At 74.2% G+C, this 57671-nt stretch carries 50 protein-coding genes (1 of these 50 running past the window's edge); 19 read left to right on the forward strand and 31 right to left on the reverse strand.

Annotated features, from left to right (window positions below):
• Positions 1–87: 87 nt before the first annotated feature.
• The 3 genes from ACI794_RS16755 to ACI794_RS16765 all read right to left on the reverse strand — a co-directional run bounded on the left by ACI794_RS16755 (position 88) and on the right by ACI794_RS16765 (position 3727).
• Positions 88–738, reverse strand: coding sequence for a DUF305 domain-containing protein (locus ACI794_RS16755; RefSeq protein WP_456600756.1), 651 nt, complete (start codon positions 736–738; stop codon positions 88–90).
• A 103-nt stretch (positions 739–841) separates the two neighbouring features.
• Positions 842–1333, reverse strand: coding sequence for a hypothetical protein (locus ACI794_RS16760; protein ID WP_456616923.1), 492 nt, complete (start codon positions 1331–1333; stop codon positions 842–844).
• 78 nt (positions 1334–1411) lie between these two features.
• Entirely contained in the window at positions 1412–3727 is a 2316-nt protein-coding gene (locus ACI794_RS16765; RefSeq protein ID WP_456616924.1) for a heavy metal translocating P-type ATPase, read from the reverse strand.
• Between the two features lie 356 nt (positions 3728–4083).
• On the opposite strand from ACI794_RS16765, the gene ACI794_RS16770 reads away from it, so the two are divergent.
• A complete protein-coding gene (locus ACI794_RS16770) occupies positions 4084–5148 on the forward strand; it encodes an alpha/beta hydrolase fold domain-containing protein (RefSeq protein WP_456600759.1) in 1065 nt (354 codons plus the stop codon).
• 165 nt (positions 5149–5313) lie between these two features.
• Here ACI794_RS16770 and ACI794_RS16775 read toward each other — a convergent pair whose 3' ends face one another.
• From ACI794_RS16775 to ACI794_RS16790, 4 genes are all read right to left on the reverse strand, one after another.
• Entirely contained in the window at positions 5314–6165 is an 852-nt protein-coding gene (locus ACI794_RS16775) for an ABC transporter ATP-binding protein (protein WP_456580051.1), read from the reverse strand.
• Positions 6166–6194: 29 nt separating this feature from the next.
• The gene (locus tag ACI794_RS16780; RefSeq protein WP_456580050.1) at positions 6195–6968 is read right to left on the reverse strand and encodes an ABC transporter permease; all 774 of its coding nucleotides are present in this window, start codon (positions 6966–6968) and stop codon (positions 6195–6197) included.
• A complete protein-coding gene (locus ACI794_RS16785; RefSeq protein ID WP_456580049.1) occupies positions 6965–7513 on the reverse strand; it encodes an ABC transporter permease in 549 nt (182 codons plus the stop codon). The genes ACI794_RS16780 and ACI794_RS16785 overlap by 4 nt, the downstream gene beginning before the upstream one ends.
• Positions 7514–7783: 270 nt before the next feature.
• Positions 7784–8758: an ABC transporter substrate-binding protein gene (locus tag ACI794_RS16790; protein ID WP_456616925.1), complete on the reverse strand. Its 975-nt coding sequence runs from the start codon at positions 8756–8758 to the stop codon at positions 7784–7786.
• Between the two features lie 210 nt (positions 8759–8968).
• Here ACI794_RS16790 and ACI794_RS16795 point away from each other — a divergent pair, with 210 nt between their 5' ends.
• On the forward strand, positions 8969–9772 hold the full coding sequence (locus tag ACI794_RS16795) for an IclR family transcriptional regulator domain-containing protein (protein ID WP_456600762.1): 804 nt from the start codon (positions 8969–8971) through the stop codon (positions 9770–9772).
• On the forward strand, positions 9769–10971 hold the full coding sequence (locus ACI794_RS16800; RefSeq protein WP_456616926.1) for an MFS transporter: 1203 nt from the start codon (positions 9769–9771) through the stop codon (positions 10969–10971). Before ACI794_RS16795 ends, ACI794_RS16800 begins: the two co-directional genes overlap by 4 nt.
• An 89-nt stretch (positions 10972–11060) precedes the next feature.
• Here the strand turns inward: ACI794_RS16800 and ACI794_RS16805 are convergent, their stop codons facing one another.
• Genes ACI794_RS16805 through ACI794_RS16825 form a run of 5 tightly spaced genes read right to left on the reverse strand, consistent with a single transcriptional unit; the run spans position 11061 to position 16734 of the window.
• Entirely contained in the window at positions 11061–12164 is a 1104-nt protein-coding gene (locus ACI794_RS16805; protein ID WP_456616927.1) for an ABC transporter ATP-binding protein, read from the reverse strand.
• Positions 12161–13177, reverse strand: a complete 1017-nt coding sequence (locus tag ACI794_RS16810; protein WP_456616928.1) for an ABC transporter ATP-binding protein — start codon at positions 13175–13177, stop codon at positions 12161–12163. The genes ACI794_RS16805 and ACI794_RS16810 overlap by 4 nt, the downstream gene beginning before the upstream one ends.
• Positions 13174–14217, reverse strand: coding sequence for an ABC transporter permease (locus tag ACI794_RS16815; protein WP_456616929.1), 1044 nt, complete (start codon positions 14215–14217; stop codon positions 13174–13176). The genes ACI794_RS16810 and ACI794_RS16815 overlap by 4 nt, the downstream gene beginning before the upstream one ends.
• Positions 14218–14263: 46 nt before the next feature.
• The gene (locus tag ACI794_RS16820) at positions 14264–15205 is read right to left on the reverse strand and encodes an ABC transporter permease (RefSeq protein ID WP_456601164.1); all 942 of its coding nucleotides are present in this window, start codon (positions 15203–15205) and stop codon (positions 14264–14266) included.
• Positions 15202–16734 carry an ABC transporter substrate-binding protein gene (locus ACI794_RS16825; protein WP_456600767.1) on the reverse strand — a complete coding sequence of 511 codons (1533 nt, stop codon included), beginning with the start codon at positions 16732–16734 and terminating at the stop codon, positions 15202–15204. Before ACI794_RS16825 ends, ACI794_RS16820 begins: the two co-directional genes overlap by 4 nt.
• Positions 16735–16908: 174 nt before the next feature.
• Between ACI794_RS16825 and ACI794_RS16830 the strand changes: the two genes are divergently transcribed.
• The 3 genes from ACI794_RS16830 to ACI794_RS16840 are packed head-to-tail and all read left to right on the forward strand — an operon-like array spanning position 16909 to position 20188.
• Positions 16909–18096: a hydroxymethylglutaryl-CoA reductase gene (locus ACI794_RS16830; protein WP_456616930.1), complete on the forward strand. Its 1188-nt coding sequence runs from the start codon at positions 16909–16911 to the stop codon at positions 18094–18096.
• Between the two features lie 32 nt (positions 18097–18128).
• Complete coding sequence (locus tag ACI794_RS16835) at positions 18129–19151, forward strand: dipeptide epimerase (RefSeq protein WP_456616931.1); 1023 nt, start codon at positions 18129–18131, stop codon at positions 19149–19151.
• Positions 19148–20188 (forward strand): DUF1611 domain-containing protein, encoded by a 1041-nt coding sequence (locus tag ACI794_RS16840; RefSeq protein ID WP_456616932.1) that lies wholly within the window; start codon positions 19148–19150, stop codon positions 20186–20188. Before ACI794_RS16835 ends, ACI794_RS16840 begins: the two co-directional genes overlap by 4 nt.
• Before the next feature lie 3 nt (positions 20189–20191).
• On the opposite strand, the gene ACI794_RS16845 is transcribed toward ACI794_RS16840, so the two are convergent.
• The 6 genes from ACI794_RS16845 to ACI794_RS16870 form a co-directional block, all read right to left on the reverse strand.
• Positions 20192–20350, reverse strand: coding sequence for a hypothetical protein (locus ACI794_RS16845; protein WP_456600771.1), 159 nt, complete (start codon positions 20348–20350; stop codon positions 20192–20194).
• A 20-nt stretch (positions 20351–20370) separates the two neighbouring features.
• Positions 20371–21444 (reverse strand): class E sortase, encoded by a 1074-nt coding sequence (locus tag ACI794_RS16850; RefSeq protein WP_456616933.1) that lies wholly within the window; start codon positions 21442–21444, stop codon positions 20371–20373.
• Between the two features lie 197 nt (positions 21445–21641).
• Positions 21642–22856: an acyl-CoA dehydrogenase family protein gene (locus tag ACI794_RS16855; RefSeq protein ID WP_456616934.1), complete on the reverse strand. Its 1215-nt coding sequence runs from the start codon at positions 22854–22856 to the stop codon at positions 21642–21644.
• Between the two features lie 107 nt (positions 22857–22963).
• Positions 22964–23833: a MaoC family dehydratase gene (locus ACI794_RS16860; RefSeq protein WP_456616935.1), complete on the reverse strand. Its 870-nt coding sequence runs from the start codon at positions 23831–23833 to the stop codon at positions 22964–22966.
• Positions 23833–25188 carry a 3-oxoacyl-ACP reductase gene (locus ACI794_RS16865; RefSeq protein ID WP_456616936.1) on the reverse strand — a complete coding sequence of 452 codons (1356 nt, stop codon included), beginning with the start codon at positions 25186–25188 and terminating at the stop codon, positions 23833–23835. Before ACI794_RS16865 ends, ACI794_RS16860 begins: the two co-directional genes overlap by 1 nt.
• A 78-nt stretch (positions 25189–25266) precedes the next feature.
• Entirely contained in the window at positions 25267–26562 is a 1296-nt protein-coding gene (locus ACI794_RS16870) for an acetyl-CoA C-acetyltransferase (protein ID WP_456582445.1), read from the reverse strand.
• A 61-nt stretch (positions 26563–26623) separates the two neighbouring features.
• Here ACI794_RS16870 and ACI794_RS16875 point away from each other — a divergent pair, with 61 nt between their 5' ends.
• Both ACI794_RS16875 and ACI794_RS16880 read left to right on the forward strand, forming a co-directional pair.
• Complete coding sequence (locus ACI794_RS16875; RefSeq protein WP_456600776.1) at positions 26624–27385, forward strand: TetR family transcriptional regulator; 762 nt, start codon at positions 26624–26626, stop codon at positions 27383–27385.
• Positions 27382–29433: an acyl-CoA dehydrogenase family protein gene (locus ACI794_RS16880; protein WP_456616937.1), complete on the forward strand. Its 2052-nt coding sequence runs from the start codon at positions 27382–27384 to the stop codon at positions 29431–29433. Before ACI794_RS16875 ends, ACI794_RS16880 begins: the two co-directional genes overlap by 4 nt.
• Positions 29434–29535: 102 nt before the next feature.
• Here the strand turns inward: ACI794_RS16880 and ACI794_RS16885 are convergent, their stop codons facing one another.
• On the reverse strand, positions 29536–32286 hold the full coding sequence (locus ACI794_RS16885) for a SpoIIE family protein phosphatase (RefSeq protein WP_456616962.1): 2751 nt from the start codon (positions 32284–32286) through the stop codon (positions 29536–29538).
• 132 nt (positions 32287–32418) lie between these two features.
• Here ACI794_RS16885 and ACI794_RS16890 point away from each other — a divergent pair, with 132 nt between their 5' ends.
• The 3 genes from ACI794_RS16890 to ACI794_RS16900 all read left to right on the forward strand — a co-directional run bounded on the left by ACI794_RS16890 (position 32419) and on the right by ACI794_RS16900 (position 34547).
• Positions 32419–32658: a hypothetical protein gene (locus ACI794_RS16890; RefSeq protein ID WP_456616938.1), complete on the forward strand. Its 240-nt coding sequence runs from the start codon at positions 32419–32421 to the stop codon at positions 32656–32658.
• Positions 32659–32881: 223 nt separating this feature from the next.
• A complete protein-coding gene (locus ACI794_RS16895; protein WP_456582449.1) occupies positions 32882–33166 on the forward strand; it encodes an HU family DNA-binding protein in 285 nt (94 codons plus the stop codon).
• A gap of 124 nt (positions 33167–33290) precedes the next feature.
• Complete coding sequence (locus ACI794_RS16900; protein WP_456600778.1) at positions 33291–34547, forward strand: serine hydrolase domain-containing protein; 1257 nt, start codon at positions 33291–33293, stop codon at positions 34545–34547.
• A gap of 120 nt (positions 34548–34667) precedes the next feature.
• Here the strand turns inward: ACI794_RS16900 and ACI794_RS16905 are convergent, their stop codons facing one another.
• Positions 34668–35171: a MaoC family dehydratase gene (locus tag ACI794_RS16905; protein WP_456582451.1), complete on the reverse strand. Its 504-nt coding sequence runs from the start codon at positions 35169–35171 to the stop codon at positions 34668–34670.
• 28 nt (positions 35172–35199) lie between these two features.
• Here ACI794_RS16905 and folP point away from each other — a divergent pair, with 28 nt between their 5' ends.
• From folP to ACI794_RS16920, 3 genes are all read left to right on the forward strand, one after another.
• Positions 35200–36060 carry a dihydropteroate synthase gene (folP, locus tag ACI794_RS16910; RefSeq protein ID WP_456616939.1) on the forward strand — a complete coding sequence of 287 codons (861 nt, stop codon included), beginning with the start codon at positions 35200–35202 and terminating at the stop codon, positions 36058–36060.
• A gap of 136 nt (positions 36061–36196) precedes the next feature.
• Positions 36197–36622, forward strand: a complete 426-nt coding sequence (locus ACI794_RS16915) for a PaaI family thioesterase (protein WP_456582453.1) — start codon at positions 36197–36199, stop codon at positions 36620–36622.
• Between the two features lie 87 nt (positions 36623–36709).
• The gene (locus tag ACI794_RS16920; protein ID WP_456600780.1) at positions 36710–38308 is read left to right on the forward strand and encodes a 4-coumarate--CoA ligase family protein; all 1599 of its coding nucleotides are present in this window, start codon (positions 36710–36712) and stop codon (positions 38306–38308) included.
• 50 nt (positions 38309–38358) lie between these two features.
• On the opposite strand, the gene ACI794_RS16925 is transcribed toward ACI794_RS16920, so the two are convergent.
• Genes ACI794_RS16925 through ACI794_RS16945 form a run of 5 tightly spaced genes read right to left on the reverse strand, consistent with a single transcriptional unit; the run spans position 38359 to position 43481 of the window.
• Positions 38359–38682, reverse strand: a complete 324-nt coding sequence (locus ACI794_RS16925) for a glycerol dehydratase reactivase beta/small subunit family protein (protein WP_456582455.1) — start codon at positions 38680–38682, stop codon at positions 38359–38361.
• A gap of 35 nt (positions 38683–38717) precedes the next feature.
• Positions 38718–40616 carry a diol dehydratase reactivase subunit alpha gene (locus ACI794_RS16930; RefSeq protein WP_456600781.1) on the reverse strand — a complete coding sequence of 633 codons (1899 nt, stop codon included), beginning with the start codon at positions 40614–40616 and terminating at the stop codon, positions 38718–38720.
• A 1-nt stretch (position 40617) separates the two neighbouring features.
• Positions 40618–41211, reverse strand: coding sequence for a propanediol/glycerol family dehydratase medium subunit (locus tag ACI794_RS16935; RefSeq protein ID WP_456616940.1), 594 nt, complete (start codon positions 41209–41211; stop codon positions 40618–40620).
• Between the two features lie 3 nt (positions 41212–41214).
• Complete coding sequence (locus tag ACI794_RS16940) at positions 41215–42927, reverse strand: propanediol/glycerol family dehydratase large subunit (RefSeq protein WP_456600783.1); 1713 nt, start codon at positions 42925–42927, stop codon at positions 41215–41217.
• Entirely contained in the window at positions 42924–43481 is a 558-nt protein-coding gene (locus tag ACI794_RS16945) for a diol dehydratase small subunit (RefSeq protein WP_456600784.1), read from the reverse strand. Before ACI794_RS16945 ends, ACI794_RS16940 begins: the two co-directional genes overlap by 4 nt.
• A 163-nt stretch (positions 43482–43644) precedes the next feature.
• On the opposite strand from ACI794_RS16945, the gene ACI794_RS16950 reads away from it, so the two are divergent.
• From ACI794_RS16950 to ACI794_RS16960, 3 genes are all read left to right on the forward strand, one after another.
• Complete coding sequence (locus tag ACI794_RS16950) at positions 43645–44064, forward strand: GlcG/HbpS family heme-binding protein (protein ID WP_456600785.1); 420 nt, start codon at positions 43645–43647, stop codon at positions 44062–44064.
• Between the two features lie 128 nt (positions 44065–44192).
• The gene (locus tag ACI794_RS16955; RefSeq protein WP_456600786.1) at positions 44193–45704 is read left to right on the forward strand and encodes a GAF domain-containing protein; all 1512 of its coding nucleotides are present in this window, start codon (positions 44193–44195) and stop codon (positions 45702–45704) included.
• Positions 45705–45769: 65 nt separating this feature from the next.
• Entirely contained in the window at positions 45770–46762 is a 993-nt protein-coding gene (locus ACI794_RS16960; protein ID WP_456600787.1) for an NAD(P)H-quinone oxidoreductase, read from the forward strand.
• Positions 46763–46817: 55 nt separating this feature from the next.
• Here ACI794_RS16960 and ACI794_RS16965 read toward each other — a convergent pair whose 3' ends face one another.
• Positions 46818–48038, reverse strand: coding sequence for a cysteine desulfurase-like protein (locus tag ACI794_RS16965; protein WP_456600788.1), 1221 nt, complete (start codon positions 48036–48038; stop codon positions 46818–46820).
• Positions 48039–48125: 87 nt separating this feature from the next.
• Here ACI794_RS16965 and ACI794_RS16970 point away from each other — a divergent pair, with 87 nt between their 5' ends.
• Positions 48126–48674: a bacterial proteasome activator family protein gene (locus ACI794_RS16970; RefSeq protein WP_456600789.1), complete on the forward strand. Its 549-nt coding sequence runs from the start codon at positions 48126–48128 to the stop codon at positions 48672–48674.
• Between the two features lie 199 nt (positions 48675–48873).
• Positions 48874–49881, forward strand: a complete 1008-nt coding sequence (locus ACI794_RS16975; RefSeq protein ID WP_456600790.1) for a type IV toxin-antitoxin system AbiEi family antitoxin domain-containing protein — start codon at positions 48874–48876, stop codon at positions 49879–49881.
• 109 nt (positions 49882–49990) lie between these two features.
• Here ACI794_RS16975 and ACI794_RS16980 read toward each other — a convergent pair whose 3' ends face one another.
• From ACI794_RS16980 to ACI794_RS17000, 5 genes are all read right to left on the reverse strand, one after another.
• A complete protein-coding gene (locus ACI794_RS16980) occupies positions 49991–51631 on the reverse strand; it encodes a methyl-accepting chemotaxis protein (protein WP_456600791.1) in 1641 nt (546 codons plus the stop codon).
• Between the two features lie 288 nt (positions 51632–51919).
• The gene (locus ACI794_RS16985) at positions 51920–52723 is read right to left on the reverse strand and encodes an HAD family hydrolase (protein WP_456600792.1); all 804 of its coding nucleotides are present in this window, start codon (positions 52721–52723) and stop codon (positions 51920–51922) included.
• On the reverse strand, positions 52716–53627 hold the full coding sequence (locus ACI794_RS16990) for an HAD family hydrolase (protein ID WP_456616941.1): 912 nt from the start codon (positions 53625–53627) through the stop codon (positions 52716–52718). Before ACI794_RS16990 ends, ACI794_RS16985 begins: the two co-directional genes overlap by 8 nt.
• Positions 53624–54919, reverse strand: a complete 1296-nt coding sequence (serS, locus tag ACI794_RS16995; RefSeq protein WP_456616942.1) for a serine--tRNA ligase — start codon at positions 54917–54919, stop codon at positions 53624–53626. The genes ACI794_RS16990 and serS overlap by 4 nt, the downstream gene beginning before the upstream one ends.
• A 70-nt stretch (positions 54920–54989) precedes the next feature.
• Positions 54990–57671, reverse strand: partial view of a response regulator gene (locus ACI794_RS17000; RefSeq protein WP_456616943.1) — the 3' portion only. The gene runs 102 nt beyond the window's last position; 2682 of the gene's 2784 nt are visible here — the last part of the coding sequence; its start codon lies beyond the right edge, outside the window; it ends in the stop codon at positions 54990–54992.

A 57671-nucleotide genomic window follows, 5' to 3' on the forward strand; every position in this document is an offset into this window, starting at 1 on the left:
ATGTACCCCGTGCCGGGCGGGGGGGGGTGTTTGGTGGGGGGGCCCCCCGGGGGGGGCCGGTGGCGGCCCGCCCCCGCCGCGGCCGGGTCAGCCGTCGAGCTCGGTGAGGAGTCGCTGCATCTCGGCGATCTCGGCGTTCTGGCTGTCGCGGATGGACTGGGCCAGCGCGAGCGCCTCGGCGTTGCGGCCGTCCGCGGACTGCTCGGCTGCCATCTCCACCGCGCCCTGGTGGTGGACGATCATGCCGGACAGGAAGAGACGGTCGAACTCAGCGCCGGTGGCGGACATCAGCGCGTGCATGTCGTCCGCCGACATCATCCCGCCCTCGCCGTGGTGCATGCCGCCGTCGCCGTGGTCCATGCCGTCCATGCCGTCGTCCATGTGCCCGCCGTCGGCGTCCCAGTCCTGCAGCCAGCCGGTCATCGTCTGGATCTCGGGGTCCTGCGCGGCCTGGATGCGGGCGGCTAGGTCGAGCACGCGGGGGTCGGCGGCGCGCCCTTCGGCCAGCTCGGCCATGGCGATGGCCTGCCGGTGGTGGGGGATCATGCCCTGGGCGAAGGCGACGTCGGCGTCATTGAACTCGGCCTGCGCGGCCGAGGAGCCGGCCGAGGAGGCGCTGCCGTTCATCATCGAGCCGTGCCCGGGAGCGCCGGTGTCGTCGGCGCAGCCGGCGAGGACGAGTGCGCCGGTGAGCAGGGCGGCGGTGAGGCCGGTCAGGCGTGCGGTGGTGCGGGTCATGGTGGGTGTCTCCTGGAGCTGCGGATGTGGGCCGGTGGGCGTGCGCGTGCACCGCCGCCGGGCCAGCACGGTCGCTGGAGGCGGGGCGGTGGCGGCGGTCGGCCTAGATCCGCAGCAGGCAGAGGGCGTGCAGGTCCGGCGGGCGCAGTGGCGCGAGGGCGGCGGAGGCGTGCGTGCGCAGCCGCGCCCACGCCGCCGGCAGCAGCGTCAGCAGGCGGGGCAGCAGCAGGGCGAGCAGCACCGCCAGCCCGGCGGCGAGCACCGCCAGGCACAGCGCCCACAGGTGCCCGCCCGCTCCGGCCGGCGCACTGCCGTGGTCGGCGGCGAGCAGGCCGACCGGCGGGGCCGCGGCGACCATCGCGGCGGCGCCCTGGACGCTGCCGTGCTCACCGGCGTGGGCGCTGCTGTGCGCCTCGAGGCCGGGGCTCACCGGGCCGGTGTGGAGGCCGCCCTCGAGCAGCCCGGCGGGGGCTGCCGCCACCGGAGCGGCGCCGTGACCGGCTGGGTGCTCGGTGCCGGCGGCGGTGCACTGCAGGCCGTGCATCGCGAAGACGGCGGCCAGCAGCAGCAGCGCTGTCCATCCTCGTGCCGCCATCTCCACCCCCTTCCTCGGGCGAGGCTACGACGCCCGCGATGGCCGGCCGCCGGGACGGTGCCCGGCGGCCGGACCCGGTCAGCGCCGGCCGGCGATGGTCGGCTCCGCGGCCGCCCCGGAGCGCCGGGCCGGGGCGGCCCGGCCGGCGGCGACCTCGGCGACGCTGGCCTCCGGGCGCAGGTCCAGCCGCCGCAGCAACTGGGCGTTGGAGGCCACCACCACGGTGGACAGGCTCATCAGCAGGGCGCCGACCTCCATCGGGAGGACGAACCCGATCGGGGCGAGCACCCCGGCGGCCAGCGGGACCGCGATCAGGTTGTAGCCGGCGCCGGCCCACAGGTTCTGCTGCATCTTGCGGTAGCTGGCTCGTGACAGCCGGATCACCGACACCACCGCGCGCGGGTCGGAGGAGGCCAGGATGATCCCGGCGGAGCCGATCGCGACGTCGGTGCCGGCCCCGATCGCGATGCCCACGTCGGCGCGCGCCAGGCTCGGGGCGTCGTTCACGCCGTCGCCCACCATGGCGACCGCCCGGCCCTGCTGCTGCAGGGCGGCGACCTTCGCGGCCTTGTCCTCCGGGCGCACCCCGGCGAACACCTGGTCGATGCCCAGCTCGGTGGCCACCGCGCGGGCGACCGGCTCGGCGTCGCCGGTGATCATGACGACGTCGACGCCGAGCGCGTGCAGCGCGTCGACCGCATCCCGGGACTCCGGCCTGATCTCGTCGGCCAGGGCCAGCGCGCCGGCGACGTGCCCGTCGACGAGCACGTGCAGCACCGTCGCGCCGTCGGCGGCCCACGGCCGGGTGTCGGGCAGCGGGGTCAGGCCGTGCTCGGTCAGCAGGTTCGGGCCGCCGACGGCGACGGTGTGCCCGTCGACGGTGGCGGTGACCCCGACCGCGGCCGACGCGCGGAACTCCGCCGCCGGGGACACGGGCAGGTGCCGCTGCCGGGCGGCGGCGACGATCGCGCGGGCCAGCGGGTGCTCGCTGTCGGCCTCCGCCGCCGCGGCCAGCGCCAGCACCTCGTCCTCGGTCCGGCCGACCCCGGTGACGTGGGTGACCGCCGACTCCCCCTTGGTCAGGGTGCCGGTCTTGTCGAAGAGCACGGTGTCGACGGTGCGCATCCGCTCCATCGCCCCGCGGTCCTTGACCAGCACGCCGCCCCGCGCGGCCCGCTCGGTGGAGATGGACACCACCAGGGGGATGGCCAGGCCCAGCGCGTGCGGGCACGCGATGACCAGCACCGTGATCACCCGGACCAGCGCGCTGTCCGGCGCGCCGTTGAGGCTCCACACGACAGCGGTGACCGCCGCGGCCCCGACGGCGAACCAGAACAGCCAGCCGGCCGCCCGGTCGGCCAGCAGCTGCGCGCGCGTGGTGGAGGACTGCGCATCTGCGACCAGCCGCTGGATGCCGGCCAGCGCGGTGTCCTCTCCCACCGCCGTGACCCGCACCCGGATCGCGGTGTCGGTGGCCACGGTGCCGGCCACCACGGTGTCCCCGACGCCGCGGCGGACCGGCTGGGACTCACCGGTGATCATCGACTCGTCCACCTCGGCGGTGCCGTCGACGACGTCGCCGTCGGCCGGCACCCGCCCACCAGGACGGACGACCACCACGTCGCCGACGGCCAGCTCGGCCGGGGACACGGTGACCAGGTCGTCGCCGACGACCTTCTCCGCCTCGTCGGGCAGCAGCGCGGCGAGCGAGTCCAGTGCCGAGGAGGTCTGCGCCAGGGAGCGCATCTCCAGCCAGTGCCCCAGCAGCATGATGACGACGAGCAGCGCCAGCTCCCACCAGAAGTCCAGCTCGTGGGAGAGCACGCCCACCGTGGCACCCCAGGACGCGACGAACGCCACGGTGATGGCCATGCCGATGAGCAGCATCATCCCGGGCTTGCGGGCCCGGACCTCCCCGACCGCTCCGGTGAGGAACGGCCGGCCGCCCCAGACGTAGATGACCGTCCCGAGCACCGGGGACACCCACTCCCGGCCGGGGACGTCGGGCAGCGTGTAGCCGACGATGTCGGCGAACATGCCGCTGAGCAGGACCGTCGGCACCGCCAGCGCCAGCATGAGCCAGAACAGCCGGCGGAACATCGCCACGTGGTCAGCGCCGTGACCGCCATGCCCGGCGTGCCCCGCGTGACCGTCGTGGTCTCCCTGCCCGGCGTGCCCCGCGTGCCCGCCGTGGGACGCGCCGTGGCCGTCGGGAGTGGAGCCGGCGGCGGCGCGCAACGGGTCCTCCACGTCCACGCGGTTGTCGCTGGCGGCGACCGGCAGTCCCTGTCCGTGCGTCGGCCCACCACCGTGGCCGTGGCCGTGGTGGTGGCCGGCCACTGTCGCCTTCGGCGCCGCCGCGTAGCCGTCCGGGCGGCTCGTCGGATCTGACATGACCTTCTCCTCTGCCTCGCACTCCTCCACCGACCGGCCGCCGGACCCCGCCGAAGAAGTGCGGGAGGCGGCTCGGGTGGCCTGCACCGCCACGAAGGTTATACCCCCCTGGGGTATCCCACCAGAGGTCCTGCCTCGGGAGTTCCCAGCCGACGGCGAGATGCGGGAAACCGGGCGCTGCGGGCCCTGCCAGCGCCCGATCCACCGTCTCTCGACCGGCCCCGCCACGCCCTCCGCAGGGCGTTTCCGGGCAGCGGAAGGTCTGCTTCGTCAACGCCCCGCCGTGTGTCTAGCGTCACAGCCGCTCAGTCTCCGCACCGGCGACAACGCCCCCACTGAATCGGAGCTCGACACACATGCGCCCCACCGCACGCACCGCCCGGAAGGGCCTCGCGGCCGGCTGCGGCCTCGCCGCCGCACTGGCCGTCTCCCTCGCCGCCCCGGCCCACGCGGCCCCGCCGTCCGAGCCCACCGTCGTGAGCGACCTCGCCTACGGCCCGGCGTCCCCGGGCAACCTGCTGGACCTGCACCTCCCGGACGCCCGCGGGAGAGGCGGCCTGCCGCTGGTCATCTGGCACTCGGGCTCCGCGTGGTTCAGCAACGACGTCAAGACCGGCGAGCAGGCGCTCGACGTCGTCGAGGAGTTCACCGGCCGCGGGTACGCCGTCGCGGCGATCAACGTGCGCTCCAGCTTCGACGCCCGCTTCCCGGCGCAGGGCCACGACGTCCGCGCCGCCGTCCGCTACCTGCGGGAGAACGCCGACCGGTACGGCCTCGACCCGGACCGCTTCGCCTTCATGGGCAACTCGTCGGGCGGCTGGTCGGCGGCGTTCGCGGCCACCACGAGCGACGTCCTTGAGCTGCCCGGCGAGACGGGCGTGGACGGGACCTCCAGCGCCGTCCAGGTGGCCGTGCCGTTCTTCCCACCGACGGACTTCCTGTCCATGGACGCCTTCGCGGCAGAGAACGACCTCCCGATGCAGGAGGGCATCTACCCCCACGACGCACCGGACTCCCCGGAGAGCCGGCTGATCGAGTGCCCCGGCGAGGTCTTCCCGACCGAGCTCGTGAGCATCCAGGACTGCCCGGCGGAGACCGAGGCGGCCGACCCGAGCAGCTACATCGAGGGCGACGAGATCCCGATCTGGGTGCTCCACGGCCTGGCCGACCCGCTGCTCCCCTACAACCAGAGCCAGCTCGTCTACGACACGACGACGGCCGCGGGGAACGAGGCGCGGTTCTCCCTCGTGCCCGGTGCCGGCCACTCGGTCGACGACATCATCGGCGCCCGTGAGTCGACGACGTGGCTCACGAACGCCTTCGGTCGCGAGCGGGTGGTCCACCGCGCCGGCCCGAGCTGGCACGACATCGACCGGTTCCTGCGCAGCGGCTTCGCCCAGGCGGAGCGCGCCGGCCGCTGACCCCGCGAGAGACGGCGAACGGGGCCCCGGCACAGCTGCCGGGGCCCCGTTTCGCGTCTCTCACCCCGGGCCCGCAACCCGACTTCGGGGAAAGCGGGCGCCCGAACGCCCGCCACGGGCCGACTTCCCGGAAGTCGGCCCCTCGAAGTCGGCCCTGCGGAGCGGTCAGAACCCCGAGTGGTCGGGGGCGGCGGGCGCGGGGCCGGACACGGGGCCGGCGGCCACGGGCTGTGCTGCCTCCGCGGCCTCCTTCTCGTCCTTGGCCCGGTGGATCTGCTCGTAGACCCGCGCCCGCAGCTCGGCGAACCGCGGCGAGGAGCGGGTGGTGAGCTGGTCGCGCTCGTCGGGCAGGTCGATGACGAGGTCGTCGCGGATCACCGTCGGCGAGTTGGACAGGATGAGCACCCGCTGGCCGAGGTAGACCGCCTCGTCGATGTCGTGCGTGACGAACAGCGTGGTCACCTGGAAGCGGTGCCACAGGCTCCGGATGAGGTCCTCGAGGTCGGCGCGGGTCTGCGCGTCGACGGCGGCGAACGGCTCGTCCATGAGCAGCACGTGCGGCTCGTAGGCGACCGCCCGGGCGATGGCCACCCGCTGCTGCATGCCGCCCGACAGCTGCCACGGGTAGGCCGCGTGCGCCTCGGCCAGGCCGACGGCGGCCAGCGACTCCTCGACCAGCTCCGTGCGCCGGGCCGATGCCAGCTTCTTCTGCTTGAGCGGGAGCTCGACGTTGTCGCGCACGGTCATCCAGGGGAAGAGGCTGCGCCCGTACTCCTGGAAGACCACCGCCATGCCCGGCGGCGGGCCGTTCACGACCTCGCCCTCCATGCGCACCTCACCGGAGGTGGGCTCCAGCAGGCCGGACATGATCTTCAGCAGCGTCGTCTTGCCGCAGCCGGAGGGGCCGACCAGGCAGGCCAGCTCGCCCGCGGGCAGGGTGAACGTCAGGTCGCGGACGGCCTCGACCGTGCGGTCCTTGCTCTCGTAGACCTTCTTGATGCCACGGACGTCGAGCACGAGGTTCCCCTTCCGGGAAGTCGAGGAGGTCAGGAGGAGCGCTGGGCCCGGCGCAGGCCGTGGTACCAGGCGAGCTGCCGGCTCTCGACGAGCCGGAACAGCAGCGACAGCAGGAAGCCCAGCAGACCCAGCATGAGCATCCCCGCCCAGGTCTCCGGGATGGCGAAGCTGCGCTGCGCCTGGACGACCGCGTAGCCCAGCCCGTTGCTCGCGGCGAACAGCTCGCTGATGACCATGAGGATGATCGCGACCGAGAGCCCCTGGCGGAGCCCGGCGAAGATCTGCGGGCTGGCGCTGGGCAGCACCAGGCGCCGCAGCCGGGACCAGCCGGTGAGGCCGTAGACGCGGCCGGTGTCGCTGAGCACCTCGTCGACGGCGCGCACGCCCTCGACGGTGTTCAGCAGGATCGGCCACATGCAGCCGAAGGCGATGACGACGATCTTCATCCCGTCGCCGAGGCCGAACAGCAGGATGAAGATCGGCACCAGCACCGGCGGCGGGATGGCCCGGAAGAACTCGAACACCGGCTCGGTCAGCGCCCGCACCGTGCGCGAGGTGCCGATCAGGACGCCGAGGGCCAGGGACACCACGACGGCGAGCGCGTAACCCGCGGCCAGCCGGTAGAGGCTGGGCCAGACGTCGGCGGCCAGCCGGGGGCCGAACCACTCCTCGACCAGGCTGTCGAGGATCTCCGACAGCGGCGGGAAGAAGAAGCTCGTGCTGCCGGCGCTGGCGAACCACCAGGCGGCGAGCAGGATCACCGGCAGGCCGAGGGTCATCGCGACCCGGCGGAGCACGCTCACGCCGCCACCTCCGCTCGCTGGGACGGGTGCCACGACAGCGCCCGCCGCTCGATGGCCCGGAAGACCAGGTTGACGATCACGCCGAGGATGCCCGTGGTCACGACGATCGCGTACGCGGCCACGACCGCGCCGCTGCTCTGGGCCGTGGCGAGCAGCTGGCCCAGCCCCGGCGTGCCGATGACGAGCTCGGCGGTGACCGCGAGGATCAGCGCGACCGCCGCGCCCAGGCGCAGGCCGGTCATGACGTAGGGAAGCGCGGTGGGCCAGGTGACGTGCCGGACCCGCGCCCAGGGGCCGAGCCCGTAGGCGCGGGCGGTGTCCTGGGCGACGGGGTCGACGTCCTGCACCCCGTAGAGCACCTGGATGAGGATCTGCCAGAACGACGCGTAGACGACGAGCAGGAGCTCGCTCTCGAGGTCGTTCCCGTACAGCAGGACGGCGATCGGGATCAACGCCACCGACGGGATCGGCCGCAGGAACTCGATGGTGGACGCGGAGAACTCCCGGGCGAACCGGAAGGTGCCCAGCAGCAGCCCCAGCAGCACGCCGGCGACCGCGGCGATGGCCAGGCCGATCGCCCAGCCCTTCAGGGTCTCCAGGACGGCGGTCCAGAACTCCGGGCGGCCGAACTGCTCGACCAGCTCCGCGCCGATCTCCGACGACGGCGGGAACCAGCGGCGCGGGACGAGCCCGATCCGCGGGGCGATCTCGACCAGCGCGACGAGCGCGACCAGCCCGAGCAGCCCCAGGACCCAGGCCGGGACGGGCCGGCGACGCGGCGGGGTCCGCCGCCGTGCGGGTGGCGGTGGAACCGGTCACGGCAGCAGGGCGTCCAGGTCCGGAGCCTCGTCGAGCAGCCCGTCCTCGACCGCCAGGTCGGAGAGGGTCTGCACCGAGTCGCGGTTGATCTCGGCCGGCCAGGCCGGCAGGGTCATCGCCTCGGCGATGGCCGGGTCGATCTCGGTGTACTCGTCCAGGACCTCGCGGACGGCGTCCGGGTTCGCCTGCGCGTACTCCAGCGACTGCGCCATCGCGTCGCTGAAGCACTCGACGGCCTCGGGGTTCTCCTGGGCGTACTGCTCGCTGGTGAAGTACGCGGCCACGGTGAGGTCGTCGGCGGTGTCGACGAAGTTCGAGGTCACGACCGTGGCGCCGGCGTCGGTGGCGACGGCGAGGAACGGCTCGACCACCCAGGCGGCGTCGACGTTGCCCTGCTCCAGGGCGGCGGGCATCTCCGGGAACGGCAGCTCGACGAACTGGACGCTGTCGGGGTCGCCGCCGGCGGCGCGCACCGACTCGCGGACCGTCGTCGTCCCGATGTTGTTGAGCGTGTTGACCGCCACGGTGGCGCCGGCGAGGTCGGCGGCGCCGGCGATGCCGCTGTCGGGGGTGGTGACGACGCCGCCGAAGTCCGCGCCCTGCTCACCGGTGGAGGCGACGCCGTTGGCGACGACCTGCAGCGGCAGGCCCTCGCTGGCGGCGAGCAGCAGCGAGGTGATGTTGCTGAAGCCGAACTGCGACTGCCCGCTCACCACGGCGGGGACGATGGCGGCACCGCCCTGGCCGGTCTCGAGGGTGAGGTCGAGCCCGCACTCCTCGAAGAAACCCTGCTGGTCGCCGAGGTAGATCGGCGCCACGTCGACGATGGGGATGACCCCGACCGACACCTGCTCGAGCTCTCCACCGCCACCGCCGCCGGCCGCGCCGGCGTCGGGCTCCTCGTCGGATCCGCCGCAGGCGGTGACGAGCAGCAGGGGGGCGGCGACGAGCGCTGCCACGGTGCGGCGCATGAGTTCTCCTCGGATCGATGGCGACTCCAGGCACGTGTTCGCTGTGCGAACATCTGTGTGCCATGTGAACGTGCACGACGCTCGCACGTGAGGGCAGTCACGTCAATCCGTCGTGATCCGACCGTCATGTCGTGCGCTCTCCGCACAGGCGTTCATCATGCGCACCGTATGGTGATCGCGCTCACCACCCCGCCGGAGCGAAGGAGCGCCGTGACCCCTGTGCCCGACGAGCGGCCGGTGCCCGTCCGGGACGGCACCTACGTGCAGTCCCTCGACCGCGGCCTGGCCGTGATCCGCGCCTTCGACGCCGAGCACCCCCGCCTGCAGCTCAGCGAGGTCGCCCGCGCCACCGGGCTGACCCGCGCGGCCGCCCGGCGCTTCCTGCTGACCCTCGTCCAGCTCGGCTACGTCCGCGCCGAGGGGCGGGAGTTCTCCCTCCGCCCCCGCGTGCTGGAGCTCGGCTACTCCTACCTCTCGGGGCTCACCCTCCCCGAGGTCGCGCAGCCGCACCTGGAGTCGCTGGTGCAGCGGGTGGAGGAGTCCTCGTCGCTGTCGGTGCTCGACGGCGACGACGTCGTGTACGTGGCGCGGGTGCACACCAAGCGGATCATGACCGTGATGATCACCGTCGGCACCCGGTTCCCCGCCTACGCCACGTCGATGGGGCGGGTGCTGCTCGCCGGGCTCCCCGACGAGGAGCTGACCGCCTACCTCGACCGCGCCCGGCTGGAGCCGCTCACCGGGCGCACCGTCACCGACCCCGGGGTGCTGCGGTGGGTGCTCGGCGACGTGCGCGAGCGCGGCTACGCGATGGTCGACCAGGAGCTCGAGGAGGGCCTGCGCTCGGCCGCCGCCCCCGTGCGTGACCGGTCCGGCGCCGTCGTCGCCGCGGTCAACCTGTCGGTCAGCGCCAGCCGCACCTCGGTGGCGCAGCTCGAGCAGGACTACGTGCCGCCGCTGCTGGAGACCGCCGCCCAGATCGAGCACGATCTCGGCCGCAGCGCCCGCTCGTGACCGCCCCCGCCACCCGACGGCGCTCCGCCTGGCGGCTCGCGCTCCCGGCCGCCGCCCTCGTGCTGGTCGCGCTGTGCCTGCGCGCGCCGTTCGCCGCCGTCGGCCCGCTGCTGGCCGAGCTCGGCGACGAGTTCACCCTCTCCACCGGGGCGCTCGCCGTCGTCACCGCGCTCCCGCTGGTCTGCTTCGGGCTGGTCTCGCCGTTCGCGCCGGCCCTGGCCGCCCGGTTCGGGGTGCACCGGGCCGTGCTCCTCGGCGTCGTCGCGCTGGCGGCCGGGATCGGGCTCCGGCTGGCCGACGTCCCGGGGCTCTTCCTGGGCACCGTGCTGCTCACCGGCGGCATCGCCGTCGCCAACGTGCTGCTGCCCGCCGCGGCACGCGCGGAGTACGGCAACCGCAGCGCCCTGGTGCTCGGGATGATCGTCGCCGCCATGGCGGCCTCGGCCAGCATCGGGGCGGGGCTGGCGCAGCCGCTGGCCGGGCTCGCGGGCAGCGCCGGCACCGGCCTGCTGCTGTGGGCCGTGCCGGTGCTCGCGGCGCTGCTCGGCATGGCCGCCCTCACCCGCGCGCGGCGGGCCGTCCCGCCCCCTCCACCCGCTCCGGCCGGCGCCCGCACCGCCGTCCTGCGCGACCGCGTGGCGCTGGCGGTGACCCTCTTCTTCGGTCTCCAGTCGCTGTCGTTCTACGCGATGCTCACCTGGCTGGCCGAGGTGCTGGAGTCCGACGCCGGCGTCTCCCCGGTGGCCGCGGGCGGCCTGGTCGCGCTCGCCGCCGCCCTCGGCCTGCCCGCGTCCCTCGTCGTCCCGCCGCTGGCCGCGCGCCGCCCGGGCCAGGGCGCGTGGGTGCTGGCCGGCACGATCCCGGTGATCGCCGGGATCGTCGGCCTGCTCGCGGCGCCCGCATCCGCCCCGCTGCTGTGGGCGGTGCTCTACGGCCTCGGCACCGGCATCGCCTTCCCGCTGGCGATGACGCTGATCCTCCAGCGCACCCGCGACGTCGGCCAGACCGGGCGGCTCTCGGCGGCGGCGCAGAGCGTGGGCTACCTGGTGGCGGCCACCGGGCCGCTGACCGTCGGCCTGCTGCACGAGGCGACCGGCGAGTGGGCGCCCGGGCTGTGGATGCTGCTCGCCGTGGTGGTCGCCCAGCTCGCCGTCGGGCTGGCCGCCGCCCGCCCGCGCCTGGTCGGCGAGACCGTCTGACGCCCCTCCCCGGTTGATCATCGTCATCTGGCGCCCACCGCCGGCGTGTCTCCCAGCCACACGACGATGATCAACAGCGATCCAGAGCGTCAGGGGTCGGCGGTGACGCCCTCCGGCGTCTCGGTGACCGGCGTCCCGGCGACGCCGTGCAGGTGGCACGCGGCCAGCTGGCCGGGCGCGCCCGCCGGCTGCAGCGCCGGGTCGACGTCGTCGCACGGCTCGAAGACGTACGGGCAGCGGGTGCGGAACCGGCAGCCCGAGGGGACGTCGGACGGCGAGGGGACGTCGCCGCGCAGCACGACCCGCTTCCGCGCCCGCTCCTGCGCCGGGTGCGGCACGGGCACCGCCGACAGCAGCGCCTGCGTGTAGGGCATCTGCGGCTCGGAACCCACCGCCGCCGCGGGGCCGATCTCGACGATCCGCCCCAGGTACATGACGGCGATCCGGTCGGAGATGTGCCGGACGGCGGAGAGGTCGTGCGAGATGAACAGCAGGGTGAGCCCCAGCTGCCGCTGCAGCCGGCGCAGCAGGTTGAGCACCTGGGCCTGCACGCTCACGTCGAGCGAGGCGATCGCCTCGTCGCACACCAGGAAGTCGGGCTCCCCGGCGAGCGCCCGGGCGATGCCGACGCGCTGCCGCTGACCGCCGGAGAACTCGTGCGGGTAGCGCCCCGCGACGACCGGGTCGAGCCCGACCAGCTCCAGCAGCTCGCCCACCCGCTCGGCCCGCTCCCGCTTGCCCGACCGCAGCCCGTGCACCTCCAGCGGCTCGCTGACCGTCTGGGCGACGGTGCGCCGCGGGTCGAGCGAGGCGAACGGGTCCTGGAAGACCATCCCGGCCCGCCGGCGCATCTCCTTGAGCCCGCGGCGGTCCAGCGAGGTCACGTCGGTGCCGTCGAAGGTCACGCTGCCCCCGGTCGGCGGCACCAGCCGCAGCAGGGCGTTGCCCAGCGTGGACTTGCCGCAGCCGGACTCCCCCACCAGGCCCAGCGCCTCCCCGCGCAGGATGTCGAGGTCCACCCCGTCGACGGCGCGCAGCACCCGGGCGGGCGTGCCGCGGCCCTGCCCGCGCAGCGGGAAGTGCACCTCCAGCCCGCGGGCGGAGACCAGGACGTCGCCCCCCGGCGCCGTCCGATGCTCGGCCACCGGCGCTCCCTGCGAGGCGTGCGCCCCCGCCGGCCCCCGCTCGCTCATCGCGGCTCCTCCCCCTCGGCGCACCAGGTCGCCGCCCGGTGCGGCAGCGCCCCACCGGAGGGGCCGACCACGGCCAGCGGCGGCTGCTCGGTCTCGCAGCGCGGATCGGCCCGCACGGGGCAGCGCGACCAGAACACGCAGCCCGGCGGCAGGTCGGTGGGCGGCGGCGGCAGCCCGGGGACGGCGGTGAGCTCGGGCACCTCGCCGTCGGGCCCCACCGGGGCGGCGAGGTCGGGCAGCGAGCCGAGCAGGCCGCGGGTGTAGGGGTGCGCCGGCCGCTCCAGGACGTCGTCGACCGTGCCGTCCTCGACGCACCGGCCGCCGTACATGACCAGCACGCGGTCGGCGATGCCGGCGACCACGCCGAGGTCGTGGGTGATCCAGATGACCCCGGTGCCGTGCTCGGCCTGCAGCTCCTCGACCAGGTCGATGATCTGCGCCTGCACCGTCACGTCCAGCGCCGTCGTGGCCTCGTCGGCGATGAGCAGCGAGGGCGAGTTGCTCAGCGCGATCGCGATGACGACCCGCTGGCGCATCCCCCCGGAGAGCTCGTGCGGGTATCGGTCCAGCGCCCGGCCCGGATCGGGCAGCCCCACCTCGCGCAGCAGCTCCGTCGCCCGGTCCCGCGCGGCCTGCTTGGAGACCTCGCCGTGCGCACGGATGCCCTCGACCAGCTGCCGCCCGATGGTGAGCACCGGGTTGAGCGACGTCATCGGGTCCTGGAACACCATGCCCGCCCCCGGGCCGCGCACCTGGCGCAGCCGTTCGGGCGACATGGTCAGCAGGTCCTCGCCCTGCAGCACGGCGCGGCCGGTCACCGTCGCCACCCGCGCGGGGAGCAGCCCGAGCAGCGCCAGCACCGAGACGCTCTTGCCGCTGCCGGACTCCCCCACGACCGCGACGGTCTCCCCCGGGCCCACGGTGTAGCTCAGCCCGTTGACGACGTCGGCCGGCCCGCGCGGGGTGCGCAACCGCACCCGCAGGTCCTCGACCTCCAGCACCGGCGCGGTCACCGCCCACCCCCGCCGGTGTCGGCGGCGGCCGCCGCACCGGCCGCCCGTGAGCCCCCGGCCATCTGGGTGCGCTGGCGCGGGTCGAGGACGTCGCGAAGCCCGTCGCCGAGCAGGTTGAAGCACAGCACGGTCAGGAAGATCGCCATCCCCGGGAAGAAGGCCAGCCACCAGGCCAGCTCGATGTAGCCGCGCCCCTCGGCGAGCATCAGCCCCCACGAGGGGTTGGGCGGTTGCGTGCCCAGGCCGAGGAACGACAGCGCCGCCTCGGCCAGCACCGCGAACGCCAGGCTGATCGAGGTCTGCACGATGATCGGCGGCGCGGCGTTGGGCAGGATGTGGCGGGTCAGGATCCGCCAGTCCGACGCCCCCACCGACCGGGACGCCCGCACGTAGACCTCCTCGCGCACGCCGAGCACGCTGGCGCGGGTGACCCGGGCGAAGATCGGCGTGTAGACGATCCCGATCGCCAGCGCGGTGTTGCCCGACCCGGGCCCGCGGACGGCGAGGACGGCGATCGCGAGCAGCACCGCGGGGAAGGCGAAGAGCATGTCCATGACCCGCATGAGGACGTCGTCGACCCACTTGCCGTAGTAGCCGGCGAGCAGGCCGATCAGGGTGCCCACGACGAGGGCGAACCCGACGGCGAGGAACCCCACGCGCAGCGACACCGAGGCGCCCAGGATGACCCGGCTCAGGATGTCGCGGCCGAGGTCGTCGGTGCCGAACGGGTGCTCCCAGCTCGGCGACTGGAGCCGGTCGGCCACCGAGATGTCGTTGGCCCCCTCCGGCGCGAAGGTGTCGTCGAAGACCGCCACCACCACGATGAAGAGCAGGACGACCGAGGCGATCGCCGCCGTCGGGTTGTGGGCCAGCAGGCTGAGGGTCTCGCGCCACCGCGGCCGGGCCGGGCGCAGGGTGGGCGGCTCGGGCGAGGTGTCCCGCTGCGGGGACCCGCCCGGGGGCTCCTCCGGCGTCTCGGGCGGACGCTCGCCACCCCTGCCCTGGTAGGGCGGGGGCCCTGGGGTCGGCTGGATGCTCATGGCAGCAGGACTCGGCTGGGGGTCGGCAGCAGGACTCGGCTGGGGATCATCGGCGGATCCGGGGGTCGATGGCGGTGTAGAGCAGGTCCACCACCAGGTTGATCACCAGGAAGACCAGCGCGAAGAGCAGGATCGCGCCCTGCAGCACCGGGTAGTCGCGGGCCTGGACCGCCTGCAGCGCCAGCTGCCCCAGCCCCGGCCACGAGAAGACGATCTCCACGACCACCACCCCCGACAGCAGGTAGGCCAGCTGCACGCCGGTCACCGTGACCAACGGCAGCAGCGCGTTCCGCAGCACGTGCCAGGTGAACACCTGCCGCGTCGGCAGCCCCTTGGCCTGCGCCGTGCGCACGTGATCGGCGCCGAGGGCCTCGAGCATGCTGGACCGCACGAACCGGGTGATCACCGAGCCCGACACCACACCGGTCACCAGCGCAGGCATGAGCAGCCGCTGGAGCCACCCGCCCGGGTCCTCGGTGAGCGGGACGTAGCCGCCCGAGGGCAGCCAGCCCAGCGTCCCGGCGAAGATCAGGATCAGCACGATGCCCATCCAGAAGTCCGGCACCGAGATGCCGAACTGACTGATCACGGTGGCCGCGCGGTCGACGAGCGAGCGCGGGCGCAGCGCCGAGATCGTGCCCAGCGGGACGGCGATGAGCAGCGCCACCAGGATGGAGGCGAGCGCCAGCGTCAGCGTCGCCGGCAGCCGCTCGGCGATCTGGGAGGTCACCGTCTCGCCGCTGCGGAAGCTCACCCCCAGGTCGCCGGTGAGCGCCCGGCCGAACCAGCTGAAGAACTGCTCGAACAGCGGCTGGTCCAGCCCCGACCGCTCGCGCAGGGCGTCGTAGCTCTCCTGGGAGAACCGGGTGCCCAGCGCGAGCCGCACCGGATCGCCTGGTACCAGGTGCACCAGGCCGAACACGATGACGCTCACTCCGGCGAGGACGACCGCGGACTGGCCGATCCGCCGGAGGACGTAGCCGGTCAGGGCAGCTCCACGCCTTCGAAGTTGATGGCCTTGTCGGCCCGGATCTCGTACCCGGAGAGCCCTGGCGCCCAGGCCTGCACGACGTCGGGGTTGTAGAGGTACAGGTAGGAGACGTCGTCCACGATCAGCTTCGCGGCCTGGTCGTAGAGCTCCTTGCGGGCGTTCTCGTCGGTCTCCGTGGATGCCTGGGTGAGCAGCTGGTCGACCTGCGGGTTGCTGTAACCCTGGTAGTTGCTGGAGCCGTCGGTGATGTGCTGGGCGTGGTAGAAGTCGAACGGGTCGATGTTGCCCAGCCAGCCGAGCATGAAGGCGTCGAAGTCACCCTGCGCCTGCCGGTCCAGCCAGGTGGCGAAGTCCACGGTCTGGACGTCCACCTCGATCCCGATCGGCTCGAGCTGGCTGGCGATGACCTGCGCGGCGGTGACGGTCTCCGGGAACTCGTCGGTGACCATCAGCCCCATGGTGATCGGGGTCTGCACCCCGGCCTGCTCGAGCAGCGCCGTCGCCTCTTCCACGTTGGGCTCGAAGGGCGCGTAGTCGTAGTAGTAGAAGCTGTCCTCGGGGATGGCGGTCTGGTTGGGCTGCGCCGCCCCGAACCGGGCCGCCTCGGTCACCGCACCGCGGTCGATGGCGGTGGCGATCGCCTGGCGCACCAGCGGGTTGCCGAAGGGCTCCCGGTCGTAGTTCATGCTCATGTACCAGTAGTCCACGCTGGGCGTGGTCGCGAGCTCGACGGCGTCGTCACCTTCGAGGGACTCGATCTGCTGCGGCGGGATGTTGTCGGTCCACTGCACCTCGCCGTTCTGCAGCGCGGTCAGCGCCGCGGCCGGCTCGGTGATGTAGGTGAACTCGACGCCGCCGATGCTGGGCGCGCCGCCCCAGTAGTCCTCGTAGGCGGCGAGCTCGGTGCTGCTGGCGTCGGAGCTCTCCAGCGTGAACGGGCCGGTGCCGACCGCCTCGGTCGTGAGGTCGTACTCCTCGGCGGCGCCCTCCGGCAGGATCGCCATGCCCTTGAAGGCGCCGATCAGGGCGGGCAGGTTCGGCGTCGGCTGGCTGACGGTGATCTCGACGGTCTGCGGGTCGACGGCTTCGACGCTCTCGACCGTGGCGAACCGGTAGGCGTTGTTGAGCTCCTCGTCGATGATCCGGTTGTACGAGTAGACGACGTCCGCGGCGTCGAACTCGCTGCCGTCGTGGAAGGTGACGCCCTCCCGCAGGTTGAACGTCCAGGTCAGCCCGTCCTCGCTGACCTCCCAGTCGGTGGCGAGGCTCGGCTCCATCGTCAGGTCCTGCGCGTTCGGGACGACGAGGGTGTCGTAGACGTTCTCCAGCACCTGGAAGCTCGGGTAGGCGCTGGTCACGTGCGGGTCGAACTGGTCGGGCTGGGCGCTCACCGCGGCCACGAGCACGTCGCCGCCGCCGCCCCCGCCGCCGCCGGCACCGGTGTCGACGCTCTCGCCGCCACCGCTGCACGCACTGAGGGCGAGCGCGCCGACGGCGCCCAGGGAGATCAATCGAGTGGTGCGCACGGGAACCTCCGCGATCGGGGCAGGTCGTCCACCCCGACCTTGCTCCCGTACCCGCAGGTTGGCGACTCGGGGGCAAGGGATCGTTGCCGGTTCGAGACCCGACGGTGGACGCGCGGGGGGAAGTGAGCCACCTCACAATCGAGGCGTCACACCGTCGTCCCGTCGAGGTGCCCCATGACCGACGCCCGTCCTCCGCACCGCGCCCGCATCCCCCGCGACCGGGAGCACGACTACACCGACGAGATGGCGCACAAGCGGCAGGCCTTCGTCGCCGAGCAGACCGGCGCCGGGCTCGACCACGTCGGCCGGTACTCCATCGACCCCGCCGTGCTGCCCGGCAACGTCGAGAACTTCACCGGCGTCGCCCAGGTGCCCCTCGGCCTGGCCGGGCCGCTGACGCTGCGGGGCGAGCACGCCCGCGGCGACTTCTTCGTGCCGATGGCCACGACGGAGGGCACGCTGGTGGCCAGCTACAACCGCGGGATGCGGCTGATCGCCGAGTGCGGCGGCGCGCGGACCACCGTCGTGGACGACCACATGCAGCGCGCGCCCGCCTTCATGCTCGAGGACGCCCTGGCGGCGCGGGAGTTCGGCCGCTGGGTGGACGAGCACGTCGACGGCATCCGGGCGGCGGCCGAGGCCACGACCCGCTCGGGGAAGCTGACCTACATCGGCCAGCACCAGATCGGCCCGCTGCGGTACCTGCGGGTCAACTACACGACCGGCGACGCCGCCGGCCAGAACATGACCGGCAAGGCGACGCTGGCCGCCTGCGAGTGGATCCGCGAGAACCACCCCGACCACCCGCGCTACGTCCTCTCCGGCGCGATCGACACCGACAAGAAGCACTCGCAGATCAACATGCTGATGACGCGGGGCAAGCGCGTCGTCGCCGAGGTGACGATCCCCGACGAGGTGCTGCGGCGGCTCACCGGCGTGGGCACCCGGCAGCTGTTCGAGTACCGGCAGGTCGGCATGGCCGGCGCCTTCATGTCCGGGGCGGCCTACAACGGCGCGCACGCCGCGAACGGGCTGACCGCCATGTTCATCGCCACCGGGCAGGACGCCGCCAACGTCGCAGAGTCGCACTCCGGGGTCACCTACACCCAGCTGCTGGAGAACGGCGACTACTACTGGTCGACCACGCTGACCTCGCTCATCGTCGCCACGTACGGCGGGGGCACGGGGCTGCCCACCCAGCGCGAGTGCCTGGAGGTGCTCGGTTGCTACGGCAAGGACAAGGTGCAGAAGTTCGCCGAGATCTGCGCCGGGGTGGTGCTGGCCGGCGACATCTCGCTCACCTCGGCGATCCTGGCCGGTGACTGGGTCACCAGCCACGACGCCCTCGGGCGCAACCGGTAGCCGCGGGCCGCCCCGGCCACGAGACTGCCCGGGTGGAGCTGACCTGCCGCCCCCTGACGCTGCACCTGCGCGACACCTTCACGATCGCCCGCTCCTCCGTGGACACCGAGGAGGTGCTCGTCGTCCGGGTCGACGAGGGGGGCGTCCGCGGGTACGGCGAGGGCGCGCCGGTCGCCTACTGGGGGGAGTCGGTGGCCGCGATGGCCGACGCCGTCGCCGCGGACGGGCCCGCGCTCCTGGACGGGGACCTCCGCGACGTCGAGGGCATCGCCCGCCGGCTGCGGGCCTGGGACGGCCCGCAGGGCGCGAAGATGGCTCTCGACGGCGCGGTGCACGACTGGCTGGGCCGTCGCTACGGGCAGCCGGTCTGGCGGCTGCTGGGGCTGGACGGGGTCCTCCCGCCCACCAGCTTCACGATCGGCATCGCGTCGGTGGAGGAGACGGTCGCCCGTGTGCGGCGCGCCCCGGGGTTCGCCGTCTACAAGGTGAAGGTGGGCGGGCCGGGCGACCTGGAACGGCTGGCGGCGATCCGCTCGGTCACCGACGCCCGGCTGCGGATCGACGGCAACGAGGGCTGGACGTTCGACCAGGCCCGCGAGCTGCTGCCGCGGCTGCGCGAGCTGGGCGTCGAGATGGTCGAGCAGCCCTTCCCCGCCGGCGACCTGGACTCCTTCGCCCGCTACCGGGAGCTCCCCGACCGGCTGCCGGTGTTCGTCGACGAGGGCTGCAAGGACCTCGCCTCGGTGCCCGCCGTCGCCGGCTACGCGGACGGCATCGTGGTGAAGCTGGCCAAGTGCGGGGGCATCCGCGAGGCGCAGCGGATGCTGGCGGCGGCCGCGGCGCTGGACCTCCGGGTGATGCTCGGCTGCATGATCGAGTCGCAGCTCGGCATCGCCCAGGCGGCGCAGCTCGGCCCGCTGGCCGACCTGGTGGACCTCGACGCCCACCTGCTCGTCTCGGACGAGCCCTTCACGGGTCTGGGGCTCGAGGCCGGGCGGGTCGTGCTGCCCGACGCACCCGGCCTCGGGCTCGAGCCGGCCGGGGAGGCGGCGTGAGCGGGGAGCGGCTGGCCGTCCTGACCGGCGGGCAGCTGTCGGAGTCCTACGCCAAGACCGCGCACGGGGTGCTCCGCTACGGCACCCGCGAGGTGGTCTGCGTGATCGACCCCGCGCACGCCGGGCGGCGGGCGGTCGACGTCGTCCCCTTCTGCGCCTCCCCCGCCCCCGTGGTCGCCGACGTCGCGGCCGCCCGGGAGCTCGGCGCGACGACGGTGCTGCTCGGGGTCGCACCGCTCGGCGGCCGGCTGACGGCCGCCTGGCGGGAGACGCTGCTGACCGCCCTCCGGCTCGGCCTGCACGTCGAGACCGGGCTGCACACCGACCTGGGCGCCGATCCGGAGCTGGCGGCCGCCGCCCGGGCGGCCGGGGTCTCGATCCGCGACCTGCGCGCGGTCCCCGACGACCTCGGCGTCCCGCTCACCGGGCCGGTCGGCGCCCGGGTGGTGCACACCGTCGGCTCGGATTGCGCGATCGGGAAGATGAGCGTCGTCCTGGAGCTGGACCGGGCCGCGCGGCACCGGGGGCTGCGCTCGGTCTTCGTGGCCACCGGGCAGACCGGCGTCGCGATCTCCGGCTGGGGCATGGCCGTCGACCACGTGATCTCCGACTTCACCGCCGGCGCCGCCGACCGGCTGGTGCGGGAGGGCGCCGGACGGGGTGACCTGCTGTGGCTGGAGGGGCAGGGCTCGATCTACCACCCGGCCTACTCGGGCGTGACCCTCGGCCTGCTGCACGGGTCGTCGGCGGACGCGCTGGTGCTGTGCCACCGGGCGGGGCGCACCGCGATCGCCGACTACCCGGGCACGGCGCTCCCCCCGCTCGCCGAGATCGTGCGCGGCTACGAGCAGGCCGCCGGCTGGGTGCGCCCGGCGCGGGTCGCCGCGGTCGCCGTGAACACCGCCGGGCTCGACGACGTCGCCGCGCGGCGTGCCGTGGACGCCGCCGCGGGAGAGACCGGGCTGGTCACCGACGACGTCGTCCGCTGGGGCCCCGACCGGGTGCTCGACGCCGTGCTGGCCGTTCTGGACCGGTAGCGATCAGCCGTCGACGGTGACGTCGTTCCAGGGGAGCTGCGGCTCCACCCACGGGAAGACGACGAAGAGCAGCAGGGCGCAGACGGCGAGCGCGAGGACGAGCGACTGCGCCGCCCTCAGGCCCGTGCCGCCGGGCAGGTGCCGCCAGATCCAGCCGTACATGCGGTCCTCCGGTGTCCGGATCAGCCCTCGCGCAGCGCCGGCGGGCCATCGGGCATCTCCGACTTGGGAATGCCCGCGCCGTCCAGCCGCGCGTGGATGATCAGCCGCTCCCGCGCGGAGAAGCGCGGGTGGCAGGTGGTGAGCGTGAGGTAGGCGCCGGTCGGGCCGACCGCCGGGTCGGCGGTCGGTGTCGGGGCGATCACCGACACGTCGGAGGGGGAGACCACGTGCCGGCCGGGGATGCCGGTCGGGTCGGCCTCGAGATCGCCGGTCGCCGGGTCGCCCAGTACGCGGTAGACGAACCAGGTGTCCACGGTCTCGACGACGATCGGATCGCCGGGGGCGAGCGCGTCGAGCTCGAGGAAGGGCGAGCCCTTGCCCACCCGGTGGCCGGCGAGCGCGACGTTCCCGGGCTGCCCCGGCATCGCGGTGCCGACGTAGTGGCCGGGCCCCTGCGAGAGCTCGCCCTCGGTGGTGCCCTCCAGGACCACGCGGGCGTAGTCCTCGCCCAGCCGCGGGATGCGCAGGACCCCGAACGCGTCGCCGATCTCGACCTGGACGAGGCCCGCCTCGGTGGGGGCGTTCCGCCACTCCTCCTCCAGCTCGGCGCTCAGCTGGTCCTGGCGCCGCTCGGTGAGCAGGTCGGTGACGTAGACCTCGTAGACGACGAAGAGCAGCAGCACCAGGCCGGCGGTGACCATCAGCTCGCCGATCCCGCGGGACACCACCTGCCACCGCGGCTCTCGGCGCCGGGGCGGGGTGGCCTCCTCCTCGCCGTCCTCGTCCTGCCAGGAGGCGCCGTGCCAGGACCGGCCGTCCGAGGAGGGGTCGTCCCAGGTGCCGTCGTCCGCGGTGAGCTCGTCCCAGTGCTCGTCCCACGGCCCGTCGTCCCACGGGCGCTCGGCCGGGCGCGCCCCGGCCACGGTGCCGACCGGGCCGCCGTCGGGTGCGGGGATCGCGTCGTGCCGCGGACCGGCCACCGGCGGCACCGGCGGGCGGGCGGTCAGCGACAGGACGTCCGGGTCGGCGCCGGCGTCCCACCGCAGCGCCGGACGGGTGTCGTCCTCGCGCCGTCCCCGGTCCGGGTCCGCCATACCGTGCCCCCGGTCGTTCGGCTGCGGCGCCCCTCGAAGGCGCGTCGGGCCGATGTTAAGTGACGGAACCGCTGCTCAGCGTGATGCGACGCGCCGGGCACGGGCCGACGTCACCACACCCGGACGACGGTCGCGCTCTGCCCCGCCCACGTGGGCAGAGCGCGACACCAGGACACAGCTGCCCGGTCGGCTGCCCGTCAGCGGAGCTGCACGCCGGAGATGGCGCGGGCGATGACCAGGCGCTGGATCTCCGAGGTGCCCTCGAAGATCGTGTAGATCTTCGCGTCGCGCGCCATCCGCTCGACGGGGTACTCGCGGGTGTAGCCGTTGCCGCCGAGGATCTGCATGGCCTTCTCCGTCACGCGCACGGCCGTCTCCCCTGCCACCAGCTTCGACATCGAGCCCTCGGCGGCAGTGAACTGCTGGCCGTTGCGGGCCATCCACGCCGCGCGCCACACCAGCAGGCGGGCCGCGTCGATCGAGGTCTTCATGTCGGCGAGCATGAAGGCGATCGCCTGGTTCTCGATGATCGGCCGGCCGAACTGCACCCGCTGCTTGGCGTAGTCCAGCGCGTAGTCGTAGGCGGCCCGCGCCACCCCGACCGCCTGGGCGCCGACCGCGGGGCGGGTGCGCTCGAAGGTCGCCATCGAGGGCTGGGTGCGCCCGCTCCGCACGCCCTCGCGCGCGCGGGCCAGCCGCTCCTCGAGCTTCTCCCGCCCGCCGAGCAGGCAGTCACCGGGCACGCGGCAGCCGTCCAGCACCACCTCGGCGGTGTGCGAGGCGCGGATGCCGTGCTTGAGGAACTTCTGGCCCTGGCTGATGCCCTTCGTGCCCGGCGGGACGACGAAGCTCGCGTGCCCGCGCGCCTTCAGCTCCGGGTCGACGACGGCGGTGACCACGTGGATGTCGGCGATCCCGCCGTTGGTGGCCCAGGTCTTGGTGCCGGTGAGCACCCACTCGTCGGTCGCCTCGTCGTAGACGGCCCGGGTACGCATGGCCCCGACGTCGGAGCCGGCGTCGGGCTCGCTGGAGCAGAAGGCGGCCACCTTCGGTTCGCTCTCGGTCCCGAACATCGCGGGGATCCACTGCCCGACCTGCTCGTCGGTGCCGTTCGCCCGCACGGAGGCGGCGGCGAGCGTCGTCCCCACGATCGCCAGCCCGATCCCGGCGTCGCCCCAGAAGAGCTCCTCCATGGTGAGCGGGATGCCGAGACCGGACTCGTCGAACCACTGGGTGGCGAAGAAGTCCAGCGAATACAGGCCGATCTTCGCGGCCTCCTGCAGGACCTCCCACGGGAAGTCCTCCCGCTCGTCGTACTCGTGCGCGGCCGGGCGGACGACGTCCGCGGCGAACTCGTGCACCCACTTCTGCAGCTCGAGCTGGTCCTCGGTGAGGTCGAACGACACGGCCATGCGGAGCTCCTCGATTCGGTCCGTCGCGTTGATCATCGGCATCCGGCTGCGCCCAGCGGCGTGTCGGCCGACCAGACGCCGATGATCAACGAGGGGGTGCGCTCAGGTCACAGGGGGCGGATGGTGGCGACGAGGTGCTCGGTGCCGCTCGCCGCGTTGCGGACGGCGGCGTCCCAGCCACCCTGGGCCTGCTCCGTGGCGAGCGTGACCGTGGAGGGCAGGAACAGCGGCTTGCGGAAGGCGACGTCGACCGTGAACGCGTCGGGCAGCCGGTTCTCCAGCGCCGCCAGCACGCGGGCCTTGACCCACATGCCGTGCGCGATCGCCCGCTTGAAGCCGAACGCCTTGGCGGACAGCCCCGAGAGGTGGATCGGGTTCACGTCACCCGAGACCTTGGCGTAGCGGCGACCGGCGTCGTCGGGGACCCGCCAGGTGGCGACCGCCCGCTCCAGGCTGCCCACCGTCACCGTCACATCGGATTCCGGCGCGCCGTCGGGTGCGGCCGCCCCGCGCGCCAGGTACGTCGACCGGGAGCGCCAGACCTCGGCGCCGCCGGCGCGCACCGACGCGCAGAGGTCGACGGTCACCCCGCTCCGGTGCCGCGCGAACCGCTCCGCCCACACCTCGAGGTCGAGCGCCCCGGTCGTGGCGATCGGGCGCAGCAGGTCGATGCGGTTGCGCACGTGCACCAGCCCGGGCAGGGCGAGCGGGAACGCGCGGTCGCTCATCAGCGCCAGCTGCAGCGGGAAGGTCAGCACGTGCGGGTAGGTCGCCGGCAGCGTGTCGGCGAGCGGGAAGCCGCAGACCCGCGCGTACGCGGCGAGGTCGGCCGGGTCCACGGTCACGCCGGTGCGCGCGACGCGGGTGTCGGGCAGGTCCCCGCCCCGGCCGCGCGCGGTGAGCGCGGCCCGGGCGAAGAGCGCCGTCATGTTCGGCGGCCCGTCCAGGACGGTGCGTGCAGCGGAGGACTCGGCCATCAGGCCCCCAGCAGCGACTGGCCGCAGACCCGCACGGTCTGGCCGTTGACCCCGGCACTGGCCGGCTGCGCCAGCCAGGCGATCGTCTCGGCGACGTCGACCGGCAGCCCGCCCTGCTGCAGCGAGTTGATCCGCGACCCGATCTCCCGTGTGCCGAAGGGCATCTTCGCCGTCATCTCGGTGACGATGAAGCCCGGCGCGACGGCGTTGATCGTGGCGACCCGGCCGGCGAACTCAGGCGCCCAGGCCCGCACCATGCCGAGGACGCCGGCCTTGCTCGCCGCGTAGTTGGTCTGGCCGCGGTTGCCGGCGATGCCCGACTGCGAGGAGACGCAGACGACGCGGGCGCCCGGCCTCAGCACGCCGTCGGCGTCCAGCAGCGCCTGCGTGAGGTCCAGCTGCGCCTGCAGGTTGACCGCCATGACGGTGTCCCAGCGGGCGGCGTCCATGTTCACCAGCAGCTTGTCGCGGGTGATGCCGGCGTTGTGGACGACGACGTCCACGCCCCCGTGCCGCTCCCGCAGGTGCTCGACGAGCCGCTGCGCGGCGTCCGCGGCGGTGATGTCGAGCTGCAGCGACGTCCCCCCGATCTCGTTGGCCACCCGGGCCAGGGCGTCCCCGGCGGCGGGGACGTCGACGGCGACCACGTGCGCGCCGTCGCGGGCCATGACCTTCGCGATGGCGGCGCCGATGCCGCGCGCCGCACCGGTGACGACGGCGACCTTGCCGGCCAGCGGCCGCTCCTCGTCGGGGTTCGCCGGGACGTCCGCCGCCGAGAGGGTGAGCAGCTGGCCGTCGACGTAGGCGGAACGGCCGGAGAGGAAGAAGCGGAGCGGCGCGGCGAGCGAGCCCTCGGCGCCGTCGGGCACGACGAGCGCGTTCGCCGTCGAGCCGTTGAGCAGCTCCTTGCCGATGGACCGGACCAGTCCGTCCACGGCCTGGCGTGCCGCCGCCTGCGCCGGGGTGGCGGCATCCGCCGGCGGGTCGGCGAGGACCAGCACCCGCCCGGAGGCCCGCAGCCGCTTGATCACCGGGGCCAGGACGTCGCGCGCGCCGGCCAGGTCGCCCGGCGAGGCCAGCCCCGTGGCGTCGAGGACCACCGCGCCGAGCTTCTCGCCGTCGGCCGCCCCGTCGGCGGTCACCGGCGACTGCACGGTCACCCCGGCGTCCCGGAGGACGGCGGTCACGGTCTCGCCCAGCCGGCCCGCGCCGGCCGAGCCGACCACCACCGGGCCCGGGAGCAGGGGCTCCCCGGGCTCGTAGCGGCGGAGCTCGACCGGGCGCGGCAGGCCCAGTTGCTTGGTGAGGGTGGTGCCGAAGCCGGAGTTGGCGAAGTTCGTGTACCAGTCAGCCACTGAGAGCTCTCTTCTTCCGGAGGTGTGCGGGTGGGGTGCGGCCGGAGGCCGTCCGGTTCCCCACCGGAGGTGTGTGGGTCAGGACTCGAGGATCGCGACGACGCCCTGACCGCCGGCGGCGCAGATGGAGATCAGGCCGCGCTTGCCCGGGCCCGCCTCGTGCAGCATCTTGGCCAGGCTCGCCACGATCCGGCCGCCGGTCGCGGCGAACGGGTGCCCGGCGGCCAACGACGAGCCGTTGACGTTCAGCTTCGCCCGGTCGATCGGTCCCAGCGGCGCGTCGAGGCCCAGCTTGTCCTTGCAGAACGCGGGGTCCTCCCAGGCCTTCATCGTCGCGAGCACGGTGGACGCGAACGCCTCGTGGATCTCGTAGAAGTCGAAGTCCTGCAGGGTCAGGCCGTTGCGGGCCAGCATCACCGGCACGGCGTAGACCGGGGCCATGAGCAGGCCCTCGCCGCCGTGCACGTAGTCGACGGCGGCGGTCTGCGCATCGACGAGGTGGGCCAGCACCGGCAGCCCCTTGGCCCGCGCCCACTCGTCGGAGGCCAGCAGCACGGCCGAGGCCCCGTCGGTGAGCGGCGTCGAGTTGCCCGCGGTCATCGTGGCGCGCTCGCCCTTGCCGAAGACCGGCGTCAGCTTCGCCAGCTTCTCGACGCTCGAGTCGGGGCGCAGGTTGTTGTCGCGGGCGAGGCCGAGGAACGGCGTCACCAGGTCGTCGAAGAAGCCGCGCTCGTAGGCGGCAGCCATGCTCCGGTGGGAACGGGCGGCGAGCTCGTCCTGCTCCTCGCGCCCGATCTCCCACTCCTCCGCGGTGATCGCGGCGTGGTCGCCCATGGCCAGGCCGGTGCGCGGCTCGGCGTTGCGCGGGATCTCGGGCGCCAGCATGCCCGGGCGGATCCGTGCGAGGGCCTTCAGCCGGTCCTGCACCGTCTTCGCGCTGTTGAGCGAGATGAGCACGCGGCGGAGGTCCTCCCCCACGGCCAGCGGCGCGTCGGAGGTGGTGTCCACCCCGCCGGCGATCCCGGACTCGATCTGGCCCAGCGCGATCTTGTTGGCGACGAGGATCGCGGCCTCCAGCCCGGTGCCGCAGGCCTGCTGGACGTCGTAGGCCGGCGTGGTGGGCGACAGCTTCGAGCCGAGCACCGCCTCGCGGGTGAGGTTGAAGTCGCGCGCGTGCTTGAGGACGGCGCCGGCGACGACCTCGCCCACCGACTCGCCCTGCAACCCGAAGCGGGCGACGAGCCCGTCGAGGGTCGCGGTGAGCATGTCCTGGTTGGACGCCTGGGCGTAGGCGGTGTTGGACCGCGCGAACGGGATCCGGTTGCCGCCGACGATCGCCGCCCGGCGGGTGGCGGGCTTCGCGTTCTCAGCCATGGGGACCTCCGTGGTGGGGGATGGGTGGCCGGTACCGACAGTACCCGGTACCGTCGGTGCCGTGAAACTCGAGGCGATGGACCCGTCGTCGCAGCCGGAGGCCCCGGCCGGCCGCCGGCGGCGGGCCGGCGGGGACACCCAGGGGCGCGCCGAGCACCGGGCGGGGGCGGCCGCCGCCCGTGCGGCCGCCCCGCGCGACCGGCGCGACTCCCGGTGGGACGAGCACCGCCGCGCCCGCCGGGCCGCGCTGGTCGACGCGGCGGTCGTCGCGGTCGGCCGGCACGGCGCCGGCGTGGGCATGGACGAGATCGCGGCCGTGGCCGGCACCAGCAAGACCGTCGTCTACCGGCACTTCGCCGACCGCAGCGACCTGCACGTCGCCGTCTGCACCCGGGTCGCCGAGCAGCTGGTGCCGACGCTGCGCGCCGCGATGGGCAGCTCCGACCAGCCGCGCGACATGCTCGGCGCCGCCGTCGAGGCCTACCTGGCGTTCCTCGAGGCCGATCCGGAGCTGTACCGCTTCGTCGTCCACGGCCCGACCGGCCCGGCCGACGCCGACGACCCGATCACCGGCCTCTCCGACCTCGTCGGTGACCAGGCGGCCGCGATCCTGGCCCCGGCGCTCGAACGGGCCGGCCGCGACCCGGTCGCCGCCGCGCCCTGGGGCCACGCCGTCGTCGGCCTGGTCCGCGCCGCCGCCGACTGGTGGCTGCGCGCCGGCCGCCCCATGCCGCGTCGCGACCTGGCCGCCCACCTCACCGAACTCGCCTGGGCCGGACTCTCCGGCGTCGCGACCCCCGAACCCCGCAAGGAGGACCTGTGACGAGCACCCTGCCCCCCACGGTCGACCCGGCCCGCCTCCAGGAGGCGCTCGACGGCCGCTGGGCGCACGTGCGCCGCGACGCCCGCGAGAACCTGCACGACCCGGAGATGCTCCCGGTCTACGGCGAGTCGATGGCCGAGGCGCGGGAGCGGGTGACCCGCATGGCGGCGAAGCTCGCGGAGTCCGGCCGGGTCACCCTCGGCTTCCCCAAGGAGTTCGGCGGCGAGGCCGACGCCGGCGGCTCGGTCGTCTCCATCGAGATGCTGGCCTTCGTCGACCTCTCGCTCATGGTCAAGGCCGGCGTCCAGTGGGGCCTGTTCGGCGGGGCGGTGCAGCTGCTCGGCACGCGCCGGCACCACGAGACCTACCTGCGCGACATCATGAGCTTCGACCTGCCCGGCTGCTTCGCGATGACCGAGACCGGGCACGGCTCCGACGTCCAGCAGCTGCGGACCACGTGCACCTACGACCCCGCGACGCAGACGTTCGACCTGCACACCCCGCACGAGGCGGCGCGCAAGGACTACATCGGCAACGCGGCGAGGGACGGCCGGATGGCGGTGGTCTTCGCGCAACTGGTCAGCCAGGGGAGGAACCACGGGGTGCACGCCTGGCTGGTGCCGATCCGGAACGAGGACGGCAACCCGATGCCCGGCGTCACCATCGGCGACGACGGCCCCAAGGCCGGGCTGCTCGGCGTGGACAACGGCCGGCTCACCTTCGACCACGTGGCCGTGCCGCGGGACATGCTGCTCGACCGCTACGGCCAGGTCGCCGCGGACGGCAGCTACACCTCGAGCATCGAGAACGAGACCCGGCGCTTCTTCACCATGCTGGGCACCCTCGTGCGGGGCCGGGTCAGCGTCGGCGGCTCGGCGGCGTCGGCCACCAAGCTGGCGCTCGACATCGCCGTCCGCTACGGCAACAGCCGTCGCCAGTTCGCCGCTCCCGGCGAGGAGCGCGAGATCGTCATCAACGACTACCTCGTGCACCAGCGCAAGCTGCTGCCGGCGCTGGCGAGGACCTACGCGCTGCACTTCGCCCAGAGCGAGCTGGTCAGCACCATGCACGACCTCCAGACGGCGGTGCACGAGCACGGCCAGGAGGTCGACGAGCACGCCCAGCGGGAGCTCGAGTCCCGCGCCGCCGGCCTCAAGGTGGCCCAGACCTGGCACGCCACCCGCACCATCCAGATGTGCCGTGAGGCGTGCGGCGGCGCGGGCTACCTGCAGGAGAACCGGCTCCCCCACCTCAAGGCCGACACCGACGTCTTCACCACCTTCGAGGGCGACAACACCGTCCTGCTGCAGCTGGTGGCGAAGGGCCTGCTCACCGGCTACCGCGACACGTTCGGCTCGCTCGACGGCTGGGGCCGGATCGGCTTCGTCGCCGACATGGTCCGCGAGACCGTCCTGGAGCGGACGGCGGCGCGGGCGCTGATCCAGCGGCTCGTCGACGCCGTCCCCGGCCGGGACGACGAGGTGCCGATGCTCGACCGCGGCTGGCAGCTCAAGATGTTCGAGTTCCGCGAGAAGCACGCCCTCGAGGGCGCGATCCGCCGCCTGCGGAGGAACTCGACGATCGAGGGCATGGCCCCGTTCGACATGTTCAACGACGTCCAGGACCACGTCCTGAAGACGGCGCAGACGCACATCGACCGGGTCGTCCTCGAGGCGTTCGTCGACGCCGTCGACCGCACCACCGACCCCGCCGCGAAGGCGCTGCTCGACACCGTCTGCGACCTGTACGCCCTGTCCACCATCGAGGAGGACAAGGCCTGGTTCCTCGAGCACGGGCAGCTCACCCCGTCGCGGGGCAAGACGCTGACCGCGACGGTGAACGGCCTGCTCAAGGCCCTGCGGCCGCACATCACCACGCTGGTCGACGCCTTCGCGATCCCCGACGGCTGGAAGGCCGCCGCGATCCTGGAGGAGGAGCCGGGCCGGCAGGAGGCGATGGCCGCCCGCGACGCCGAGCTGCGGGCCCAGACCGGCGCGAGCACCCCCCAGGGCACCGCGACCGCCGTCGAGGTCCCGCCGGGACAGTAAGAGGACCCCCGTGCCCCCCGGCCCTCGCACGCTCGGGCCGGGGCCCCGCACGGGAGGGTCCGGCGGCCGGGGTGCCCGGCAGCGCATCCACCCGGTGCGGGGTCAGTCCTCGGGAACGAGCCGGACGGCGAGGACGGCGACGTCGTCCTCGGCGTCCGGCAGGATCATCCGCTCCAGGACGCGGTCGCAGAGCTCGTCGAGGGGCAACCCGCCGCACTCGCCGAGGACCTCCAGCAGCTCCTCGGTGCCCGCGTCGATGTCGCGGTCGCGGCGCTCGACCAGCCCGTCCGTGTAGAGCAGCACCGTCGAGCCGGGGGCCAGGACGGCGACGTGGTCCTCGCGGACGGTCTCCGGCGCGACGCCCAGCAGCAGGTCCGCCTGCTTGCCGTCGAGGAGCACCACACTGCTGTCCGAGGCGAGCAGCGCCGGTGGCGGGTGCCCGGCGTTGGCCCAGCGCAGCCGCATGCGCCCGGCCTCGTCGCCGGGCTCGGGGTCCAGCTGGGCGACCAGCGCCGTCGCCATCGTGTTCAGCGCCAGCCCCTGGACCGCGCGGTCGAGCTCGGTGAGCACCTCGGCCGGTGAGCCGCCGCTGGAGTAGCTGATCCCCCGCAGCAGACCGCGGACCTGACCCATCGCCGCCGCGGCCCGGGTGTCGTGGCCGACGACGTCGCCGATCGCCAGCACCGTCGTGCCGCCGCGCTGGAGGAAGGCGTCGTACCAGTCGCCACCGATCTCGGCGCCCTCGGCGGCCGGCACGTAGCGCACCACGATCTCGCAGTGCTCCGGCTGCGGCGGCTCGGTCAGCATGCTCCGCTGCAGCGCGTCGGCCAGATCCCGCTGCTGCTCGTACAGCCGGGCCTGGTGCAGGGCCAGCCCCGCCCGCCGGCCGATCTCCACCGCCGTGTCCACCTCGGCGTCGCCGAGCGGCCCGCGCTGCTCCCCGGTGAACAGCCCCAGCGCGCCGAGCGCCTGCCCGCGCGCGACCAGCGGCACCACGACGGAGGACGCGGCCCCCAGCCGGGAGAAGAGCTCCCGCGTCACGGGATCGGGCAGCGCGCGCGCCACGTGGTCGCAGTCGATGGCCGGCAGCACGACGGGGCGGCCGGTGGCGGTCACCTGCCGCGCGGCGGCCTCCTCGGTCATCTCGGCGACCATCGCGCGCACGTAGGCCTGGACCTCCTCGCGCCGCGCCGGGTCCCGGTGACCGCTGGCCACCCCGTGCAGCCGGCCGGCCTCGTCGGTGACCACGATCCAGCACCAGTCGGCCAGCTCGGGCACCACGAGGGAGGCCAGCCGGCCGATCTGCTGGTCGATGTCCAGCGTCCCCGACAGCACCCGCCCGGCCTCCGCGAGCAGCCGCAGCCGCTGGTTGGCCTGCGCCATCGCCGCGACCGCCGCACCGCGCTCGGCGTCGGACTGCAGCCGCGACACGCTCAGCGCGATCTGCGCGGCCAGCGCCTCGAGCACCTCGACGTCGTCCCCGGTGAACGTGTGCGCGCTGGTCCAGACGACCAGAAACGAGCCGAGCAGCCGCCCTTCGACCCGCAGCGGGATGGTCGCCAGCGCGTGCAGCCCCAGCAGTTCGATGACCGGCTCCAGCGCCGGGAAACGGGCCACCGCCTCGGCGCGGTCGTCGAGCAGGATCCGGCGTCCGTGCCGGGCCGCGTGCTGGGCCGGCAGCGCGTCGTCCATGGGGAGGATGACGCCGTCGCCGAGCACCCCCGCCTCCGGCGCGCTCTCCTCCACCGCGGCCACCATGTTCCCGGTCATGCGCAGCCGCAGCGGGCCGCCCGGGAAGTCGAAGACGGCCAGCGCGCTGGACTCGGCACCCAGCACCTGGGCCCCGCGCAGCGCGATGTCGGCGAGCTGGTCCAGCCGCGCCGCGTTGGCGAGCTCGGCCGCCACCTCGGCGATCGCAGCGGCCCGCTGCACCGCGGTGAGCCGCCGCTGCGCCTGCCCGCGCGCCTCGGTGATGTCCACGGCCGTGCCGAGCACCCGCGCCGGGGCGCCGGTCACGTCGGCCACCACACGCCCGCGGGCGAGCACCCACCGCGTGACGCCGTCCTCGCGCAGTGCCCGGAACTCGACGGTGTAGTCACCGCGCTCCTCCACGGCGACCCGCATGGCCTCGGCGATGGCGGCGTGGTCGTCGGGGTGCACGTGCGAGACCAGGACGTCGTCGAGCGAGTCGAGCTCGACCGCGGAGTCCAGGCCGAACAGCGCCGCGCACCGGTCGTCCCAGTGGATGGTCCCCGTGCGCAGGTCGCGCTCCCAGATGCCCACCGAGCTCGCCTCGAGCGCGACCTCCAGCCAGGCCCGCGAGGTGCCCACCGCCGACTGCGCGGCCGAGAGCTCCAGCTCGGCGACGACGGAGGCGGCCAGCTGCTCCAGCAGCTCGGCGGCGTCCTCGGACCAGGTGCGCGGCTCGGCGTCGTAGGCCGCCAACGCGCCCACCACCTGACCCGAGACGGCGGTCAGCGGCGCGCCCAGGTAGGAGAGCACCTGCCCCGACGTGACGGCGGGCAGGTCGGCCACCCGCGCGTCCTCGGTGGCGGCGGAGACGACCAGCGGCTGGCCGGTGCGCACCGTGATGGCGGAGAGCGCGCCGGTGAGGAGGGCCGGGCCGCCCACCACGCCGGCCGGGAGGCCGTACCCACCGACGACGACGTCGTGGTCGGTGAAGAGCGTGACCTTGACGTGCCCCACCCCGAGCACCCGGGCCGTCAGCGCCGAGAGCCGGTCGAACGCCGCGGGGCCGCGGACCTCCAGCAGCAGCCGGCGCGCCGCGGCGATCCGCAGCGGATCGGTGAGCGGGTCGTCCTCGGACCGACCGTCCGGGACCGCGGCGCCCATCGTGGCCACGCATCCTCCGCCCGGCGTCCGCGCCCCCCTGACCGGGGACGTTCCTGGCACATGCTGGCACGCCGCGCCGCGGGCGCGGGACCGGCGTCCCCGGTGTGCCACGGAAGGACGTCCCCCCGCGGGGTGAGGCGGCAGGGGCCGGGACCGCACGGCCAGCCCGCGGCCCTGCGGCTGAGCGACCCGCGGACCGGCGAGGTGCACACCGCCCCCGTCTCGCTGCGGGTGCACCTCTCGACCGGTGTCGGGGACGCCCTGCGCAGGGCGCTCACCCGCCCGGCCGCCCACCGCTTCACCCCCGTCGTCTGCACCGACCCCGCCCGAGGAGCGGCTGAGCCCGCCCGCAGGGGCCGCGGGACCGCGTGACGGCTGTGATCAGCGGGTCTGCCGGGTTTCCCAGGACCCCCCACTGGCCAGACCTGCAGGTGGCATGACACCGTGCCCCCGGCCCGGAATCCCGCGAGACCGGGTGCTCGCACCCCCGCCAGGCGTGGGAGCGGGAACCCCGGTGTCGTCCCGCGCGTCCGGGTGAAGAGCCGGCTGCGTGCCGAGGACACGGCACCGCCACCCCCTACGGAAAGGTTGCTCCATGAACAAGGCTGAACTGGTCTCCGCCATCGCCAAGCGCGCCGACGTCCCGACCTCGACGGTCGACTCGGTCCTCGCCGGCCTCCAGGACGAGCTCGTCGACGCGATCACGCGTGGCGAGAAGGTCGCCGTCTCCGGGCTGATCACGGTCGAGCGCACGCAGCGCTCCGCCCGCACCGGCCGCAACCCGCAGACCGGTGAGTCGATCGACATCCCCGCGGCCAACACCGTCAAGGTGACCGCCGGCTCCAACCTGAAGAAGGCCGCGAGCTCCGTCCCGGTCTGACCCCGGGTCGCGCCCGCAGCCGGGCCGACGCCGACCCCGTGTGTCCGGGCTCACAACGCCGTGAGCCAGGATGCGGTCGAGGCGTCGCCCGGCGGCGGTCGGCGCCCGGGACCCGGAGGTGCGCGTGAGCGACGAACTGCAGGTGGTCACCGACCCGGCAGAGGTGGGCATGGACCCCGCCCGGTTGGGACGCCTGGACGGCCGGCTGGCCCGCTACGTCGAGGAGGGCCAGCTGCCCGGCTTCCTGGTGACGGTCGCCCGCCACGGGAAGCTGGTGCACGTCGGGCGCTACGGCTCCCGCGACGTCGAGCACGGCCGCCCCGTCGAGCTGGACACCCGGTGGCGCATCTTCTCGATGACGAAGCCGGTCACCTCGGTCGCGGCGATGATGCTGTACGAGGAGGGCGCCTTCCAGCTCTCCGACCCGATCTCGCGGTGGCTGCCGGAGTTCGCCGAGACCCGCGTGTACGTGGCCGGGTCGACGATGAAGCCGGTCACCGCGCCGCAGGTGGAGCCGATCCGGATCTGGCACCTGCTCACGCACATGTCGGGGCTCACCTACGGCTTCCACCACGCCCACCCCGTCGACGCCATGTACCGCGCGATGGGCCACGAGTGGGGCACCCCGCCCGGCGCGGACTCCGCCGAGGTCTGCCGGCAGTGGGCCTCGGTGCCGCTGGTCTTCCAGCCCGGCAGCGAGTGGAACTACGGCGTCTCCACCGACGTGCTGGGCCGGCTGGTCGAGGTCGTCTCCGGGCAGCCGCTGGACGAGTTCTTCGAGCAGCGCATCTTCGCGCCGCTCGGCATGGCGAACACGTCGTTCGGGCTGCGCCCCGAGGACGACCCCGACACCCTGGCCCGGCTCTACGCCGCCACCCCCGGCCGGCCGGGGGGCGCGCCCACGGGCTTCGCCCCGCTCGACGCCATGGGCCAGGCGGCCCTGAGCAAGCCCGCGTTCCTCTCCGGCGGCGGCGGGCTCGTCTCCACCGCCGGTGACTACCTGCGGTTCGCGGAGATGATGCGCCGCGGCGGCTCCTACGACGGCGGCCGGCTGCTCGGGCCGCGGACGCTGGCCCACATGGTCAGGAACCACATCCCCGGCGGGCAGGACCTGGAGACCTTCGGCCGGCCGCTGTTCGCCGAGACGCCGCTGCGCGGGGTGGGCTTCGGCCTCGGGGTCTCGATGGTGATCGACCCGGTGCGCTACGGCGTCGTCTCCAGCGTCGGCGACTACAGCTGGGGCGGGGCGGCGTCGACGGCGTTCTACGTGGACCCGGTCGAGGACCTGACGGTCGGCTTCTACACGCAGCTGCTGCCCTCGAGCACGCTGCCGATCCGCACCTACCTGCGCCAGCTGATCAGCCAGGCGATCGTCACCTGACCCGCCCCCGGCGCTGGGACCAGGTGGCCTGATCGTCGGGCGTCCTCCCTCGCGGTGCGCGGTGAGGGAGGACGCCCGGCGGTGAGGGTGGACGGCGGTTGCGAGCCGACCGCCCGCCGGTCAGAGGTAGCGGCGGTAGACGACGGTGGCGACCATCGCCGGCTTGCTGCCGCCCTCGACCTCCACGGTGACGGCGAGGTTCATCTGGATGCCGCCCTCGAACGGCGTCGCCGCCTCGAGCGTGGCGGAGGCCCGCACCCGCGCGCCGACGGGCACCGGCGAGGGGAAGCGCACCTTCTCGGTGCCGTAGTTCACGCCCATCCGGAAGCCGGTGATCTCGACGATCTGCGGCATCAGCGCGGGCAGCAGCGACAGCGTCAGGTAGCCGTGGGCGATGGGCCCGCCGAACGGGCTCTCCTTCTTCGCCCGCTCCGGGTCGACGTGGATCCACTGGTGGTCGCCGGTCGCCTCGGCGAACTGGTTCACCTGCTCCTGCGTGATCGTCACCCAGTCGCTGTGGCCCAGGTGCTGACCCACCAGGCCCTGGACCCCCTCGACGCCCTCGGCCGTCGTCTGCGCCATCTGCTCTGCCTCCTCGTGCACGGTCTGGTTGGCTGACTCCACCACACACCACCATGGGACGGGGAGCGGGTTGCTGCGACTGGGGGCGCTCGACGTTCCGGACGGCGCGTTCGTGGTCATGGCGATCGTCAACCGCACCCCCGACTCGTTCTACGACCGCGGGGCCACCTACGAGCTGGCCGCGGCCGTCGCGCGGGTGGACCAGGTGGTCGCCGAGGGCGCGGACATGGTCGACGTCGGCGGCGTGAAGGCCGCGCCCGGCGAGGAGGTCTCCCCCGCCGAGGAGGTGCGCCGGACCGTCGACCTCGTGGCCGCGATCCGCGCCGCGCACCCCGCCCTGCCCATCTCCATCGACACCTGGCGGGCCGAGGTCGCCCGCGAGGCGCTGGCCGCCGGCGCCGACGTGGTGAACGACGCCTGGGGCGGCGTGGACCCGGCGCTGGCGGTCGTCGCAGCCGAGGCCGGCGCCGGCATCGTCTGCACCCACGCCGGTGGGCTGCCGCCGCGCACCCGGCCGCACCGTGTCGCCTACGACGACGTCGTCGCCGACATCGTCACGCGGACGACGACGCTGGCCGAGGCCGCCGTCGCCGCCGGGGTGGACCGCGAGCGCGTGCTGGTCGACCCGGGGCACGACTTCGGCAAGAACACCCGGCACTCGCTGGAGGCGACCCGCCGGCTGGACGAGCTCGTCGCGACCGGCTGGCCGGTGCTCGTGGCGCTGTCGAACAAGGACTTCGTCGGCGAGACCCTCGACGTCCCGCTGGGCGAGCGGCTCACCGGCACGCTGGCCGCGACCGCGGTGAGCGCCTGGCTGGGCGCCCGGGTGTTCCGCGCCCACGACGTCGCCCCGACCCGGCAGACGCTGGACATGGTCGCCTCGATCCGCGGCACCCGCCCGCCGGTGCGCACCGTCCGCGGCCTCGCGTGAGAGAGGACCCCCCTGCCGCCCACGCCTCGCAGGCTCGGCGCGGGCCCCTGCGGAGGGGCCGGGGCGCGCCGCCCACTCGCCGGGACCCTTCGGGCCCCGCTCCTCGCGGGCACCCCTGCAGCTAAGTTCCCTTCCCATGTCCGCCACCGGGTTCCTGACCGCCGACGAGCTCAACGACCTGCTGCCGGGCACCCTCCCCGGCCTGCTCGGCATCGTCGTCGACACCCACGAGCCCGGTCGGCTGACGAGCCACCTCGACGTCCGGCCCGAGCTGCTCGCCCCCAACGGCTACCTGCACGCGGGCACCGTCGTCACCCTCGCCGACACCTCCTGCGGCCTGCCCACGCGCGCGCTGCTCCCCGAGGGTGCCAGCGGGTTCACCACGATCGAGCTCAAGAGCAACCACCTGAGCACCGCGCGGGAGGGCCGGCTCACCTGCGAGGCCACCAACGTGCACGCCGGGCGGACCACCCAGGTGTGGGACGCCGTCGTCCGCAACGCCGCCACCGGGAAGACCATCGCGTTGTTCCGGTGCACGCAGTCGGTGCTGTGGCCCCGCTGACCGGACGAACCCGCCGGTAACCCCCTTGTGAGCGGGGACACCGCAGGTGTGAGACTGGCGCCACACACCATGCGAGGAGGAACACCCGTGGCGCTGTCGAGCCCGTATCCCGACGTCGAGATCCCGAACGTCTCCGTCCCCGAGTTCGTCCTGGCGGCCGGCCGGGAGAAGCCCGATGCACCGGCCCTGATCGACGGCCTCAAGGGCGACGTCATCACGCACGGCCAGCTGGCCCAGTACGTCGACCGGGTCGCGGCCAACCTGCACGCCCGCGGCCTGCGCAAGGGCGACGTCGTCGCCGTCTTCTGCCCGAACACCCCGTGGTTCCCGGTGGTCTTCCACGGCATCGCCGCAGCCGGCTGCGTGATGAGCCCGATCAACTCGCTCTACACGCCCGACGAGATCGCCTTCCAGCTGAAGGACTCCGGCGCGAAGATCCTGATCACCATCGGGCTGTTCCTGGACCGCGCCACGGCGGCCGCGGAGAAGACGCCGCTGGACGAGATCATCGTGCTCGACGGCGCCGAGGGGCACGCCAACCTGTTCGACCTGCTGGGCGCCGACGCGCCGTCGGTCCAGGTGGACATCGACCCGGCGAACGACCTGGTCACGCTGCCGTACTCCAGCGGCACCACCGGGCTGCCCAAGGGCGTCATGCTGACCCACCGCAACCTGGTGGCCAACGTCGCGCAGTGCCGCCCGCTGATCCGGCTGGGCGAGGACGAGCGGATCATCGCCGTCCTGCCGTTCTTCCACATCTACGGCCTGACCGTGCTGATGAACCAGGGGCTGGCGTGGGGCGGCGCCGTCGTCACGCTGCCGCGCTTCGACCTGGAGGACTTCCTCCGCACCATCCAGGACCACAAGATCACCCGCGCGTTCGTCGCGCCGCCCATCCTGCTGGCGATGGCCAAGCACCCGGTGGTCGACCAGTACGACCTGTCGTCGCTGACCTCGATCCTGTCCGGCGCCGCCCCGCTCGACGAGCAGCTCGCACTGGCGGCCCAGGACCGGCTGCGCAAGGGCGCCGACACCGGCGTCACCGTCGGGCAGGGCTACGGCATGACCGAGCTCTCGCCGGTCTCGCACACCACGCCCGACCCGGGCGCCGAGCCGCCGGGCGTCAGCAGCGAGGTGCCCAAGGGCTCGGTCGGGTACGCGGTGCCCAACACCGAGTGCCGGCTGGTCGACCCGGGCACCGGCCAGGACGCCGCGCCGGGCGAGCGCGGTGAGCTGTGGGTGCGCGGCCCGCAGGTGATGAAGGGCTACCTGAACAACCCCGACGCCACCGCCGGCACCGTCGACAGCGAGGGCTGGCTGCACACCGGCGACGTCGCCGTCGTCGACGAGAACGGCTGCTACACGGTCGTCGACCGCGTCAAGGAGCTGATCAAGTACAAGGGCTACCAGGTGGCCCCGGCCGAGCTCGAGGCCGTGCTGATCAACCACCCGGAGATCGCCGACGCCGCCGTCATCGGCGTGCCGGACAAGGAGAGCGGCGAGGAGCTGCCGAAGGCGTTCATCGTCCGCGCGCCGGGCTCGGAGCTCTCCGAGGACGCCGTCATGGCGTACATGTCCGAGAAGGTGGCCCCGCACAAGAAGATCCGCTTCGTCGAGTTCATCGAGCAGGTGCCGAAGTCGGCAGCCGGCAAGATCCTGCGCAAGGACCTCAAGGCCCGCGCCTGAGAACGCCCCGCGACGGCGGTGGGGCCCCGGCACGGCGACGTGCCGGGGCCTCACCCCAGCGGCAGACCCTTGACCACCCGCCCGGCCGTCCGCCCGGCCCGGCGCAGCTCGACCGGTCCCGCGCCCGCCCCGACGACGAGCACCGCGCGCCGCGCGGGGAGCTTCCCGTGGTGCACCGCGACCGCCCCGGCGGCGTCCACCCCGATCCCCACCTCCAGCCGGGAGTCGGTCGCCGCGGCGTGCGCCATCGCCACGGCATCCGGGGATCCGTGCGGCAGCACGACCTCGCGGGTGGGCACCCCCTCCTCCTCCATGCCGGCGTGGAGCTCGCGCAGCACCGTGGCATCGGCATCCGCGTGGCGGTGCACGAGCACCGCCGGGGGCTCCGGTGCCGACCTCCCCGGCGCGGTCACGGCACGGCGGCGGCTGCGTCCACCGGCGCCGCCGGGACGGCGGTGGCCGCCGCGTAGGCGTGCACGAGGCCCGAGGCGACGGCGTTGCGCGGCCCCTCGGTGCCCAGCACGTTCCCGGTTCCGCACACGATGCCGTGACCGGCCAGCGCGTCGGCGATCATGTCCGGGATCTCGAAGTCCAGGGCGGAGCCGCCGAGCAGGACCACGAAGTCGAGGGCACGCAGGTCCGCGTCCGGCGCGACCTGGCGGAGCGCGCGCAGGGAGTTGACGACGAAGACCCGGCGCTTGGCCTCCCGGCGGACACGGCGCACGCGGTCCAGCCCGTGCCTGGTGACCACCGGGACCGGCCCCTCCGGCGTCATGACCACCACCCGGGCGAACACGTGGGCCGGCAGCGGGTCGGGGAAGAACTGCACCGTCCCGTCCTCGTGGCGGACGTGGAAGAAGCTCTCGACCTTCGCCAGCGGGAACCGCTTGACGCTCTCGGCCACCTCCCGGTCGTCCAGCGCCAGCTCCGAGTCGATGAGCTTGGTGACGAGCTCGCCCGCACCCGCGACGTGCACCGCGGTGCTCCGGCCGGCGCGGTCCACCAGGGCCGCGTCGGTCGATCCGCCACCGAGGTCGAGCACCGCGACCGGCCGGTCCACGCCCGGGGTGGTCAGGGCGCCGCGCACGGCCATCTCACCCTCGACCCCACCGATCTCGGCCGGGACGCCCAGCCGGGTGGACACCTCGTCGGCCACCAGCTGCATGCGGCTGCGGCTGGTGCGCACCATCGCCGCCAGCGCGACCGCGTTCTCCAGCGCGACCTCACCCGCCAGCCCGCCGCGCACCTCGGCGGGCACGAAGGTGTCGACGGCCAGGACGTCGCGGATGGCGATCTCCGCCGAGGGGACGCCCGCCTGGCCGGGCACCTCCATGACGTCGGCCATGGTGTCGCGGACCTGGGCCAGCATGCCGCCCACGTGGGTGCCCGGCTCACCGTGCGCGTCGTCGAGCGGCTGGACGCGGGCGAGGGTCGCCATGATCGCCTCCGCACCGGCGTCGACGTCGACCCGCAGGGTCTTGCCGGCACCCCGCAGCTCCAGGACCCCCACCGGGATGCGCCGGTCGGAGACGTCACCCGACGGGGTCCGGATCACGACGGCCGAGCGGTTGCCGGTGAGCGCCCGCGCCACGGGCGACACGTGCCGGGTCTGCTCGGGGTCCAGGCCGAACACGGTGGCCAACCCGTAGGTGTTCGACAGGGTCCGGATGGTGCGACCGGGCGCGGCCACCTCGACCGCGGCGAGCATGCCCAGCGGCACCTTCTCCACCGACGCGACCTCGTCGACCACCGGTATGGGCCGTGCGAGCCGGTTGGTGACCAGGACGGCGTCGTCCCCGGCGAGCACCGCGGCCACGACCTCCACGCCGCGGTCGACCGCCGTGTTGAGGGCGCCGGCGACGTCGTCGAAGTCCCAGCCGTGGGGCACCACGCAGATCACCGGCGTCCCGGCCTCCTGCGCGGCGAGGTCGGTGACCGACACGGTGGTGCCCACCCCGAGCCCCTCCCCGCCCGGGGTGGCCGGGTTGTGCCCGATCATGGTCGATTCGGTGATGATCGTCTCGGTGATCGTCTCCATGGCCAGCCCGCTGATGACCGGCGTCGCCTCGTTGAGCAGCACGACGTGCACGTCGGCGGGATCCCGCCCGGCACGGGCCAGGGCGCCCCGGATCGCGACGAGCGCTCCCGCGCTGTTGTCCGGGGTCCCCTTCACGCCGGTGGTGTGCGTCAGATCGGTGCCCAGGTGGTCGGCCGCGCCGTCCGCACCGATCACGGCGACGCAGGCCTCGGTGGTGGAGTTGCCGATGTCGACGCCGACGACGAGCCGTCGACCGCGCTGACCGGTCACCTCAGCCGGCGGGCCCGAACGCCACCGCCAGCTCGACCGGCTCGCGGTCGTGCTGGATGCACTCGAACTCCTTGAGGTGCAGCAGAGCGGCCTTCGCCTGCCACCGGGGTCGCGCCATCTGGTCGTTTCGGGTCGGTACGGGCTGGGGTGACTCGCCCTTGGCGTACTGGGCTGCGTTCGAGCCGATCATCCGGAACACCGGCGGGTCGAGCAGCGGGGACTGGGGGAAGAGCTCGAGGTTGCTCAGCCGCGCGAGGTCCTTCTGGTGGATCATCGTGGTGCCCCGGGAGAGCAGCCCCACCGAGATCCCCGAGCCGGACAGCTTCGCGGCGGTGTGCGACAGGGCGGCGAGATCGGCGGTCGACCAGACGCGCACGACCCGCGCCGACACGCCCTGCTCCTCGATGCCGGCGAGCAGCTGACGCAGCACCTCGGCGTGCGGCACCCCGACGATCGTCTGGCTGAAGTGCCCACCGAACGCCGGGGACACCGCGACCACGACCTCGTCGCCGCGGGTCCCCCGGCCGGCCGGCCCCACCTCGCGGAGCGAGAGCGTGCGCTCCGGTCGTGCCGGCGTCGTCTCCAGCGTGGTCACGGTTCAGCTCACCTCGGTCTCGGGGTCGGTGGCGGAGGTGACGTGCCGCAGCTTCTTGAGCTGCTCCCACCTCTCGCCCTCCAGCCGGTAGCCCGTGCCGGGCCCGGCGTAGTCGTTGGCGTCGTTGATCGCCGACAGCGGCACGAAGTCGGCGGTGAGGACGGCGGACGTCTGCAACAGGTCCCCGCTCACCCGTTGGCGCAGGACCGCCAGCAGGTTCTCCGCGACGTCGTGGAAGCCGGTGGCCTCCAGTCCCCGCACGAGGTCCAAGCCGGTGATCCCGCGGTCCATCACGGACTGCGCACCCTTGAGGTCGGCGAGCACGTCCCGGAACGGGTAGTCGTTGGAGGAGTTCGCGCGGGTCGCTGCCTCCACCTCCTCGTCGGTGATCGACGGGAGGTCCAGGTGGGCGAAGAGGGCCTGCAGTGCCCGCGCCGCTCTGTTCCGGACGGCGAGGATCTCGTCCTCGCGCACGTGCCGGAGGCCCCCGTCGACCTGGAGGTCGCGCTGGATGGTGTTCCAGTCGTCGTAGTCGTCGGTGTCGAAGTTGGAACCCGCGAACATGTTGTCGGGGTTCGGCACGGCCGAGTAGCCGGAGCAGACGAAGTCGGTGCCCGGCAGCAGCTGAGGCATCAGCCGGGCCACCCGGCGCATCGAGGAGTGGGAGAAGGACTGGTCGTTCCCCGACGCGCACTCGAGGTCGAGCATGCTGGCCACCAGGTTCTCCGCGGCCACCGCGCGGATGCCGCCCGGTACCGCCCCGGGCACGCCGATGCAGCTGATCGACCCGTTCTGCAGACCCTGCACGCCGGCGCCCTTGGCCATGAGGATGCAGCGGATCTCCAGGTAGAGCATGGACCTGCCCTCGGCGTTGCCCATCTGCACCTCCGACCCGGTCCCGGAGGTGAAGCGCATCTTGATGCCGCGGGAGGCGTACGCCGAGGCGAGGAATGCCTTGGACCAGGGGGTGTCGTCGCCGTCGACGAACACCGACTCCGTCCCGTACACGGAGATGGTCTCCGCATAGGCGGTGATGCCGCGCATGCCCAGCTCGAGCTCGGTCGCCTCCTCCAGCGCGCACTGGGTGAGGACGCCACCGCGCCCGACCTGCCCGCCCACCTGCAGCGCGATCGCCACCAGCGGGGCGTACCGCACCACGCCCAGCGTCGTCTCCAGCTCGGCGAACCCGCGCAGCGCTCCCTCGGCGGCGTCCACGGCGACCTGGAGCGGGTTGTCGCGGGCGCTGGTGGAGTGGGCCTGGTTCGCCGGGGTGCGGCGGGCCCGCATCTTCTGCATCCCCTGCATGATCTCGACGACGTTCATCAGCTTGACGACGTCGAGGATCTTGGCGGGGGTGAGGCCGCGCGTCACCTGGAGCACGTCGGCGCGGGAGGTCCGGGGGTCGATGAGCATCCGGGCGATCTCGATCGACGGCACGGCGTTGGATGCCTCGGCCGTGGCGACGTCGATCGCGTGGTCGGCGATGAAGGTGTCCATGAAGTCGAAGTCGGCGCGTGCGCGGCCGTCGAGCTCGACGATCCGGCCGTCCTCCACCCGCACACCCGGGGCCGGGTCGAAGGCGCTCTCCATCGCCACGAGGCCCTTCTCGGGCCACTCCTCCACGAAGCCGTCGAGGTTGACCGGCCGCGCCTCGAGGACGTCGGTGCGCCGGGAGCGTCCGGGCTCGTCCGCCGTGCGGGGCTGCGTGGTGGTCATGTCCGCGGTGTCCTCTCGCTCAGCTCGGGGGTGAGGTCTGCGGCCGCGACGTCGTCGGCGGCGGTGGGGGGCACGTCCCCGGAGGCGACCGGGCCGTCGGCGTCGGTGGCGTCGTCGGGGGCGGCGTCGGGGGCCAGCAGGCGGCGCCGGGCGTAGACCTCGGCGGCCTCGCGGACCAGGCCGGCGCAGGTCGGCGCCGAGTACGTGCCTTCCAGCCGGTCGGCGAGCGAGCGCAGCTCCGCACCCGTCGAGGCGCGGGGGCGGAGCGCGTTGTACATCTGCAGCACCTCGACGTCGGGTATCACGGCCATCTCCGCCGCGCGCCGGAAGTTGGCCGCCAGCTGCGGGCGGCCGCTCGCCTCGGCCAGCTGGGCCTGCAGCTCGAGGGTCTGCGGGGCGATCCGCAGGTCGTCGGCCGACAGCTCGCCGGACACCACCGCGGCCATGGTCAGGTCGCTGACCGACTTGCCGGTGGGGGTGCGCAGGAGGTCGGGCCGGTTGATGGACAGCGGGTAGTCGGCGGGGGTCAGCGGTCTGCTCGGTGGCGTGCTCATCCGGCGGCGCTCCTGTGGTGGTCCGGCGCGGGCGTCCAGCCCGGCAACTGTGACAGGCGCCACGTTGCACGCGCGTTGCGTCGGGGGACGGCGGGCACCGGGCCGCGGACCGGCACGACGGGAGGGCTGGCCCCGACGGAGCGTTGACGGTTTGCTGCCCGCCATGACACCTCGCCTCACCCACGCAGAAGCCCGCCAGGTCCTGGACGCCGGCATCGCCAAGGCCGAAGAGATCGGCCAGCCGATGAACGTGGCCGTCGTCGACGACGGTGGCCACCTGGTGGCCTTCGCCCGGATGGACGGCGCCATCCGGGCCAGCATCGACATCTCCAACCGCAAGGCGGTGACGTCGGCGCTGATGGCTCTGCCGACCGCCGCGCTCACGCCCCTCGTCCAGCCGGGGGCCGAGCTCTACGGCCTCGAGAACACCGCGGGCGGCCTGGTCACCTTCGGCGGGGGGATCCCCCTGCAGCGCGGGAACGAGATCATCGGAGCGGTCGGGGTCAGCGCCGGATCCGTCGAGCAGGACGTCGTCGTCGCGACGGCGGCCGCGGCTGCGCTCGACGGCCGGCCAGGCGCCTGACGCCTGCCACCTGCCGCCACGAGCAGGCCCGGCGGCGCCGGGGGTTGCCCGCCCGGCGCGGCCGGGTCGATGATGCGCGGGGCGAGGTGTGCTCGGCGGGTGCCCGGCACCGGGGCTCGGAGGTGCGGGTGACACGCGGAGCGGCGCCCCGGCTCGGCAGCGCGCGGACGGCACCCGATCCCGTCGCGCACGCCCGCACCCTGAGCAGGGTCTTCGACGCGGTCCTCGCCGGCGACCCGGACGCCCCCCGCCCGCGCCCGGTCGTGTCGGCCTCGTGGGAGCGGAGCCTCGCCGCGCACGTCGACCCGGAGCACCGCACCCCGCCGGTCGTCTACGCGGAGGACGAGCTGCGGGACATCCGGGATGCCCACCCGCTGAACGCGGTGCTCCCCCTCCTGCAGAGCACCCTGACCAGCATCGCCGACGAGGCCGTGCACGTCATGCTGGTCACCGACGCCGCCGGCAACGTCCTGTGGCGGGAGGGCGCGGCCACCCTGCTCCACCAGGGGGACCGGGTCGGCCTGTTCCCCGGCACGAACTGGAGCGAGCAGGCCATCGGCACGAACGCGATGGGAACGACGCTGGCCGTGGACGAGCCGGTGCAGATCCACTCGGCCGAGCACCTCGTCCGCACCTACCACAGCTGGACCTGCGTGGCCGCGCCCGTGCACGACCCGGAGACCGGCTCGATCCTCGGCGCGATAGACCTCAGCGGCCCTCTGCAGACCGTGCACCCGGCGCTCGTGCAACTGGTCTCCACCACCGCGCAGCTCGCCGAGCACCAGCTGCGGGTGCGGTCGGCGATCGCCGACGAGCGCCTGCGACGGCAGAACATGCGGCACCTGACGGCCCTGCGGGGCGCCCCCGGAGCTCTTCTCACCCCGTCCGGCCGGCTGCTCGCCGGGCAACCCTGGGGCTGGTGGCCCGACCGCATGGAGATCCCCGCCGCGGGCGACCGGCTCGTGCTTCCCGGTGGTCAGGAGGTGGTGGTCGAGCAGCTAGACGAGGGGCTCCTCCTGCGCACCACCGACCGCCTCTCCGGCACCGCCGCCGGGCCACCCGAGAGGGCGCTCTCCCTGCGCCTCATGGGCGACGAGCCGCCCCGGGCGGTGGTGCGGGGACGCCCGATCCCGCTCACCCTCCGCCCTGCCGAGATGCTCACCGCCCTGGTGCTGCACCCCGAAGGGCTCACCGGCGAGCAGCTGGCCCTGCTGCTGTACGGCGACGAGGGCAACCCCACGACGGTGCGGGTCGAGGTCCTCCGCCTGCGCAGCCTCATCGGCGCCGAGTTGCTGCTGACCCGGCCCTACCGGCTGACCACCCCGGTGGACAGCGACCTGGGCACGGTGCGTCGCGCGCTGCAGCAGGGCCAGGCCGCCACGGCGCTGCGGGGGGCGCCCGGGCCCCTGCTGCCCCGCTCGGAGGCGCCACTGGTCCGCCAGCTGCGCGGCGAGCTGTCGGCCGCCGTGCGCCGTGCGGTGCTCGACTCCGGGGACGTGGACCTGCTGCACGAGCTGGCCCACCACCGCCTCGGCGAGGACGACCTGGAGGTGCACGACCGGCTGATCGAGCTGCTGCCCGTGCGCGATCCGCGGCTGGCGCCCCTGACGGTCCGCCGGGGTCGGCTGGCGGCCGACTGACCCGGAACCCGTCCTGCCCCGGCCCGCGAGAGGTGGGGAGCCCACGGTCCTCCTAGGGTGCGGGCATGCGCGCGGTGACGATCAGCGAACCCGGCGGTCCGGATGTGCTGACCTGGGGGGAGGTGCCCGACCCGGTCTGCGGCCCCGGCGAGCTCGTCGTCGACGTCGTCGCCACCGCCGTGAACCGCGCCGACCTCCTCCAGCGGCGAGGCAACTACGCGCCCCCGCCCGGTGCGACACAGGTCCTCGGCCTGGAGTGCAGCGGGATCGTGAGCGAGGTCGGGGAGGGCGTCACCGGCTGGGCGGTCGGCGACGAGGTGTGCGCCCTGCTCGCCGGCGGTGGCTACGCCGAGCGGGTCGCCGTCCCGGCCGCACAGGTGCTGCCCAGGCCGTCGGGCGTGGAGCTGGCGACGGCCGCCGCCCTGCCGGAGGTGGCCTGCACCGTCTGGTCCAACGTCTTCATGCTCGCCGGGCTGCGCCGGGGCGAGACGTTCCTGGTGCACGGCGGGTCCAGCGGCATCGGGACGATGGCGATCCAACTCGCCGCCCGCGCCGGCGCGCGGGTGCTCACGACCGCGGGGACGGCGGCCAAGCTCGACGTCTGCCGCGAGCTCGGCGCCGACGTCGGCATCAACTACCGCGACGAGGACTTCGTCGAGCGCGTGCGGGAGGCGACCGACGGCCGTGGGGTCGACGTCGTCCTGGACAACATGGGCGCCGAGTACCTGGCCCGCAACGTCGATGCCCTCGCGACCGGCGGGCGGCTGGTGATCATCGGCATGCAGGGCGGCATGAAGGCCGAGCTGCACATCGGGAAGCTGCTGGCCAAGCGGGCCTCGGTGCACGCCACGGCGCTGCGGTCGCGCCCGGTGGAGGGCCGCGGAGGCAAGGCGGAGATCGTGGCGGCCGTGCGGCACGACGTGTGGCCCGACGTCGAGCGCGGCACGATCCGGCCGATCGTCGACCGCCGCCTGCCGATGTCGCGGGCGGCCGAGGCCCACCGGGTCGTGGAGGCCAGTGAGCACGTCGGCAAGGTGCTGCTGGTCAACGGCGACTGACGGCCCCGTCCAGAGGCTCGTCGCGAGCCTGCGAGCGATGAGGAGGACGGGGCCCTCAGCGGGGGCGTAGGCCGGCGACGGCGTCGATGATCCGGCCGACCTCGTCCGCGGTGTTGTAGTGCATGAGGCCCAGGCGCACCGCTCCCCCGCTCTCGTTGACCCCGAGGGCGTCGAAGAGCTCGCGGGCGTAGAAGTCGCCGTCCCAGGCGCAGATGCCGGCGCGGGCGAGCTCCGCGGCCACCTGGCGGGGGCGCATGCCGGCGACGGTGAACGACAACGTCGGGGTGCACCGCTCGGGCTCGCCCAGCACCTGCACGTGCCGCATGGCGCGGAGCGCCTGGTCCAGCCAGTCGAACAGGTCGCCCTCGTGCCGGGCGACGGCGGCCATCGACACCCGCAGCCGGTCGCGGCGGCTGCCGAACGTCTCCCCGCAGAGACCGGCCAGGTGGTCCACGGCGGCGCTCACGCCGGCGTAGAGCTCGAACGGCGGCGTCCCCGTCTCGAACCGGTCGGGCACCCGGTCGGAGGACGGCAGCAGCTTCTCCGGCTGCAGGTGGCCGAGCAGTTCGGGGTCGGCGACCACCGCCGCGACGTGCGGGCCGCACCACTTGTAGGCCGACACCGCGAGGAGGTCGGCGCCCAGGGACGCCTTGTCGAGGAACACGTGCGGGGCGGCGTGCACGGCGTCGACGTAGACCAGTGCCCCCGCCGCGTGCGCCTCCGCGGCGATGCCGGCGACGTCGGGCCGGGTGCCCAGGGCGTTGCTGGCCGCGGTGACGGCCACCAACCGGGTGCGCCGGTTCAGCAGCTCGGCGTACTGCCAGGCGGGCAGCTCACCGGTCTCGATGTCGACCTCCGCCCACCGCACGTTCACGCCGGTGGCGGCGGCCAGTTGCAGCCAGGGGCGGACGTTGGCGTCGTGGTCCAGCCGGCTCAGCACGATCTCGTCACCCGGCCGCCAGGTGCGGGCCAGCGCGCGGGCCATCCCGTAGGTCAGCGCCGTCATGCTGGGGCCCAGGACCACGCCGCCGGGGCGGCCACCCACGAGGTCGGCGACGGCCGCGCGGGCGCCGGAGACCAGCGCCTCGGCCCGCCCGGACGCCGGGAAGACCCCGCCGCGGTTCGCGACCGGCATGCGCATCGCGGAGCCCACGGCGTGCGCCACGTTCTCGGGGACCAGCGAGCCGGCCGGACCGTCCGCGTGGACGTACCCGTCGGAGAGCGCCGGGAAGAGGCCGCGCACCCGCGCGACGTCCAGCCGGCCCCCCGAAGACATGGGCCGCACCCTAGTTCGTGCGCCCGGCGGTCCCGCGCCGTCCCGGTGCCCCGGCGGACCGTCCGCACCACCGGGCAGGATGGGGGCATGACTGCACCGCAGAACGGCAACGAGCGCCCGCAGCAGGTCGTCGTGGTCGGGCCCGACGGGCGTCCGGTCGGCACCGTGCCGATGCCCCAGGGGTCCGACGATGAGGGCGACGGCGCGCCCGGCGTCGGCGAGCTGGTCGAGCAGCCCGCGAAGGTGATGCGCATCGGCACGATGATCAAGCAGCTGTTGGAGGAGGTCCGCGCCGCGCCCCTGGACGACGCCAGCCGCAACCGGCTGCGCGACATCCACGCCTCCTCGATCCGGGAACTCGAGCAGGGCCTGGCGCCGGAGCTGCGCGAGGAGCTGGAGCGGATCACCCTGCCCTTCAGCGAGGGCGAGACCCCCTCGGACGCCGAGCTGCGGATCGCGCAGGCGCAGCTGGTGGGCTGGCTGGAGGGCGTGTTCCACGGCATCCAGACGGCGCTGTTCGCCCAGCAGATGGCCGCCCGCGCCCAGCTGGAGGAGATGCGCCGCAAGGCCCTCCCCGGCGGGCAGGCGCCGGCCCAGCAGCCCGACTTCCGGCCCGGCGGCGGCCAGTACCTCTGACACCTGGCCCCGGCAGGGGAGCACCTGGCCCCGGCGGGAGAGCACCTGGCCCCGGCGGGGATCAGGTGACCTGATCACCGGGTGTCCTCCCTCAGCGTCTGCGGCGAGGGAGGACACCGCGAGCTGAGGACGGACGCCGGTTGTCCACAGATCGGCCGACGCCGTCCCGCGGTCGGCCGGGCATCCCGAGACTGGCGCGGTGCATCCAGTCCTCGAGGCCGCCGCCCGACGCCGTGACGGCGTCTTCACCGTCGCCGACGCCCGCCGCGCCGGCTACCGCCCCGACGAGATCCGCTCGGCCGTCGGATCGGGCGCCTGGCACCGGCTGCGCCGCGGCGTCTACGTGACGGCCGAGACCTGGGCCACCGCGGCCGGCGACCCTCGGGCCCGGCACCTCCTCGCCGCGGTCGCGGCGCTCACCGTCCTCCGCGCCGGCCCGGTGCTCAGCCACTCATCCGCGGCCCGCTTCCACGAGCTGGTCCTCCCGCGCGGTGTGGACGACGTCGTCCGGTTGACCGACCCGGACCAGTGGCGGGTCGGCGACGGCTACCGCATCGCCGCCGCGGCGCTGCCCGCGGACGACGTCGTCGACACCGGCCCGTTCCGGGTGACGGGCGTCGCGCGGACGCTGGTCGACTGCGCCAGGGAGCTGCCCGTCGCCGACGCCGTCGTCGCCTTCGACGCCGCGATCTTCCGCAAGCAGGTGCGCCGGCGTGAGCTGACGACGGCGGTGCTGCAGCAGAGCCACTGGGTGGGCATCGGTGGGGCGGCGCGCGCCCTCGGCCTGGCCGACGGGCGAGCCGAGTCGCCGCTGGAGTCGCGGGGCCGGTTGGCCCTCCTGGACGCCGGGCTGCCCCGCCCCGAGCTGCAGGTGGACCTGCACGGGCCTCGCGGCTTCGTCGCGCGGGTGGACGCCTGGTTCGAGGACGCCGGTGTCGCCGTCGAGTTCGACGGGCGCATCAAGTACGAGGACCCCCACGGCGGCCGCACCCCGGCGGAGGTTGCCTGGCGGGAGAAGCGTCGCGAGGACCGGATCCGCGACCTCGACGTGCGGGTGGTCCGCGTCGTCGACGAGGACCTCCCCCGGCTCCACGGACCCGCCGAGCGCCTCCGCGAGCTGCTGGCCCGGCCGTTGAGCGGGCCTCGCCGCTTCCGGGTGGTCCGCCGGCCCGAGCCCGGGTCCGATCCGGCGGACGCGGTCGCCTGACGCTTGCCCGGTCGCGTCCTCCCTCAACGCAGAGCGTCCTCCCTCACGGTCTGCGGTGAGGGAGGACGCTCGATGATCAGGTCACCTGATCCCAGCCGGGTCCGCCGGGTCAGACGGTGAAGCGGCCGACCGCCTCCTGCAGCTCACCGCTCATCCGGGCCAGCTCACCGGCGGCGCGCTGGGCGTCGGCGACGCGCTGGTTGGTCTCCTGCGTGCCCGCGGCCAGTCCCGAGATCGCCGCGGCGATGCCCTGGGTCCCGCTGGCCGCCTCGGCGACGTTGCGGTTCATCTCGTTGGTCGTCGCCGTCTGCTCCTCGACCGCCGCGGCGATGGTCGCCTGGAAGTCGTTGATCTCGCCGATGACCGAGCTGATCCGGCTGATCGCGTCCACCGCGCCGGCGGTGTCGGCCTGGATCGCCTCGACGCGCTTGGAGATGTCCTCGGTCGCGCGCGCCGTCTCCTGCGCCAGCTCCTTGACCTCCGAGGCGACGACGGCGAAGCCCTTGCCCGCCTCACCGGCCCGCGCCGCCTCGATGGTGGCGTTGAGCGCCAGCAGGTTGGTCTGCTCCGCGATGCCGTTGATCAGCTTGATGACGGTGGCGATCTCCTGCGAGGAGTCGCCCAGCTTGCCGACGGTCCTGGTGGTGTTCTCGGCGACCGACACGGCCTGACCGGCGACGCGGGCGGCCTCGGTGGCGTTGTGCGCGATCTCGCGGATCGCCGACTCCATCTGGGAGGAGCCGGTCGCGACCGTGTCCACGCTCGACGCGACGGCACCGGCGGAGGCGACGACCTCGTCGGCCTGGCCGGCCGCGGTCTCCGCATTGCCGCGCATGCCCTCGGCCGCCGCGTTCAGCTGCGTCGAGGCCGCGGCGAGGCGGGTGGAGGAGTCGTTCACCAGCACGAGGACGTTGCCGATGGCGTCGAGGGTCTCGTCCAGCGACGCCGCCATCTCGCCGAGCTCGGCACCGCCGGTGCGGCCGGCGCGGACGGTGAGGTCACCGGCGGCGACCTGACCGAGCACCTCGCGGATGCGCTGCACCGGCCCGGTGACGCCGCGGGCCACCACGAGGGCCAGGACGACGGAGATCGCCAGACCCGCGCCGATGATCAGCAGGGTCATGGTGCGCGCGGTCTCGTAGGCCGCCTTGGCGTCGGCCGCGGTGGCGCGGGCGGCCGCTGCCGCGGCGTCGGTCGCCTCGACCAGCGACTCCTCGATGAGGACCTCGTTCTCGTTCATGGTCCTGAGCAGCCCCGGCATGGCGGCGGGGTTGGTGGTCGCCACCGTCTGCAGCTCGCCGAGCGCGGCCAGGTATGCCTGGGTGGCCCCGGCGAAGGTCTCGAACGCCGCACGCGTCGGCCCGTCCAGGGGCATCTCCGCGACGGTGGCGGTGTCGGCGGCGAGGGCCTCGGTGGCCGCCACCGTGCCGCGCTGCGCCTTGGCGATCGTCTCGGGCGGGAGGGTGGGGATGGCGGCCCGCGCGACGTTGGTGGAGAGCTGCCACCAGTCCGCCTCGAGTCCCTGCAGCCCGCTGAGCGGGATCGCCCCGCGGTCGTAGACCTCCTGGGCCTGGTCGCTGAGGGTGGACATCCGGTCGATGCCGAACGCGCCCACGCCGACGGTGGTCAGGGCGACGACGAGGATGGAGCCGAGCAGCCGGGTGCGCAGCCCGATCCCGGACAGGCCGCGCCGGGCCTCGTCTCCGGGGTGGACGTTCGCCGCTGTCTCGGGGTCGTGCACGTGCTCCATGCCTGCTCGCTTCCGTGAAGTCGGTCGGTCGGCGGAGGACCGTCGTGCTCCTTTCGGACGGCGGACGGCCGGAATGCAGCCGAGCGGTGTACCGACTACACCGTCACCCACGACGGCGGAGGTCGACGGCGCCGTCGCGGGACGCCGGACGCGCCGGGCCGGGGCGCGTCCTCCCTCGGCGTCGCGCGTCCTCCCTCACCGCCCACCGTGAGGGAGGACCCTCGATGATCAGGTCACCTGATCCCAGCCGGGCCGCGCCGGCGCGCGGGGGGAGGGGCTCGTTCCGACTTAGAGCGCGGACAGGAAGGCGGCGACGCCGTCCTCCTCGTTGGTGCCGGTGACGTCGGTCGCGACGGCGAGCAGGTCCGGGTGGGCGTGGGCCATCGCTACCGCCCGTCCCCCGCCGGCGCGGACCCACTCGAACGCGGCGATGTCGTTGGGCATGTCGCCGAACACGACGACGTCCTCGGGTCCGACCCCGTGCTCGGCGGCGACCCGGGCGAGGCCCGTCGCCTTGGTCACCCCGGGCGCGGAGATCTCGGCGAGCGCGTCGGTCGACGAGGTGGTCACCGTGGCCCGGTCCCCGACGACGTCGCCGACCAGGCGCACGAAGGCGTCCCGGGTCATCGACTCGTGCCGGGCCAGCAGCTTCGCGACCGGTTGCGCGACCATCTCCGCCAGCGTCGCCTCCGCCACCCCGGGTGCGTCGACGTCCCACCGCGGCTTGTAGATCGGCTCGTGACGGAACTCCAGGCCGTACTCGACCGCGAACCAGGTGTCGGGCTGATGCCGCCGGAGCTCGGCGGTGACCGACTCGAGGACCTCCGGCTGCAGCGGATCCTCGTGGAGGATCTCCAGCCGCTCCAGGTCGAGCAGCACCGCGCCGTTGCAGCACACCGCGGTGCCGGTGCCCAGGACCTCCCGGATCCGGACCATCCAGCGGGGTGGCCGGCCGGTGGCCAGGACGACGGGCACCCCGTCGGCCCGCCAGCGCGCGAGCTCGGCGACCGTCGCCTCGCTCACCGTGTCGTCCCAGCGCAGCAGGGTGCCGTCCATGTCCGTGGCGATCAGCCGCGGCCGCCAGTCAGACATCGCCCAGCACCGCCTCCAGGTAGCGGGCGACCCCGTCGACCTCGTGGCCGCTCGTCAGCTCCGGGGTGAGCGCCTTCACCGCCGGGTGGGCGTTGGCCACCGCGACCGCCCGGCCACCGGCGTCCTTGACCGCCGAGAGCATCGGCAGGTCGTTGGGCATGTCGCCGAAGACGAGGACGTCGCCGAAGCCGACGCCGTAGCGCTCCAGGGCCATCGCCAGGCCGCTGGCCTTGGTGATGCCCGGGGGCAGCACCTCGATGAAGCCGAGCCCGGCGTGGGTCAGCTCGGCGTCGGCCGGGTCGACGACGGACCGGGCGCGGGCCAGCAGCTCGTCCTGCCCCAGCGCGGCCGAGCGGAGGAACACCTTGAGCACGGGCCCGGCGGGCAGCACCTCGCCGCGGGGGAGCAGGTGCGCCGGCTCGGGGTAGGGCCAGTCGAACCCGTGCTGCACCCGCAGGCGGGCGTGCACCTCGCCCTGCTCGGCGGCGTCCTCGACGGCGAGGACGAGGTCGCCGGCGACCTCCTCGATCTGCTCCACCACCCGCTCGGCCTGGTCACGCGGGAGAGCGACGGTGCGGAGCACCTCGTCCCGCTCGAGGTCCACGACGAACCCGCCCTGCGAGAGGACGGCGATCCCGCGCCCGTCCAGGGCCGCACGGACGCTGTCGAGCAGCCGCGGCCCCCGGCCGGTGACGCCGATGACCGGGATCCCGGCGTCCCAGCACGCCTCCAGCGCCGCTCGGGTGCGCGGGCTCACCTCGCCGTCGGGCCCCAGCAGCGTGCCGTCGAGGTCGCTGGCCACCAGCTTGGGCCGCCAGGTGCCCAGGTCGCCCAGCTCGACCACGGTGTCCGCCCCCTCGAGGACGCCGTGAGCGCGGACCGCCCGCGGCGTGCGGGCCGTCATGCGGTCGGCACCGGGGGCACCAGCGCCATGCCCGGGGTCAGCGTCTCGACGCCGCCCAGCCAGGGGCGCAGCCCGACCGGCACGTGCACCGACCCGTCGGCCCGCTGGTGCACCTCGAGCAGGCAGGCGATGGTGCGGGCGATGGCGCAGAGCGTGCCGTTGAGGGTGGCCGCGATCTGGTTCTTCCCGTCGGCGTCGCGGTAGCGGATGTTCAGCCGGCGGGCCTGGAACGTGGTGCAGTCCGAGGTCGAGGTCAGCTCCCGGTAGGTGCCCTGGGTGGGGAACCAGGCCTCGATGTCGTACTTGCGGGTGGCGCTGGTGCCCAGGTCGCCGGCGGCGATGTCGACGACGCGGTAGGGCAGCTCGAGGGCCTGGAGGAACTCCTCCTCCCACGCCAGCAGGCGCAGGTGCTCGGCCTCGGTCTCCTCGGGCCGGCAGAAGCTGAACATCTCGACCTTGTCGAACCAGTGCACGCGGATGATGCCGCGGGTGTCCTTGCCGTAGGACCCGGCCTCCCGGCGGAAGCAGGACGACCAGCCGGCGTAGCGCCGCGGCCCCGACGAGAGGTCGATCACCTCGTTCGCGTGCATGCCGGCCAGGGCGACCTCGGAGGTACCGACGAGGTACAGGTCGTCGCGCTCGATCCGGTAGACCTCCTCGTCGTGCTCGCCGAGGAAGCCGGTGCCCTCCATGGCGCTGGGCTTGACCAGCGCGGGGGCGATCACCGGGGTGAAGCCGGCGGCGACCGCGCGGCTGATCGCCAGCTGGGCCAGCGCGAACTCCAGCAGCGCACCGGGCCCGGTGAGGAAGTAGAAGCGGGAGCCCGAGACCTTCGCCCCGCGCTCCATGTCGATCGCGCCGAGCTTCTCCCCGATCTCGATGTGGTCGCGCGGCGGGAAGTCGTAGGCGGGCACCTCGCCCACGGTGCGCATCGTCACCGCGTCGTCCTCACCGCCGGGCGGGACCTCGTCGGCGACCACGTTCGGGATGCGCAGGTGGACCTCGCGCAGCGCCGCGTCGGCGGCGCGCTGCGCCTCCTCGGCCTCCTTGACCTCCGCGGCCAGGGCCTTGGCCCGCTCGAGGACGGCGGGACGCTCCTCGGGGGTCGCCTTCTTGACCGCCTGCGAGGCACTCTTCTGCTCGCCGCGCAGGTCGTCGCCGCGCTTCACCGCGTCCCGCCTTGCCGCGTCCGCGGCCAGGAGCGCGTCGACCAGGGACTCGTCGGCGCCCCGGGCGCGCTGGCTGGCACGGACGACGTCGGGGTGCTCGCGTACCAGGCGCAGGTCGATCACGTCGCCATGGTGTCACCCGGGGCCGGACGACGTGTCGAGCGGCGGGGGACCCGGCGGCGCGGGGTCGCGGTCACGGGGCGTCGAGCAGGGTCGTGACGGCGGCGTGCACCCGCCGGCTCTCGTCGCGCAGCGCGCCGAGCACCTCGTCCCGGTCCCCCGGCGCCGCGCCGGCGTCCTCCAGGCGGTGGCAGAGGTCGGCCAGCCGCAGCGCCCCCATGGCGGCGCTGCTGCCCTTGAGGCGGTGGGCCAGCCGGGGGAGGCCGGCCTCGTCGTCGGCGTCCGTGGTGACGTCGGCCGCCAGCAGCGCCGCCACCGTCTCCGCGAGCGCGTCCGCGTACTGGCGGTAGAGGTGCTGGAAGCCGTCCTCGCCGAGGTCGCGGAGCTCCGCCACCGTCTCCGCGTCCAGGGCGTCGTCGTCGGCCGGGGCCGCGGCGGGCACCGCGACGGGTGCCGGCGCCGGGATGCCGCTGGGGCGCCCGGTGGCGACCCGCTCCAGCGCGTCGCCGAGCGTCCCCATGCGGACGGGCTTGGTCAGGAACTCGTCCGCGCCCGCGGTGTGGAAGGCGGTGCGGTCGCTGGCCAGCACGCTGGCCGTCACGGCGATGACGGCCGGCTGCCGCACGTCGAGGGCGCGGATCGCCGCCGTGGCGTCCACCCCGCCCATCACCGGCATCTGCGCGTCCATCAGGACGACGTCGTAGCGCTCCGTGCGCACCGCCTCCACCGCGAGCGCGCCGTTCTCCACGTGCACGCCGTCGTGCCCGAGCTGGCGCAGGTAGAGCCCGATCAGGTGCGCGTTGACCGCGTGGTCCTCGGCGACGAGCACCCGCAGCCGCTGCCCCGCGACCCCGGTCCCGTACGGCTGCGCGCCCCCGGCATCGGGCGCGGCGGCCCCGTCCCGCTGCAGCACCGAGCGCAGCGTCTGCACGAGGCGCTCCGGGCGGACCGGCTTGTGCAGCCGCGCCTCGAACGTCGCGCCGCCGTCGCAGGGGATGTGCGCGGCACTGCTGAGCAGCACCAGCGGCATGCGGCCCGCCCGCGGGTGGGCGCGCAGCCGGCGGGCCAGCTCCTCGCCGTCCATGAACGGCATGTGCAGGTCGAGGAGGCAGGCGTCGAAGTCCCCGCTCTCGACCTGCTCGAGCGCGGCCGCCCCGCTACCGGCGTGGACGCAGGTCGCCCCGGCCCGGCCCAGCTGGTGCTCGAGGATCCGCAGGTTGGTCGGGTTGTCGTCGACCAGCAGCAGCCGCCGGCCGGCGAGGCTGCCGCTGCGGTCGTCCTCCGGCGCCGGCGGGGCGACCGGCAGCTGCACGGTGACGGTGAACGTCGAGCCGCTGCCCTCCGTGCTGTCGACGCCGATGTCGCCGCCCATCGCCCGGGCGATCCGCTGGCTGATCGCCAGGCCCAGGCCGGTGCCGCCGTAGGAGCGGGTGATCGAGGCGTCGCCCTGGTTGAAGGACCGGAACAGCCGGTCCCGCTGGGCGGCCGGGATGCCGATGCCCGTGTCGCTCACCGCCAGCCGGCAGGTCAGCACCCCGTCGGTCTCCTGGCCGGCGAGGCTGACCAGCACCTGGCCCGAGCTGGTGAACTTGACCGCGTTGCCGAGCAGGTTGGTGAGCACCTGTCGCAGCCGGGCGGCGTCGCCGACGGCCCGCCACGAGCAGGTGACCGGGACGTCGACCAGCAGGTCCAGCCCCTTGCCCGCCGCCTGGGGCGCGAGCAGCTGCGCGACGTCGTACACGAGCCCGGCGACGTCGAAGGGCGCCTGCTCCAGGTCCAGCTCGCCGGCCTCGATCTTGGAGAAGTCGAGGATGTCGTTGATCAGCGCCAGCAGGCTGTCGCCGCTGCGCGAGACGGTCTCCAGGTGCCCGCGCTGCTCGTCGGTGAGCGACGTCGTCAGCAGGAGGTCGGTGAGCCCGAGGACGGCGTTCAGCGGCGTCCGGATCTCGTGGCTCATGGTGGCGAGGAAGGCGGTCTTGGCCTGGCCGGCGCGCTCGGCCTCGTCGCGGGCGGCGACCAGTTGCGTCTCCCGGGCGGCGACCTGCTCGCCGCGCTCCCGCAGCGCTCGGCCCAGGGCGTTCACGTCACCGGCGATGGCGCGCAGCTCGGCGGGCCCGGCCTCGGGGGCCCGGCGGTCCAGGTTGCCGGAGGCGAGCGCCTCCAGCGCGTCCCGCACCTCGCGGGTCGGGGGCAGCAGCTGGGCGGCCAGCCGCCGGTTGGCCCGGCGGACGGCCAGCGCCACGACGACGGCCACGACCAGCCCCAGCCCGGCTCCGCCCAGCACGACGGCGTTCCGCTGCCCCGTCGCCTGCTCGCGCCGCTCCTGCATGAGGGCGCGCGCCTCGCCCTGCACCTCCCGGTACCGGTCGAACAGGGCCTTGTCGCGCACCAGCAGCGCGCTCAGGGCGGCGGTGTCGCCGACGGCGGGCTGGGTCCGGAGGACGGGCTCGGCCCAGTCGGTGATGAACTGCTGCTGCGCGGCCCGCAGGTCGGCGACGACGGCGGCGAACTCGGCGTCCCCCGGGGCCATGCGGTCCAGCGCGGCGTCGCTCCGCCGGAGGGCGTCGACGCCGTCCCAGTACGGCTTGAGGAACCGCACCTCGCGGGTCACCAGGAACCCGCGCAGCCCCGTCTCCTGGTTCAGCATCGCGACGTGCCCGTCCTGGAGGGTCGCGAGCATGGCGTCGGTCCGATCGATCCGGGGGCCGATCACCGTGACCACCAGCAGGGCGAGCCCCAGCGTCGTCAGGGCCAC

This window comes from Blastococcus sp. SYSU DS0541 (assembly GCF_054050875.1).

Excerpts from the sequence above, each read along its gene's own strand:
- ACI794_RS16805 (WP_456616927.1), bottom strand. The coding sequence starts at position 12,164 with ATGAGCGAGCGGGGGCCGGCGGGGGCGCACGCCTCGCAGGGAGCGCCG.
- ACI794_RS16855 (WP_456616934.1), bottom strand. The coding sequence starts at position 22,856 with ATGGCCGTGTCGTTCGACCTCACCGAGGACCAGCTCGAGCTGCAGAAG.
- ACI794_RS16980 (WP_456600791.1), bottom strand. The coding sequence starts at position 51,631 with ATGGAGCACGTGCACGACCCCGAGACAGCGGCGAACGTCCACCCCGGA.
- ACI794_RS16815 (WP_456616929.1), bottom strand. The coding sequence starts at position 14,217 with ATGAGCATCCAGCCGACCCCAGGGCCCCCGCCCTACCAGGGCAGGGGT.
- ACI794_RS16765 (WP_456616924.1), bottom strand. The coding sequence starts at position 3,727 with ATGTCAGATCCGACGAGCCGCCCGGACGGCTACGCGGCGGCGCCGAAG.
- ACI794_RS16970 (WP_456600789.1), top strand. The coding sequence starts at position 48,126 with ATGACTGCACCGCAGAACGGCAACGAGCGCCCGCAGCAGGTCGTCGTG.
- ACI794_RS16850 (WP_456616933.1), bottom strand. The coding sequence starts at position 21,444 with ATGGCGGACCCGGACCGGGGACGGCGCGAGGACGACACCCGTCCGGCG.
- ACI794_RS16945 (WP_456600784.1), bottom strand. The coding sequence starts at position 43,481 with ATGAGCACGCCACCGAGCAGACCGCTGACCCCCGCCGACTACCCGCTG.
- ACI794_RS16755 (WP_456600756.1), bottom strand. The coding sequence starts at position 738 with ATGACCCGCACCACCGCACGCCTGACCGGCCTCACCGCCGCCCTGCTC.
- ACI794_RS16895 (WP_456582449.1), top strand. The coding sequence starts at position 32,882 with ATGAACAAGGCTGAACTGGTCTCCGCCATCGCCAAGCGCGCCGACGTC.
- ACI794_RS16915 (WP_456582453.1), top strand. The coding sequence starts at position 36,197 with ATGTCCGCCACCGGGTTCCTGACCGCCGACGAGCTCAACGACCTGCTG.
- ACI794_RS16790 (WP_456616925.1), bottom strand. The coding sequence starts at position 8,758 with ATGCGCCGCACCGTGGCAGCGCTCGTCGCCGCCCCCCTGCTGCTCGTC.
- ACI794_RS16770 (WP_456600759.1), top strand. The coding sequence starts at position 4,084 with ATGCGCCCCACCGCACGCACCGCCCGGAAGGGCCTCGCGGCCGGCTGC.
- ACI794_RS16845 (WP_456600771.1), bottom strand. The coding sequence starts at position 20,350 with ATGTACGGCTGGATCTGGCGGCACCTGCCCGGCGGCACGGGCCTGAGG.
- ACI794_RS16990 (WP_456616941.1), bottom strand. The coding sequence starts at position 53,627 with ATGACGGCCCGCACGCCGCGGGCGGTCCGCGCTCACGGCGTCCTCGAG.
- ACI794_RS16950 (WP_456600785.1), top strand. The coding sequence starts at position 43,645 with ATGACACCTCGCCTCACCCACGCAGAAGCCCGCCAGGTCCTGGACGCC.
- ACI794_RS16985 (WP_456600792.1), bottom strand. The coding sequence starts at position 52,723 with ATGTCTGACTGGCGGCCGCGGCTGATCGCCACGGACATGGACGGCACC.
- ACI794_RS16965 (WP_456600788.1), bottom strand. The coding sequence starts at position 48,038 with ATGTCTTCGGGGGGCCGGCTGGACGTCGCGCGGGTGCGCGGCCTCTTC.
- ACI794_RS16830 (WP_456616930.1), top strand. The coding sequence starts at position 16,909 with ATGACCGACGCCCGTCCTCCGCACCGCGCCCGCATCCCCCGCGACCGG.
- ACI794_RS16885 (WP_456616962.1), bottom strand. The coding sequence starts at position 32,286 with ATGGGCGCCGCGGTCCCGGACGGTCGGTCCGAGGACGACCCGCTCACC.
- ACI794_RS16870 (WP_456582445.1), bottom strand. The coding sequence starts at position 26,562 with ATGGCTGAGAACGCGAAGCCCGCCACCCGCCGGGCGGCGATCGTCGGC.
- ACI794_RS16960 (WP_456600787.1), top strand. The coding sequence starts at position 45,770 with ATGCGCGCGGTGACGATCAGCGAACCCGGCGGTCCGGATGTGCTGACC.
- ACI794_RS16860 (WP_456616935.1), bottom strand. The coding sequence starts at position 23,833 with ATGGCCGAGTCCTCCGCTGCACGCACCGTCCTGGACGGGCCGCCGAAC.
- ACI794_RS16760 (WP_456616923.1), bottom strand. The coding sequence starts at position 1,333 with ATGGCGGCACGAGGATGGACAGCGCTGCTGCTGCTGGCCGCCGTCTTC.
- ACI794_RS16940 (WP_456600783.1), bottom strand. The coding sequence starts at position 42,927 with ATGACCACCACGCAGCCCCGCACGGCGGACGAGCCCGGACGCTCCCGG.